50 protein-coding genes and 4 pseudogenes are annotated in these 54,332 nt (G+C 39.4%); 30 read left to right on the top strand and 24 right to left on the bottom strand.

Annotated features, from left to right (window positions below; genetic code table 11):
• Window positions 1-157 precede the first annotated feature (157 nt).
• Window positions 158-1,660 carry a sodium/proline symporter PutP gene (gene putP, locus FTT98_RS10640; protein ID WP_180177365.1) on the bottom strand — a complete coding sequence of 501 codons (1,503 nt, stop codon included), beginning with the start codon at window positions 1,658-1,660 and terminating at the stop codon, window positions 158-160.
• A 423-nt stretch (window positions 1,661-2,083) separates the two neighbouring features.
• On the opposite strand from putP, the gene aspA reads away from it, so the two are divergent.
• The 5 genes from aspA to FTT98_RS10615 all read left to right on the top strand — a co-directional run bounded on the left by aspA (window position 2,084) and on the right by FTT98_RS10615 (window position 10,056).
• A complete protein-coding gene (gene aspA / locus FTT98_RS10635) occupies window positions 2,084-3,532 on the top strand; it encodes an aspartate ammonia-lyase (protein WP_180177364.1) in 1,449 nt (482 codons plus the stop codon).
• A gap of 334 nt (window positions 3,533-3,866) precedes the next feature.
• The gene (locus FTT98_RS10630) at window positions 3,867-4,223 is read left to right on the top strand and encodes a hypothetical protein (RefSeq protein ID WP_180007827.1); all 357 of its coding nucleotides are present in this window, start codon (window positions 3,867-3,869) and stop codon (window positions 4,221-4,223) included.
• A 179-nt stretch (window positions 4,224-4,402) separates the two neighbouring features.
• Entirely contained in the window at window positions 4,403-7,870 is a 3,468-nt protein-coding gene (gene mfd / locus FTT98_RS10625) for a transcription-repair coupling factor (RefSeq protein WP_180177368.1), read from the top strand.
• A 223-nt stretch (window positions 7,871-8,093) separates the two neighbouring features.
• Window positions 8,094-8,528 carry an HIT domain-containing protein gene (locus FTT98_RS10620; protein WP_067762788.1) on the top strand — a complete coding sequence of 145 codons (435 nt, stop codon included), beginning with the start codon at window positions 8,094-8,096 and terminating at the stop codon, window positions 8,526-8,528.
• A 61-nt stretch (window positions 8,529-8,589) separates the two neighbouring features.
• Window positions 8,590-10,056 (top strand): adenylate/guanylate cyclase domain-containing protein, encoded by a 1,467-nt coding sequence (locus tag FTT98_RS10615; RefSeq protein WP_180042105.1) that lies wholly within the window; start codon window positions 8,590-8,592, stop codon window positions 10,054-10,056.
• Window positions 10,057-10,231: 175 nt separating this feature from the next.
• Here the strand turns inward: FTT98_RS10615 and fdx are convergent, their stop codons facing one another.
• The 8 genes from fdx to FTT98_RS10575 all read right to left on the bottom strand — a co-directional run bounded on the left by fdx (window position 10,232) and on the right by FTT98_RS10575 (window position 16,407).
• Window positions 10,232-10,570 carry an ISC system 2Fe-2S type ferredoxin gene (fdx, locus tag FTT98_RS10610; RefSeq protein ID WP_078188671.1) on the bottom strand — a complete coding sequence of 113 codons (339 nt, stop codon included), beginning with the start codon at window positions 10,568-10,570 and terminating at the stop codon, window positions 10,232-10,234.
• 16 nt (window positions 10,571-10,586) lie between these two features.
• Entirely contained in the window at window positions 10,587-12,446 is a 1,860-nt protein-coding gene (gene hscA, locus FTT98_RS10605; RefSeq protein WP_180042123.1) for a Fe-S protein assembly chaperone HscA, read from the bottom strand.
• A 39-nt stretch (window positions 12,447-12,485) separates the two neighbouring features.
• A complete protein-coding gene (gene hscB / locus FTT98_RS10600) occupies window positions 12,486-13,001 on the bottom strand; it encodes a Fe-S protein assembly co-chaperone HscB (protein ID WP_168378605.1) in 516 nt (171 codons plus the stop codon).
• Window positions 13,002-13,105: 104 nt separating this feature from the next.
• On the bottom strand, window positions 13,106-13,426 hold the full coding sequence (iscA, locus tag FTT98_RS10595) for an iron-sulfur cluster assembly protein IscA (RefSeq protein WP_078188668.1): 321 nt from the start codon (window positions 13,424-13,426) through the stop codon (window positions 13,106-13,108).
• 37 nt (window positions 13,427-13,463) lie between these two features.
• Window positions 13,464-13,850, bottom strand: coding sequence for a Fe-S cluster assembly scaffold IscU (gene iscU / locus FTT98_RS10590; protein ID WP_078188667.1), 387 nt, complete (start codon window positions 13,848-13,850; stop codon window positions 13,464-13,466).
• A 104-nt stretch (window positions 13,851-13,954) separates the two neighbouring features.
• Window positions 13,955-15,172, bottom strand: coding sequence for an IscS subfamily cysteine desulfurase (locus FTT98_RS10585; RefSeq protein WP_078188666.1), 1,218 nt, complete (start codon window positions 15,170-15,172; stop codon window positions 13,955-13,957).
• A 1-nt stretch (window position 15,173) separates the two neighbouring features.
• Window positions 15,174-15,647: an Rrf2 family transcriptional regulator gene (locus FTT98_RS10580; RefSeq protein ID WP_078188665.1), complete on the bottom strand. Its 474-nt coding sequence runs from the start codon at window positions 15,645-15,647 to the stop codon at window positions 15,174-15,176.
• Window positions 15,648-15,759: 112 nt separating this feature from the next.
• Complete coding sequence (locus tag FTT98_RS10575; RefSeq protein WP_078188664.1) at window positions 15,760-16,407, bottom strand: hypothetical protein; 648 nt, start codon at window positions 16,405-16,407, stop codon at window positions 15,760-15,762.
• 207 nt (window positions 16,408-16,614) lie between these two features.
• On the opposite strand from FTT98_RS10575, the gene FTT98_RS10570 reads away from it, so the two are divergent.
• The 5 genes and pseudogenes from FTT98_RS10570 to FTT98_RS10550 all read left to right on the top strand — a co-directional run bounded on the left by FTT98_RS10570 (window position 16,615) and on the right by FTT98_RS10550 (window position 22,225).
• Window positions 16,615-17,085, top strand: coding sequence for a phasin family protein (locus FTT98_RS10570; protein ID WP_180022145.1), 471 nt, complete (start codon window positions 16,615-16,617; stop codon window positions 17,083-17,085).
• Window positions 17,086-17,251: 166 nt separating this feature from the next.
• On the top strand, window positions 17,252-17,524 hold the full coding sequence (locus tag FTT98_RS10565; protein WP_078188662.1) for an HU family DNA-binding protein: 273 nt from the start codon (window positions 17,252-17,254) through the stop codon (window positions 17,522-17,524).
• A 132-nt stretch (window positions 17,525-17,656) separates the two neighbouring features.
• Window positions 17,657-19,522 carry a SurA N-terminal domain-containing protein gene (locus FTT98_RS10560; protein ID WP_180177363.1) on the top strand — a complete coding sequence of 622 codons (1,866 nt, stop codon included), beginning with the start codon at window positions 17,657-17,659 and terminating at the stop codon, window positions 19,520-19,522.
• 185 nt (window positions 19,523-19,707) lie between these two features.
• Window positions 19,708-21,057, top strand: a complete 1,350-nt coding sequence (locus FTT98_RS10555; protein WP_180007821.1) for an Ig-like domain-containing protein — start codon at window positions 19,708-19,710, stop codon at window positions 21,055-21,057.
• Window positions 21,058-21,307: 250 nt separating this feature from the next.
• Window positions 21,308-22,225, top strand: a pseudogene (locus FTT98_RS10550) (alpha/beta fold hydrolase).
• Between the two features lie 78 nt (window positions 22,226-22,303).
• Here the strand turns inward: FTT98_RS10550 and FTT98_RS10545 are convergent.
• Window positions 22,304-23,173, bottom strand: coding sequence for a DUF2797 domain-containing protein (locus FTT98_RS10545; RefSeq protein ID WP_078189198.1), 870 nt, complete (start codon window positions 23,171-23,173; stop codon window positions 22,304-22,306).
• Between the two features lie 34 nt (window positions 23,174-23,207).
• Here FTT98_RS10545 and FTT98_RS10540 point away from each other — a divergent pair, with 34 nt between their 5' ends.
• Window positions 23,208-23,678 (top strand): DUF6231 family protein, encoded by a 471-nt coding sequence (locus FTT98_RS10540; RefSeq protein ID WP_180007820.1) that lies wholly within the window; start codon window positions 23,208-23,210, stop codon window positions 23,676-23,678.
• A gap of 111 nt (window positions 23,679-23,789) precedes the next feature.
• Window positions 23,790-24,416: a YidB family protein gene (locus FTT98_RS10535; protein WP_180007819.1), complete on the top strand. Its 627-nt coding sequence runs from the start codon at window positions 23,790-23,792 to the stop codon at window positions 24,414-24,416.
• Window positions 24,417-24,514: 98 nt separating this feature from the next.
• Here FTT98_RS10535 and FTT98_RS10530 read toward each other — a convergent pair whose 3' ends face one another.
• From FTT98_RS10530 to FTT98_RS10520, 3 genes are read right to left on the bottom strand one after another with little or no spacing between them, the layout of a single operon-like run.
• Window positions 24,515-25,123: an OB-fold-containig protein gene (locus FTT98_RS10530; RefSeq protein ID WP_180041403.1), complete on the bottom strand. Its 609-nt coding sequence runs from the start codon at window positions 25,121-25,123 to the stop codon at window positions 24,515-24,517.
• 16 nt (window positions 25,124-25,139) lie between these two features.
• Window positions 25,140-25,466 (bottom strand): Rieske (2Fe-2S) protein, encoded by a 327-nt coding sequence (locus FTT98_RS10525; protein ID WP_180041404.1) that lies wholly within the window; start codon window positions 25,464-25,466, stop codon window positions 25,140-25,142.
• Window positions 25,466-26,470 (bottom strand): adenosine kinase, encoded by a 1,005-nt coding sequence (locus FTT98_RS10520; protein WP_078188655.1) that lies wholly within the window; start codon window positions 26,468-26,470, stop codon window positions 25,466-25,468. Before FTT98_RS10520 ends, FTT98_RS10525 begins: the two co-directional genes overlap by 1 nt.
• Window positions 26,471-26,747: 277 nt before the next feature.
• Here FTT98_RS10520 and FTT98_RS10515 point away from each other — a divergent pair, with 277 nt between their 5' ends.
• The 4 genes and pseudogenes from FTT98_RS10515 (at window position 26,748) to FTT98_RS10500 (ending at window position 32,390) form a co-directional block, all read left to right on the top strand.
• The gene (locus FTT98_RS10515) at window positions 26,748-27,197 is read left to right on the top strand and encodes a GNAT family N-acetyltransferase (protein ID WP_078188654.1); all 450 of its coding nucleotides are present in this window, start codon (window positions 26,748-26,750) and stop codon (window positions 27,195-27,197) included.
• Between the two features lie 163 nt (window positions 27,198-27,360).
• A pseudogene (locus FTT98_RS10510) lies at window positions 27,361-28,133 on the top strand (hypothetical protein).
• A 141-nt stretch (window positions 28,134-28,274) separates the two neighbouring features.
• Window positions 28,275-31,214 (top strand): insulinase family protein, encoded by a 2,940-nt coding sequence (locus FTT98_RS10505; RefSeq protein ID WP_180177362.1) that lies wholly within the window; start codon window positions 28,275-28,277, stop codon window positions 31,212-31,214.
• Between the two features lie 18 nt (window positions 31,215-31,232).
• Window positions 31,233-32,390 (top strand): phospholipase A, encoded by a 1,158-nt coding sequence (locus FTT98_RS10500; protein ID WP_180177361.1) that lies wholly within the window; start codon window positions 31,233-31,235, stop codon window positions 32,388-32,390.
• A 378-nt stretch (window positions 32,391-32,768) separates the two neighbouring features.
• Here the strand turns inward: FTT98_RS10500 and FTT98_RS10495 are convergent, their stop codons facing one another.
• The 4 genes from FTT98_RS10495 to ilvA form a co-directional block, all read right to left on the bottom strand.
• On the bottom strand, window positions 32,769-34,106 hold the full coding sequence (locus FTT98_RS10495; RefSeq protein WP_168378596.1) for a TrkH family potassium uptake protein: 1,338 nt from the start codon (window positions 34,104-34,106) through the stop codon (window positions 32,769-32,771).
• Window positions 34,107-34,157: 51 nt separating this feature from the next.
• Window positions 34,158-34,817, bottom strand: coding sequence for a TrkA family potassium uptake protein (locus FTT98_RS10490; RefSeq protein ID WP_180065508.1), 660 nt, complete (start codon window positions 34,815-34,817; stop codon window positions 34,158-34,160).
• Window positions 34,818-34,921: 104 nt separating this feature from the next.
• Window positions 34,922-35,302, bottom strand: a complete 381-nt coding sequence (locus FTT98_RS10485) for a hypothetical protein (protein WP_180177360.1) — start codon at window positions 35,300-35,302, stop codon at window positions 34,922-34,924.
• A 280-nt stretch (window positions 35,303-35,582) separates the two neighbouring features.
• Window positions 35,583-37,121, bottom strand: coding sequence for a threonine ammonia-lyase, biosynthetic (gene ilvA, locus FTT98_RS10480; RefSeq protein ID WP_180177359.1), 1,539 nt, complete (start codon window positions 37,119-37,121; stop codon window positions 35,583-35,585).
• 107 nt (window positions 37,122-37,228) lie between these two features.
• Between ilvA and rpiA the strand changes: the two genes are divergently transcribed.
• The 7 genes from rpiA to FTT98_RS10445 all read left to right on the top strand — a co-directional run bounded on the left by rpiA (window position 37,229) and on the right by FTT98_RS10445 (window position 44,451).
• Window positions 37,229-37,900, top strand: coding sequence for a ribose-5-phosphate isomerase RpiA (gene rpiA, locus FTT98_RS10475; RefSeq protein WP_180090187.1), 672 nt, complete (start codon window positions 37,229-37,231; stop codon window positions 37,898-37,900).
• A 217-nt stretch (window positions 37,901-38,117) separates the two neighbouring features.
• Complete coding sequence (locus FTT98_RS10470; RefSeq protein WP_180177358.1) at window positions 38,118-38,795, top strand: SprT family zinc-dependent metalloprotease; 678 nt, start codon at window positions 38,118-38,120, stop codon at window positions 38,793-38,795.
• Window positions 38,796-39,418: 623 nt separating this feature from the next.
• Entirely contained in the window at window positions 39,419-40,471 is a 1,053-nt protein-coding gene (argC, locus tag FTT98_RS10465; RefSeq protein ID WP_180177357.1) for an N-acetyl-gamma-glutamyl-phosphate reductase, read from the top strand.
• A gap of 79 nt (window positions 40,472-40,550) precedes the next feature.
• Window positions 40,551-41,300 carry a hypothetical protein gene (locus tag FTT98_RS10460; RefSeq protein ID WP_180023759.1) on the top strand — a complete coding sequence of 250 codons (750 nt, stop codon included), beginning with the start codon at window positions 40,551-40,553 and terminating at the stop codon, window positions 41,298-41,300.
• Window positions 41,301-41,318: 18 nt separating this feature from the next.
• The gene (gene clpS, locus FTT98_RS10455; RefSeq protein ID WP_180051274.1) at window positions 41,319-41,732 is read left to right on the top strand and encodes an ATP-dependent Clp protease adapter ClpS; all 414 of its coding nucleotides are present in this window, start codon (window positions 41,319-41,321) and stop codon (window positions 41,730-41,732) included.
• A gap of 12 nt (window positions 41,733-41,744) precedes the next feature.
• Window positions 41,745-44,021 carry an ATP-dependent Clp protease ATP-binding subunit ClpA gene (gene clpA, locus FTT98_RS10450; protein ID WP_180177356.1) on the top strand — a complete coding sequence of 759 codons (2,277 nt, stop codon included), beginning with the start codon at window positions 41,745-41,747 and terminating at the stop codon, window positions 44,019-44,021.
• A 76-nt stretch (window positions 44,022-44,097) separates the two neighbouring features.
• Window positions 44,098-44,451: a YnfA family protein gene (locus FTT98_RS10445; protein WP_180177366.1), complete on the top strand. Its 354-nt coding sequence runs from the start codon at window positions 44,098-44,100 to the stop codon at window positions 44,449-44,451.
• A 47-nt stretch (window positions 44,452-44,498) separates the two neighbouring features.
• Here FTT98_RS10445 and FTT98_RS10440 read toward each other — a convergent pair whose 3' ends face one another.
• The 3 genes from FTT98_RS10440 to FTT98_RS10430 all read right to left on the bottom strand — a co-directional run bounded on the left by FTT98_RS10440 (window position 44,499) and on the right by FTT98_RS10430 (window position 46,751).
• Complete coding sequence (locus FTT98_RS10440) at window positions 44,499-44,975, bottom strand: hypothetical protein (RefSeq protein WP_180163452.1); 477 nt, start codon at window positions 44,973-44,975, stop codon at window positions 44,499-44,501.
• Between the two features lie 89 nt (window positions 44,976-45,064).
• A complete protein-coding gene (argF, locus tag FTT98_RS10435) occupies window positions 45,065-45,985 on the bottom strand; it encodes an ornithine carbamoyltransferase (protein ID WP_078193464.1) in 921 nt (306 codons plus the stop codon).
• A gap of 112 nt (window positions 45,986-46,097) precedes the next feature.
• Window positions 46,098-46,751, bottom strand: coding sequence for a TetR/AcrR family transcriptional regulator (locus tag FTT98_RS10430; RefSeq protein ID WP_180007806.1), 654 nt, complete (start codon window positions 46,749-46,751; stop codon window positions 46,098-46,100).
• 239 nt (window positions 46,752-46,990) lie between these two features.
• On the opposite strand from FTT98_RS10430, the gene prpB reads away from it, so the two are divergent.
• Entirely contained in the window at window positions 46,991-47,875 is an 885-nt protein-coding gene (gene prpB / locus FTT98_RS10425; protein ID WP_180177355.1) for a methylisocitrate lyase, read from the top strand.
• Window positions 47,876-47,877: 2 nt separating this feature from the next.
• A complete protein-coding gene (prpC, locus tag FTT98_RS10420; protein WP_180005560.1) occupies window positions 47,878-49,014 on the top strand; it encodes a 2-methylcitrate synthase in 1,137 nt (378 codons plus the stop codon).
• Window positions 49,015-49,079: 65 nt separating this feature from the next.
• Here the strand turns inward: prpC and FTT98_RS10415 are convergent, their stop codons facing one another.
• Together FTT98_RS10415 and FTT98_RS10410 are read right to left on the bottom strand one after the other, a co-directional pair.
• Entirely contained in the window at window positions 49,080-49,697 is a 618-nt protein-coding gene (locus tag FTT98_RS10415; RefSeq protein ID WP_180005559.1) for an aminotransferase, read from the bottom strand.
• A 78-nt stretch (window positions 49,698-49,775) separates the two neighbouring features.
• Entirely contained in the window at window positions 49,776-50,252 is a 477-nt protein-coding gene (locus FTT98_RS10410) for a CinA family protein (protein WP_180005558.1), read from the bottom strand.
• A 234-nt stretch (window positions 50,253-50,486) separates the two neighbouring features.
• Here FTT98_RS10410 and FTT98_RS10405 point away from each other — a divergent pair, with 234 nt between their 5' ends.
• Window positions 50,487-50,717 (top strand): hypothetical protein, encoded by a 231-nt coding sequence (locus FTT98_RS10405; RefSeq protein WP_078190858.1) that lies wholly within the window; start codon window positions 50,487-50,489, stop codon window positions 50,715-50,717.
• A 159-nt stretch (window positions 50,718-50,876) separates the two neighbouring features.
• Here FTT98_RS10405 and FTT98_RS10400 read toward each other — a convergent pair.
• A pseudogene (locus FTT98_RS10400) lies at window positions 50,877-52,099 on the bottom strand (IS256 family transposase).
• A 232-nt stretch (window positions 52,100-52,331) separates the two neighbouring features.
• On the opposite strand from FTT98_RS10400, the pseudogene FTT98_RS10395 reads away from it, so the two are divergent.
• The 4 genes and pseudogenes from FTT98_RS10395 to FTT98_RS10380 all read left to right on the top strand — a co-directional run.
• Window positions 52,332-52,574, top strand: a pseudogene (locus FTT98_RS10395) (IS982 family transposase); the annotation flags it as partial.
• A 503-nt stretch (window positions 52,575-53,077) separates the two neighbouring features.
• Entirely contained in the window at window positions 53,078-53,299 is a 222-nt protein-coding gene (locus FTT98_RS10390) for a transposase (RefSeq protein ID WP_067766975.1), read from the top strand.
• Window positions 53,300-53,424: 125 nt separating this feature from the next.
• Entirely contained in the window at window positions 53,425-53,640 is a 216-nt protein-coding gene (locus FTT98_RS10385) for a cold-shock protein (protein ID WP_067766972.1), read from the top strand.
• Between the two features lie 3 nt (window positions 53,641-53,643).
• Window positions 53,644-53,856: a hypothetical protein gene (locus tag FTT98_RS10380; protein ID WP_078193454.1), complete on the top strand. Its 213-nt coding sequence runs from the start codon at window positions 53,644-53,646 to the stop codon at window positions 53,854-53,856.
• Between the two features lie 204 nt (window positions 53,857-54,060).
• Here the strand turns inward: FTT98_RS10380 and FTT98_RS10375 are convergent.
• On the bottom strand, window positions 54,061-54,332 hold a 272-nt coding region (locus tag FTT98_RS10375), incomplete at its 5' end, for an integrase core domain-containing protein (protein ID WP_151830707.1).

Below are 54,332 nucleotides of genomic sequence, written 5' to 3'. Positions count from 1 at the left end.
AATAATTCAAGTGAATTTGTTTGAAAGAAGAACTTTAAAAGCTTTATTTTCACCCGATAAAATACCCATAAAACAAGAGGAAGCTCAAATGAGCTTCCTCTTGTGAAAAATTGTGGGACAGCAGTGGGCATTTAGCCCCTTTTTAGTGTCAAAAATTTTAGATTTCAGACATTTCTTTTTGATATTGCGCTTCGGCCTTTTCAAAGCGTTCAACCACATCCGCCTCTGGTGCTTTGCCCAATAAGCTCACCACAACGATACTGATCGCAGAGAAAATAAAGCCTGGAATGATTTCGTATAAACCAAGGTGGCCTAAGTAGTTTTTCCACACGATGACAGTCACAGCACCCACGATCATGCCAATGATTGCTCCGTTAAGCGTCATACGTTTCCACAGCAATGAAAGAATAATCAGTGGGCCAAATGCAGCACCGAAACCTGCCCATGCATAAGCCACTAAGCCTAAAACTTTACTTGCAGGGTTCATTGCAAAGGTGATTGCAAATACGGCAATTGCCAAAACCATCGCACGTCCAATCCAAACCAATTCTTTTTGCGATGCGTTTTTACGAATAAATCCTTTGTACAAATCTTCCGTCAAGGTTGTTGAACACACCAATAACTGACAGCTAAGTGTGCTCATCACCGCAGCTAAAATTGCGGCTAAAATAATCCCTGCAATCCACGGATTGAATAGAATTTTAGTCAATTCCATAAATACCGTTTCAGGGTTAGCATTAACGACGCTTGCTAGTTCTGGGTGGACTTGGAAGTAAGCAATACCGATATAACCCGCCGCTACAGCACCACCTAGACATAGGATCATCCATGTCATACCAATGCGACGTGCATTCGGAATGGATTTAACAGAGTCGGCTGCCATAAAGCGAACCAAAATATGCGGCTGACCAAAATAGCCTAAGCCCCACGCCATGCGGGATAAAATCGCAACTGTACTTAAGCCTTCAAATAAATTGGAAGCTTGCGGGCGAGCTGTTTCCAAAATAGCAGCAAGATTTTGACTGTTATCACCTAAAGCAAGGTAAGCGATGATCGGTGTGATCAGCAGTGCAAAGATCATCAGACCCGCTTGGAAAGTATCGGTCCAACTGATCGCTAAGAATCCACCAATACAGACATAGCTGATGGTTGCAATTGCACCAATCCACAGTGCTGTTGTGTAGTTCCAACCGAATAAACTTTCGAAAAGTCGTGCGCCAGCCACCATGCCAGAAGCACAGTAAATCGCAAAGAACACTAAAATCACTACAGCTGAAATGATACGTAAAATCTTTTTACGGTCTGCAAAACGGCTCGTGAAATAATCGGGCAGGGTCAGCGCATTATTTTGATATTCGGTATGAACACGCAAGCGACCTGCAACGATCAGCCAGTTCAACCAAGCACCGATAATTAAGCCGATTGCAATCCAAGCTTCGGAAAGACCAGATAGATAAATTGCACCAGGGAGACCCATGAGTAGCCAACCACTCATGTCGGATGCACCTGCTGAAAGTGCAGTCACAACACTTCCTAAACTTCGTCCACCTAAAATGTATTCGTCAAAGTTATGCGTAGCTTTGTAGGCATACAAACCAATGGCAAGCATTGCAAGAATATAAAAAATAAAGGTGACTAATGTCGGGTTTAAATGGCTCATAGACGGTTCATCCTTAATGAAAGCAAATCATCTCTGTCCTAGATGAAAATTTGTACTTCTGTCGTAAGTCGCAGATTCAAGCATGATTTAAAAATTACACTCTGTAACCTTTAAGCATATTTTATGTATGTTTTGCGTAAATGATATTTTTTCTTATTACAAATCGAATTTTTTATTGTGCTGCTGAAATGTTGTCCAGAAGGGAATTTAAATTTTGAAATGTAAATCTACTTAAGACTTTTCATCACAAAAAGAGAACTAATGAAATTAGGTAAAAATTACACAATGTTACATGGTGAACAAGAAATGTGCATTTGAAATATTTGGTTGCAAATGTGCATCACATCATCTGTAGTGAGATGATTTGAACAGGTCGAATATGAGGTATGCACAGTCTTGGTGCGTAATTAGAGGGAATGCGCAGTGACAACGGTTCAAATGGAAAAAACGAGAATAGAGCATGATTTATTGGGGGATAAAGCAGTCCCGCAGTCATGTTATTACGGTATACATACATTGCGTGCCATCGAAAACTTTCAAATATCAAAGCAGCATGTCGGACAAAATTTAAACTTTGTACGCGCTATTGCTCAGGTAAAAAAAGCGTCAGCAGAAACCAATTATCAATTTAACTTAATACAAGATGATATTCGCCAAGCGATTCAGCAGGCGTGTGATGCATTGATTGATCATCCAGAACAATGGTCGGATTCATTTCCAATTGATATTTATCAAGGTGGAGCAGGCACTTCTATTAACATGAATGCCAATGAAGTCATTGCCAATATTGCCCTTGAGTCGCTCGGAGATGCTAAAGGCAGTTATCAACGGATTCATCCAAACGATCATGTTAATAAGTCACAATCCACCAATGATGTCTATCCAACAGCGCTGCGTCTAGCAACATTTAGCGCTTTTGATGCTTTATTTGTGGTTTTAAATCAGCTAATTGGAAGCTTACATGTTAAAGCCGATGAGTTTAAACATGTCATCAAAATGGGGCGTACACAGTTACAAGATGCTGTTCCGATGACTTTGGGGCAAGAATTCCGTGCATTTGCAACATTATTAAAAGAAGATTTGAAGTTGATTGAGCAAAATCGACAGCTTCTATTGGAAATTAATTTAGGTGCGACGGCAATTGGCACTGGCGTGAATTCTCCTGCGGGTTATGCAGCGAAGGCCGTTGAAAATCTAGCTCATTTGACCGGTCTAAAATTGCAAGGTGCAGAAGACTATGTCGAAGCAACCAGCGATTGTGGCGTATTTATTTTATTATCAAGTTGCTTAAAACGTTTAGCTGTCAAACTTTCTAAAATCTGTAATGACTTACGTCTTTTAAGTTCGGGGCCACGAACAGGTTTAGCGGAAATTCGTTTACCTGAGTTACAAGCAGGTTCGTCGATCATGCCTGCAAAGGTCAATCCCGTGATCCCAGAAGTGGTCAACCAAATTGCATTTCGAGTGATGGGTAATGATTTAACCATTACTTTGGCTGCAGAAGCAGGGCAATTACAATTAAATGTCATGGAGCCTGTGATTGCATTGTCCATGAATGAATCGATTGAGCTTTTGGTGAATGCAGTAAAAACATTAGACAGCAAATGTATTCAAGGGATTCAGGCAAATGAGCAAGCATGTTTTGATGCAGTGATGCGTAGTGTAGGAATCGTGACCTTACTTGATCCATATTTAGGTCATGCAAAATGTGATGAAATCGGTAAGCAATGTATTGCTGAAAATAAAACCATTCGCCAAGTGGTATTAGAGCAAGAGCTGTTAACTGAAAGTCAATTGGATGAAATTTTCTCGATTGAAAATTTAGTTTCTGAAGTGACACCATTTAGTATGCCACTCGCTCAAGTGAGTTAAATGCTTATTTAAGACTTTTAAATAGTAAATGATGAGTAAATGACGAAGGTTAATCCTTCGTTTTTTATTTGAAGAAATTAGTGGTAAATATAGAGAACTAAACTAATGACAGTCATGTATTAAGTATCCATTAGAAACCTAATTTCTAAAAGAAAGTATTAGGTTGAGAATAAAACGCTATATTTGCTTAGGATTGTAATTATTGTTCTATATATAGTCATGAAGGTTTGGATGAAAAATTTAGTGCATAGATAAAGTCAGAAAAGCTTTAACTTGCCCAAAAAAGGACGTAATCGAAGTACAATAGGTTTTTTATCATGTTGTAGATAGTCAGATGTTTAATAAGTTAGTCGATTTATTCAAAGGCGCTAAAGAGTCGCCTGAGCAACTTTACTTAGAACAACACCACATTCAATATGATGAAACTCAGGGCTATATCATTGAAGGCGTAGTTTTAAATACTTTGTCTGAACGTATGGAATATTTGTCGAATAGAAAAATGACAAATTTCGATGATTTAAAACAGCTCTATGCGACTGCAATGATTATCAATGAAAAAATAGACTTGGAAATTGCAAATCAACGCTTTGTTGCACGATTAGGCAATACTGAAGAAAATCTGTTGCAATTTAAACATTATGTCAAACTATTGAATGATTATTATCGTCAATTCATCCGTGATCGTAAGTAAGTGAATGGACTGCAGTGTTTGAGTTTGATGGGTGCGTTAAGGGTACTCATCAATAGAAAATACAATCACAAATCCACATTGGTTAAAACACTGTATATAGTTGCTTAAATCTCGGAATGTAAAAAGCATCGTGTTAATATGATCACTAAGTGATTAAAACATTAAAAGCTATTTACATCATGTTCCAGCAAGAAATTTCACAACTCAATCTTAAACAGCTTAAAGCTGGCGAAAAGCGGTGGGTCGGAAACTTACAAGGCTCATCTGCTGCATTATTATTTAAAGAAATTAGCAAACAATCGAAACAGTTGTTTGTGATTGTAGCACGTAATAATCAGCATCTCGGGCAGTTAGAAAGTGAGCTGGAATTTTACGGAATTAAGCCGACTATTTTCCCTGATTGGGAAATTTTACCTTATGACCGCCTATCGCCACATCAAGACATCGTTTCTGAGCGCTTGGCGATTTTGTCCAATATGCCACAGCAAGGTGTGTTGTTGGTTTCAGCAACAACTTTAGCGCAGCGAGTTGCGCCTGCATCTTGGGTATTAGGTGAACACTTTGATATTAAAGTAGGTCAAAAATTTGATATCGAACAACAAAAATTAAGATTAGTACAAGCGGACTATCACTTGGTGGATACCGTTTATGATCATGGTGAATTTGCAGTACGCGGCAGCATCATGGATATTTACGCTTCGGGGCAAAGTTCACCGATTCGTATTGACTTATTTGATGATGAAATCGATACCCTCAAATTCTTTGATCCTGAAACTCAGCGAACCACCCAAAACTTAGATTATTTTACGGTTTTACCTGCAAAAGAATTTCCATTAAAAGAAGCACGTTCACTGTTTCGTGATCGATATGCGGAAAATTTTCCGACAGCAAATCCAAAGAAAAACCCAATTTATCAAGATGTACAAGATGGTATAGCTTCACCGGGTATTGAGTTTTATTTTCCGTTGTTCTTCTCTGAACAAGCCATGAGAGAGCAAAGTACCCTGTTTTCGTACTTACCTGAGAATGGCATTGTCATTACAGACAGAGCCATAGATGACACATTGATTCAGTTTTGGTCAGACATTGTGCGTCGTTATGAAGACCGTCGTCATAATGTCGACCAACCGATTTTGCCGCCAGAGCAGATTTTCCTACAACCAAATCAGGTTTTAGAACAATTAAATCTCTGCCGTCGTATTGTGGCTTCACCTGAGGCTTTTGATGAACGCAATGGCGTGATCAATCTTGCAGCTGAGATTCCACCCCGATTACCTGTCGATCCAAAACGTGAAAAACCATTTTCTGCGGTTAAGCAGTATATCGATGCGGCAAATTATCCGGTACTTTTAGTGGCTGAAAGCGCTGGTCGACGTGAAACTTTAAAAGATGCATTGCGTCCAAGTTTGGGTGATATCCCGACGGTCGAAAGTTTTAATGATTTTATGCATTCTATGCATGCGATTGCGATCACCAATGCGCCCTTAGATCGTGGTTTATTGTTAACTGACAAGCTCAGTGTAATTTCTGAAAATCAGCTTTATGAACACCGTGTGGTTCAACGTCGTCGTAAACGCCAAGAGGAAGTATCAGAAGAGTTCCTAGTTCGTAGTTTAACCGAGCTAAGTATTGGCGCACCAGTGGTTCATATTGATTATGGTGTGGGGCGATATGCAGGTTTAATTACCTTGAGTATCGATGAGCAAGACCATGAATTTTTGCAGTTAGACTATGCCGATGCAGCCAAAGTGTATGTCCCTGTGACAAACCTGCATTTAATTAGCCGATATAGCGGTGGTGACCCAGATCTAGCACCATTACATAAATTGGGCACAGATGCATGGTCTAAAGCCAAACGCAAAGCTTTAGAGCAAATCCATGATGTGGCGGCCGAACTTTTACATATTCAAGCCCGTCGTCACTCGAAGCCGGGTTATGGATTTGAACTGGATCAAAGTCTCTATATGCAGTTTGCCAGTGGCTTCGCCTATGAAGAAACTTTAGATCAAGCCAATGCTATTGAAGCAACACTCTATGACATGCAACAAACGAAGCCGATGGATCGCTTGGTTTGTGGTGATGTCGGTTTTGGTAAAACAGAAGTGGCCATGCGTGCTGCATTTGTGGCAGTACAAAATAACAAACAAGTGGCTGTACTTGTTCCAACCACGTTGTTGGCGCAGCAGCACTACGAGTCTTTCAAAGACCGTTTTGCGGATTGGCCTGTACGTATCGAAGTCCTTTCACGCTTTGGTTCATCAAAATCACATACCAAAACCATTGAAGACCTCGCAGAAGGCAAAGTGGATATTGTGATTGGCACACATAAAATCTTGCAGGAAAGTGTGCAATTTAAAAATCTCGGCCTCATGATCGTGGATGAAGAGCACCGTTTTGGTGTACGTGATAAAGAGAGAATTAAAGCCTTACGTGCCGATGTTGATATGCTAACGCTAACTGCAACGCCTATTCCACGTACGCTGAATATGGCTTTTAGTGGTATGCGTGATCTATCTATTATTGCAACGCCACCTGCCCGTCGTCTTGCTGTGAAAACCTTTGTGCAAGAGCATACTGGAGATTCGATCAAAGAAGCTATCTTGCGTGAACTGCTACGTGGCGGGCAAGTGTATTTCTTACACAATGAAGTCGAGACCATTGAACGTACGGCAGAAACTCTACGTGAATTGGTTCCTGAAGCCCGAGTTGCGGTAGCACATGGTCAAATGCGTGAGCGTGAGCTAGAGCAAATCATGCAGCAGTTCTATCACAAAGAATATAACGTGCTGGTGTGTTCAACCATTATTGAAACTGGGATTGACGTGCCAAACGCCAATACCATTTTGATTGAGCGTGCAGATAAACTGGGACTTGCGCAGTTGCACCAATTACGTGGTCGTGTCGGTCGATCGCACCATCAAGCCTATGCATATTTACTTGTGCCTTCGCTTAAAGGTTTAAAAGGTGATGCTGAAAAACGCCTAGATGCCATTTCTCGTGCATCGACTTTGGGTGCGGGCTTCATGTTGGCTACAGAAGACTTAGAAATTCGTGGCGCAGGTGAGTTGCTGGGTGAACAGCAAAGTGGCTCAATGCAAACCATCGGTTATAGCCTGTATATGGAAATGCTTGAAAAAGCCACCAAAGCCATTCAAAAAGGTAAAACGCCTAACTTTGACTCTCCATTGTCATTAACGGCTGAAATTAGCATGCACATGCCAGCCTTAATTCCAGATGATTATTTAGGTGATGTACATCAACGGTTATTGTTCTATAAACGCATTAGTAATACGGATACTCAAGAGAAACTCGATAACATTCGTATGGAGTTAATTGATCGTTTCGGCTTGCCGCCGCAAGCAGTCAAGCAATTATTCTCTGTCCATCAGTTGCGTTTAAAAGCGGAACAATTGGGTATTACTAAAATTGATATCAGCTCACATGGCGGCAGTATTGAGTTCTCGCCAGATACACCAGTTCAAGCCATATCCATCATCCAAATGATGCAAAAGCATCCGACTTTCTTCCGAATGGAAGGTGGACAGCGTCTAAAAGTGATGGTCATGCTCGAAGAATATGACAAACGCATTCAATTTATAAATGACTTATTAGACAGTTTACTGAAGGAATTAGCGCCAAATCACTAGATTTGGCGTATAAATTGCTTGTTTAGAATGAGTAGATTTTTATGCGTGTTTTTTATATAGAAGAAACGCTTGATTTTTTTGAAAAATTTATTAGAGTCATAAGCAAGCAACGTTTTATTCAAATGCGGTTTATTTGTAATGAAACGTTCTGTACAGAATATTCACACCCATAAGGATGTGATAGTATTAGCCATCATTCTAATTTTGCATCATTTATAAAGATATGTTTAGTTTACATCCACAACTTGCTCAAGATACGTTTTATGTAGGCGACTTTCCTCTGTCAACATGTCGTTTGATGAATGATATGCAATTCCCGTGGCTTATTTTGATTCCACGTGTTCCGGGAATTACAGAGCTTTATGAATTAAGTCAGGCAGACCAAGAGCAGTTTTTACGTGAATCAAGCTGGTTATCAAGCCAATTGTCACGTGTATTCCGTGCAGACAAAATGAATGTAGCTGCATTGGGTAATATGGTTCCACAATTACATTTTCATCATGTTGTTCGTTATCAAAATGATGTAGCTTGGCCGAAACCAGTTTGGGGTACGCCAGCAGTTCCTTATAACAATGATGTCTTGGCACACATGCGCCAAACACTAATGCTTGCACTACGTGGTCAAGGTGATATGCCTTTTGATTGGCGTATGGACTAATCCCGATTTACGGACAATATCAGGATAGTAGAAGAATGAGTGTCCGTATGGGGGCGATCGAGTGCCGTTAGACAATTTAATCAGCAAAGAGCCTAAACAGTTTGAATATTTTCATCGTTTGATGGGATATATCATGCTGTCTTTGGTGATTGTTGTCTATCATTACACTCAGCCAGATACGCAATATCAAATCTATATTCCTGTATTTTTATTTTTTCTGATTTTAGTCGTTCCTAAGTTTTCTCATTGGTTAATTTATCGATATAGCAATCAAGTTAAGCGCAATGTGCTTTTTCTGATCGATATCATAGTAATTGCTGTACTAATGTCTGCAGTACATTTAAGCCTCGTTTTAACCTTTCTTGCGGTCTTTGCGCTGCTATATACAACCATTTATAACAAAATTAATTTCTTAATGATGTCCTTAGCTGGGATTGTTGGTGTCACTGTATTTTATTTGTGTAATATTTATATCTTTGGTTTTCAAGAATATTTTGAGTCAACCAGCAGTGAGTTAACCGTTCTAGGTTTTTTGTGTCTTATTACATATTTCAGTGTGGGGACATTTTATCAACACACCCAAGTTCAGTCTTTGAGCAATAAAAAGAACCACTATTATGATCAGATGAATCGTTATATGGAATTCGCTAATCAATTGAGTCGTTATGCGCCAATGCAACTTTGGCAATCGATTATGAAAGGTGAGTCTGAAGCTAAAATCGAATATAAACGTAAAAAACTCACGATTTTCTTTTCAGATATCCAAGGATTTACCGAGCTTTCTGAAACATTAATCCCAGACGATTTAGCATTTCTACTCAATGACTATTTGAGTCATATGACTGAAATTGCCAAGCAGTATGAAGCGACTGTCGATAAATTTATGGGGGATGCAATTCTAATCTTCTTTGGTGATCCACATAGCCAAGGCGTAGAGCAAGATGCAAAAACCTGTTTAGAGATGGCAATGGTCATGCGTCAGCAAATGAAGTTACTGCGTGAACGCTGGATTAAAATGGGTTATCCGCCGCTACACATTCGTATGGGTATTTCTACAGGGTATTGCCACGTTGGGAACTATGGTGCAGCTCACCGTATGGCATATACCATCGTGGGTCGTGATGCGAACTTGGCTGCACGATTGCAAAGTGCGGCCGAAGTCGATGAAATTTTGATTTCAGACGATACGCATCATTTAGTGAAAAATGACTATTTATGTGCACCTAAAGCACCGATCTTCTTAAAAGGCATCAAAGGCCCAGTACGTACTTGGCAAGTGATGGAAAAATACACCTCACAGAAAACAGATTATCAACGTTGGTTCGATTACGAATATAAAGGCTTTAATCTATTGTTGAACTTAGATGAAGTACAAAACTTTGAATATCCTGAACTAATACATGTTTTAGAACGTATGATTAAACGCTTACAAACTCAGCAAAAAATGACCAACTCTGCTGGTATTGTTAAACTGAATTTAGAAGACGAAGTGATCGAAGAAGTCAAAAAAACTGAATCTCACTCTTAATTTCACATATACATTATAAAAATTAGATCTAATCGTATTGCCTTAAATTGTAAAAATAACTCAATTCATTCTTTTATCAAAACGTCTTCTTTTTTTTTGAATTGTTGAATAGTTTTATGCATAAAAAGCCAGTTACGATGAACTGGCTTTTTGATTATAGAAAATTATCTATAAATTAATGATTTTCTGAAGCATGGTTGATGGTGTATTTGGGAATTTCAATTTCTAAATCTTCATCTTCAATTTTTACTTGGCATGACAGACGAGAGTCTGGTTCTAACCCCCAAGCACGATCGAGAAGATCTGCTTCGACATCATCCATTTCATCTAGACCATCAAAACCTTTACGTACAACCACATGGCAAGTGGTACATGCTTTAGACATATCACATGCATGTTCAATTTTGATGCCGTTTTTTAACATGCTTTCGCAAAGGTTAGCATTTGCTTCGACTTCAAACTCAGCGCCGTTTGGGCAGATTGTTGCGTGAGGCAGTACTTTAATACGTGGCATAATCTTGACCTATAAATTAATTTGAGTTTGACCAATCATCGAGTTTTGTGCCTTTCAATGCGGCATCAATGTGCTGATTCATACGAGCTGCAGCAAATGCATCGCTATGTATTTTAAGCTGTTCTACAGCATGTTCAATAGCTTTGATATCTGTCGTTTCAAGTGCAGCATCTAAAACTGTGCGTGCAGCAGTGAGGGAACTATGTTGCTCTTGGCTGAGAAGTTGAGCATCTACTTTAAGTGCTTGATCAAGTGCTTCAAGTTCACGTTTTGCTTCCACTTTGGTTTCTTGAAGATGGCGTAAGTTTTTGTCTTCTTCAGCAAACTTATAACCATCAATCAGTAAGCGTTCAGTGTCGGCATCAGATAAACCATAAGAAGGTTTGATGTCAATTTGAGCATGCACACCAGAAGTGGTTTCTTTGGCTGACACCGTCAATAAACCATCTGCGTCAACTTGGAAAGTCACTTCAATACGCGCTTGACCGGCAGTCATCGGTGGAATACCACGAAGCACGAAACGTCCTAGACTACGGCAATGTTCAACCAAATCACGCTCACCTTGTACAACATGAATCAACATTGCTGTTTGACCATCTTGATAGGTTGTGAATTCTTGGCGACGCGCCACAGGAATGGCTGTGTTACGCGAAATAAGGCGCTCAACCAAACCGCCCATGGTTTCTAAACCTAAAGAAAGCGGCGTGACGTCTAAAAGCAGTGAACCATCTTTAGAGTTACCAATAAGTTGGTTCGCTGTAATCGACGCGCCAATGGCCACAACTTCATCAGGGTTAATAGTACAGAGCGGTTCTTGATTGAAGACATCTTGAACAGCTTTTTGTACAGCATACGAGCGGGTAGAACCACCGACCAATACCACATTTTGAATATCGCTGAGCTCAAGCTTGGCATCACGCATGACACGTTTACAAACGCTGATGGTTTTATCCAAAGCAACTTTGATGATGGATTCAAAAGTAGGGCGGTCTAAAGTCAATGATTGATCAAGAACTTTAAGCTCTACAGATTCAGCCTCAGTTAATGCTTCTTTTGCTTTACGAGCAGAAACTATGAAATGGGCATATTCAGCATCATCTAAAGTTTCAATATTCAGTTGTTTTTTTGCCCATTTTACAATCAGACGGTCTAAGTCATCACCACCAAGCGCCGTGTGGCCACCCGTTGCTAGAACTTCAAAAACACCTTGAGAGAAACGTAAAATTGAAACGTCAAAAGTACCACCACCCAAATCGTAGATCACATAGTTTTGATCATGTGCAAGATTGGTGTCTTGGTCTAAGCCATAAGCCACTGCCGCAGCAGTCGGTTCATTTAAAAGACGGAGTACATTTAAGCCTGCAAGCTGTGCTGCATCACGCGTTGCTTGACGCTGTGCTTCATCAAAATAGGCAGGCACAGTAATGACAGCACCATTTACTGGATTGTTTAAGCTGCTTTCTGCACGGTCTTTAAGTTGTTTTAAAATTTCAGCAGAAATTTCAACTGGTGTTTTGCGACCTTGTGCAGTTTCAAAAGCAGGCATTTCATTCGCTTCACCGACTAAGTTGTACGGGTGTTGGAATTTAATATCTGTCTTAGAGCGACCCATAAAGCGTTTTACAGAAACGATGGTGTTTTTAGGATCAGTCGTTAAGAATGCCTTTGCGTCGTCACCATATTGCGTAGTGGATTCGCCATAGTGTGCAATAGAAGGGAGTAACACACGACCATGTTCATCGTTAAGCACTTTCGCTTTACCAGAAAGTACCGTGGCTACTAAAGAGTGTGTAGTCCCAAGATCGATACCAATTGCGATGCGGTGTTCATGCGGCGCACTTGATTGACCAGGTTCTGCAATTTGCAAGAGAGCCATGTGTGTTACATCCTTTGAACGTCAAATATAAAAAATAAATTAAAAATCATCGTCTAAATCAAAGCTATCGTCGTCTAAGAAGCGATCTTCAGCTTTATCGATGTCAGCCATAACTTTTTGGAAGAAGCGTAATTTACGTACGGTATCACGTGCTTCTGCCCAGTCTTCGTCGTCATAATCAATCTTAAATTCACGAACCAAACCGTCTATCCATTGCTGAACTTCAGTTTTAAGTGAAGTGAGGTCATCAGCAGAGCATGCCTCATCTAACTGTTCACGAATTTCTAAGGCATCTTGTAGGAACTCAAAATCACTAATCGATTGATCAAGGTGATAATCTTGTTTTTTGAGACTTAAGAGATATGCAGCGCGGCTATCAACATTGGATAAAGCTTTAAATGCTTGATTAATCTCACTGGATTTAATCAGGGCTAGATCTTTGTCTTCGGCTTTATCTGGATGATATTGTTGCTGCAACTTTAAAAATTCAGATTTTAAAACTGCTAAATCAATATCGAGTGCTACAGGTAAGTTAAACAACTCAAAATGATTCATGGGAGATGGTGTCCGCAATAGAGGTGCAAAAAGTGTTGCTTTAAATGCAATTAAAACAGTGAATTTTACACTGTTTTAATGCGAAAAAGGAGCGTGGAAAAGGCTTAAACCGTAAACGATTCGCCGCAGCCACATTCACCTTTTTTATTTGGGTTATTAAATTCGAAACCTTCGTTTAAACCATTTTTCACATAGTCCATCTCCATACCTTCAAGATAAACTAGGCTTTTTGGGTCAACAAATACTTTTACGCCAAACTGATCGAATACTTGGTCATGCGTGTCAATATCATCGACAAACTCAAGTACATAAGCTAGACCAGAACAGCCAGAAGTTTTCACGCCAACGCGAATGCCTTCACCCTTACCGCGATTCTTGATGTAATTGCTGATATGAGTTGCAGCATTTTCAGTTAAATGAATCATGAAAACTCCGTTAATCTTTTTTAAAACACGTAAACAATTAAGCTTTTACTTTCTTGCTACGGTAGTCTTCTACAGCAGCTTTGATTGCATCTTCAGCAAGTACAGAGCAGTGTACTTTTACTGGTGGAAGTGCAAGTTCAGTTGCAATATCAATGTTCTTAATTGCTTGAGCTTCATCAAGAGTTTTGCCTTTTAGCCACTCTGTTACTAATGAGCTAGATGCAATTGCTGAACCACAACCGTAAGTTTTGAAGCGAGCTTCTTCAATTACGCCATTGTCATCAACTTGAATCTGTAGACGCATAACATCGCCACAAGCTGGTGCACCGACCATACCTGTACCAACGTTTTCTGCATTTTTGTCTAAAACACCAACATTACGAGGGTTTTCGTAATGATCAATTACTTTTTCGCTATAAGCCATGACGCTTCTCCAAACCTCGGGGTCAGCCTTAAGATTAATATGGGGGTGAAATTACGTTAATCAATGAGATAGCCTTAAAATAAAAGCTATCTCACCGGGATGAATTAGTGTTCAGCCCATTCTACAGAATTAAGGTCGATACCTTCTTTGTACATGTCCCAAAGCGGTGAAAGATCACGTAGTTTTTCAACTGCTGCTTTAGTAATTTCAAGTACATGGTCAATATCGGCTTCAGTGGTGTATTTACCAAAGCTGAAACGAATCGAGCTGTGAGCCAATTCGTCTGAAAGACCCAATGCACGAAGTACATAAGATGGTTCTAAAGTTGCTGATGTACATGCAGAACCAGAAGATACTGCGCAATCTTTAAGTGCCATCATTAACGATTCACCTTCAACAAAGTTAAAGCTGACGTTTAGATAGTTTGCAACGTTGTATTCTGGGTGACCGTTCAGGAAGACTTGTTCAAGACCTTGTAAGCCATTCCAAAGTTTGTCACGAAGTACACGAATACGAGTTTGTTCGGCATGTAGGTTTTTGCCTGCAAGTTCGAACGCTTCGCCCATACCCACGATTTGGTGAGTCGCTAGCGTACCTGAACGCATACCACGTTCATGACCGCCACCGTGCATTTGCGCTTTAATACGTACACGTGGTTGACGACGTACATAAAGAGCACCAATGCCTTTAGGGCCATAGATTTTGTGGCCAGAGAAACTCATCAAATCAACTTTCATTGTTGAAAGATCAATTTCTACTTTACCAGCAGCTTGCGCAGCATCTACATGGAAATAAGTTTTGTTTGCACGAGTCAATTCACCGATTGCAGCTACATCTGTAGTTGTACCGATTTCATTGTTCACCATCATCAAAGATACAAGAATTGTATCTGGACGAAGGGCTGCTTGAACCATTTCAGGTGTGATTAAACCTGTTTTTGCTTCTGGCTCAAGATAAGTAATTTCGAAGCCTTCTTCTTCAAGCTCGCGGCAAGTATCAAGAATTGCTTTATGTTCAATTTTACTTGTAATAATGTGCTTGCCTTTAGATGCATAGAACTGAGCAATACCTTTAAGCGCAAGGTTGTCAGATTCAGTTGCACCAGAAGTCCAAACGATTTCGCGTGGATCAGCTTTTACTAGATTAGCAACTTGTTCACGTGCATATTCTACTTTTTCTTCTGCCTGCCAGCCGTAAGCATGAGAACGAGAAGCTGCATTACCAAAAGTACCGTCAAACGTTAGACATTCCATCATACGTTCTGCGACTTGAGGGTCTACAGGTGTAGTTGCTGCATAGTCAAGATAAATAGGACGCTTCATGTCAAATACCTGTAACCGATAAAAGGGCTGAATCAAAGTTTGCTGAATTTTGACGAATAGATACGGTTTGAACGTTATCGCGTGCTACAAGGTCAGCAAGGGTGATTTTTGCAAGATAATCGGCAATGTGGTGGGAGAGTTCCTGCCATAAATCGTGAGTCAAGCACATTGCACCATTTTGGCAGTTGCCTTTGTGGTCACAACGGGTTGCATCAACTGTTTCATTTACAGCTTCAATAATTTCCAAAACAGTGATGTCTTCAGCACTACGAGCAAGGTGATAACCACCGTTTGCTCCACGGATGCTGGAAACTAAGCCGTGACGCTTTAATTTTGCAAATAACTGCTCAAGATAGGCCACTGAAATGGTTTGACGAGCTGCAATTTCTGCAAGAGTGATCGTTTGTTCAGTTGGCTGCAAAGCTAGATCAAGTAGAGCAGTCACTGCGTAGCGACCGCGAGTTGTTAAGCGCATGATTCGATACACATGTTAAGTCTAGATGTGCAGATTTTATGAATCCTGACTAAAATAGTCAAGTTTTTTTGAGATTGTTTATTTGTTTTATTTTGTCTGAAAAATTATATATTTATTTGAACCACACATTATACACTAATAACGTTATTAAAAGAACAGATATTAGACTAAAAGCGATATTAATCCGTTTTTGACGACGTTCGATACGCTTAATACGGTTTTTGTATTGTTTAACTTCAACTTGCAGCGTGTTGATTTTTGAGCGTTGCTGTTCGATTTTTTCTAAAAGTGGGGCAATACGTTTTTTAGACGCAACGATATCGTTTTCTTCGACAGGTTCAGACAGCCAGTGTTTCCAGTCAGATAAAATTTTCGGCACACTAAATAATGAAACCAGATCACGAAATTCATCTTTTAGAACTACATCACCATCGATACGCATGGTTTTGATGCTTTTACGATTACCAAAGACAAAGATTTTCACCAAATCCATTAGTGTCGTACGGACATCAAGGTCGATCGCTTTATCTGGGGATTTTGTGTCGAAAAGAATACCGTGTTCAGTAAACTGAACATAAAAATCAAAATAAGGGATATAGCTATTTATCTTAAGTGCGACTTTTTGATCAACAAATTTTTTAGCTTGTAATGCTACAACGCGGTCATGTTTTAAAATGAAAGTAAAAATCGTTTCTAAAACAATCAGGGTCATAGTAAGCAACAAATGTGGTTGAGCTTGTGTTTGTTGCGTATCACTCATAAAAAAAATGTCCTTGTTAAAATCTGAAAGCACTGGAAACTGAGCATCCTGCTCTAGAGGAACTTAGAATATACCAAAAAGTTGGTAATTCACCAGCTTTGTAGAACAGTTTAATCAATCTATCAAGTCATATGTTTGCTATTATGTTGTTAAAATGAAGAATCACATGTTGCTGTGCACATAAAATAATCAGGAGAAGTGCGGATTATGGAAAATACAGAAAGCATAATTGATGATGCACAAGAAAAAGCAGAAAAGCCGGCTAAAACTCGCGTACGTAGTCATTCTGACCGTCGCTCTAAAATGGATTTTCGCAAATATACCAAACAGATTTGGTTGGCTGGATTAGGTGCTTTTTCACGTGCTGAGGGTGAAGGAAATAAGCTTTTTGACTCTTTAGTCAAAGTTGGAGAGGAGCTTGAGTCCAAAACGATTGATATTGCAGATCAAACTGTCGAAAAAGTTTCAGAAAAAGCCAAAGAATCTGTAACTGATACGAAAGATAAAGTAGAAAAAATTTTAGATAATGGTGTTAATCATTCCTTAAACCGTTTAGGATTGGTGACTGTAAAGGATTTACAGCACGTAGAAAGGCTTATACTTCAATTACATACTAAAGTTGACCTATTGGCCGAAGAAAATGCCCAACTGAGGGCCGAAATACTAAAAAAACACTAACTTTTTTACTATTATCGAATTTTCAAGGTTTTTTTCGTCAAAAAATTCTATAAAAAGAGGTTGAGGAGTATTGCGTTTAACCCTAAAGCATTGCTATAAAGGCGTTATGGCGTTTTATACAAATTCTTGAACCTTAAATAAACGATATTAAGAGGACGTAATTTTCATGAATAAATCAGAATTAATTGATGCAATTGCCGAAAATGGGGGATTATCTAAGGCCGATGCCGGTAAAGCTTTAGATGCTACAATTGCTGCAGTTACCAATGCTTTAAAAGCTGGTGATACAGTTACTTTAGTTGGTTTCGGTACTTTCAGCGTTAAAGAGCGCGCTGCACGTACTGGTCGTAACCCACAAACTGGTGCGACTTTAGAAATCAAAGCAAGCAAAGTTCCTAGCTTCAAAGCTGGTAAAGGCTTGAAAGATTCTGTAGCTTAATCTTATTAAGCACATGAGACGCGCCATTATTTGGCGCGTTTTTTATTGGTAAATGTGATTAATTGATATATCGCATTCATTCATCTCGGGTTTTCGGTTAAAATTCACCGCAAATAAAATATTGGAATACTTATGGAATCGTTTCGTAAAGTCATTAAGGGTTGGCTGGGCAAGGTCTTGCTCGTTTTGTTTTTGACCCCTTTAGCACTTGTAGGTATTGAAGGATATTTTAGTGGTGGATCTAAAGATGCAGCAAAGACTGTAAACGGTACTGAAATTTCTCAAAAAGAACTCGAAGCACTGACGAACTCATTAAAAGAACAATATCTGGCATATGCTCAGGGTGATGAAACATTATTGAATCAAAATTTCATTAGCAATAAAGCGATGGATACTTTGGTTTCACGCCAATTGTTATTGCAACAAGCTGATAAATTAGGCATTAGCTTGAGTGATGCACAAATTGTGCAAATGATTCATCAGCAGCCAAGCTTCCAAGTCAATGGTCAATTTTCTGATGAAGCGTTTGGGAGATACCTCGAATCGATTGGTATGACGAACCGCACATTCATTGATAACTTACGTAAAGACCATGCTTTAAAAATGTTGTCTACAACATTTATGGAATATGCATTAGTGAGTAAGCTTGATATCTTGCAAATTGCGAACTTACAAACGGAACAACGTAGTATTCAGTTGGCCAGCATTAATCTTGAAAATTACAAGAAAAATGTAAAAGTATCTGATGCTGAAATTGCCGCTTATTATGAGCAGCATAAAAACAAATTTAAGCAAGCAACCAGTGTTGATGCTGATTTTGTCGTATTAACACCTGCCAATATTACTGCACCAGTAGAAGCTGCAACTGATGCTGAATTGAAAGAAGCGTATAACAGCTTTGTTGAGAATGCACAGAAGTCAGTTAAACCACTCGTTAAGCACATCATGATCACTGCGGACAATCGTTCAGATGCCGAAGCTAAAAAACTGGCTGAAAGTGTTCAAGCTAAAATTAAAGCGGGTTTAAGCTTTGACCAAGCTGCAGCGCAATTCTCTGAAGATCCGGAATCTAAAGCAAAAGGTGGTGAACTGGTTGCTTATGAAAAAGGTGTATTTGGTGATGCATTTGATGCAGCAGTTGAAGGTGCTCAAGCTGGTCAAGTGACAGCTCCTGTGAAAACAGACAGTGGTTATCACTTGATCGAAAAAGTGGCGCCAGCTGTAAAAGTGGCTTCATTTGAACAAGAAAAAGCACGTCTGCAAGCAGAAGTCGCTGCTTCGAAAAAAGCCAATGTTTTTTCTGACACTGTAAACAGCCTCAATGACATGGTCGTGAGCAGTGATGCCCTTGATGTCGTGGGTCAAGAAGTGAAAGGCGTAAAAGTACAATCATTGAATGGCTTAACATTAGCATCGCAACATCCAGTTTTAAGTGATGCAAACGTCAAAGTTAAATTGTTTAACGATGATGTTAAAAATGGTGAACGTAATGTTTCATCGAGCATTCAGTTGAAAAACGGTGATGTGGTTTGGGTGAAAGTGCGTAACTATCATGCTGCGGGTGTTCAAACTTTAGCTGAAGCGAAAGCGCATGTGAAAACTCAGCTGATTGAAAAGAAAGCGTCTGATGCTGCAAAAGCCCAAATTCAAGCGACATTAAAAGAGTTTGCTGCAAAACCTGCTGCTTCAGTTGCGAAAGGCAGTTTAAACTTTGAAAATGCGGGTACATTCACTCGTGCGGATGGTTTGTTAAAACGCGAAATTCAACGTGCTGCATTTAGTGTAAAAGCGCCGAAAGCAGGTCATTGGTCTGTTACTACGACTAATCTACCAAATGAATTGGTTGTGGTTGCTGTGACTGCAGTGAACAAACAATCTGATGCGACATTAACGGGTGAGCAGTTAGATGAGTTAACAAAACTTTATCAACAGCTTCGTGGTCAACAAGAATTTGATGACTACACACGTTATCTAAAAGATCATGCCAAAATTAAATAATTTAGGCAGCTTTAAAAAAACCAGCTTTCGAGCTGGTTTTTTTATGTTTAAGTTTAATGCATCACACTTTAAGAAAAACTTTTAAAAACAAAGATTAAATAAAATTGACTATTTAAATAATTCTCTTAAATTGAGTTTGGGAAGGCAGTTTCCTAAAAAATATAATGATGTGATTTGAGGGTGCTATGCAAAAGATGAGAGATTTAAACAGTATTTTAAAAAATATTTTGGGACAAGTTGAAATAAAGCAGTTGTTGATTCAGGGGAAATCACAGCATCAGCATATTCCCTCAACACCAGAAGTGACAGGACTAAATGACCTTTTAACTGGCACGGCAGAGCCAAAAACATGGGTGATCATTTCGGTCGGTGAAACTTTTACACGGGTCAAAGTGGATAAACAAGGACATTGGCAGATTGAAAATCCACTTAAAGAGGGCGGAGTTGTCACAATTTATGCGGCAAATCATCATGGCTTACGCTCAGAGGCAATAATGATTGCTCCAATTGCAGAGCCAATTGTACTACCGAAGATGCCAGAAATTCTTGAAAAAGGTGAATACTTGATAGGTAAAGCTGAAGCAGGAAATACGGTAGTTGTGACCTATGGTGAGCAAGAGTTTATAACAGTTGCTGATGAAAATGGCGATTGGTCGATGCTCAATCCTTTAACGACCACAGGTGCAATAAGTGTTGTGGCAATTGATCAGGACGGTAATCGTTCTGAGGCGTTGCATACAGCGCAAATCATTTTACCGCAAGCTGTTACGATTTTAGAGTCTGGCGCGGTGATATCAGGTACTGCCGCACCAAATACGACAGTTGTGATTGAGTCGGATCAAGCGGTCTATCGTATTCAGGTCGATGAAAATGGTGATTGGTCAATAGAAAATCCAGTGGCAAATGGTGGCACGTTGATGATTGTTGTGGAAGATCAATTTGGTCAGCAATCTCCTGCGATTGGCTTGGCATTTCCATTTATTCAGACCCCGCCTGAAAATCCAAGCTATGTACTGCCAGCGCCAGAAGTGACGCTAAATAGTGAAAAACTCGAAGGTAATGTATTTCAACAGGCTAAAATCATTGTGACAGCCAATGGTCAAGAGTACGTGACGTATGCCAATGAAAGTGGTTTCTGGTCGATGGATAACCCGATTCAAAATGGCGGTTTTGCAACAATCGTGGCGGAAGACAGTCGTGGTGTTCAATCGCCTGAAATCTCAATAGCTAAACTGATACTTGCACAACCTGAATCATCAGCTGAACTTACAGAGATTTTACTGGTAAGTGATGAACTGAGTGATGAACAAACTGAAAACCAAAATGACAGTCAAATTGAGCCGATTCAATCTGTGATCAATCTAGATACGCTTTTACAGGATGCGAATGAAGTCCCAATTGTATTGCACACCGATGAACAGGATTTGATCGCATTGGGCAGCGATGTTTCAAATCCGCCCGCTATACTTCCTGCGCTTGAATATCCAAGCTTACTCATTGAAGCTCCACTGACACCGTCTGATTGGCTTGCTTAGAAATATGAACCAGCTTCCGAGCTGGTTTTTTTTGGTTTAAATTGACAGATATAATTTTTATTTAAAAGATTTGGCATATGAAATATTGACTCTAGCATCGTAGATTGGTGTTCTCAAAAAATAATATGAAAAAAATAACTCATCACAACAAAGGATTAAGCGGATGATATCTCTGTATATGCCTCAATGTAAACGTTTAAAGAACCCGTTATTGCGATGGATGGATCATTATTTTAAACACATGATACAGATGCTACTAACGATTTGCGTTGCCAGTAGTATTCAAGCTGCAGAACTAAACTTTCAAAAAGTTTTAGAGCAGGAAAGAGCTTGGGCGGGCTTGAGTAGTAAAAAAGTCAAAAATAATGAAATCGAGTGGACATATAGTGAAGGAGGAGATCCACGAAAACCGACGCTGTTATTGCTACATGGTTTGTCAGGCACGCGTGATAATTGGAACCGCGTTGCCCGTTATTTAACGCCCAATTATCATGTCATTATTCAAGATCTGCCAGCACATGGAGCACTATTGTCACAGATCAATTTGATCTATCAATTCCAAATTTAACTGAAAAATTACGACGATTTATTGATGCTGCAAAGTTAGATCCAAATTTACATATCGCAGGGCATTCGATGGGTGGTGCAATTGCCATGCTCTATAGCGCTCAGTATCCCTTAGAAGTGAAATCTTTATTGTTGGTGGATTCGGCTGGTGTCTTTAAGTCGAGCAATACAGTATATTTAAAAGATACGGCAAAGCTTGCAGAGCTAGTGGTCAGAAAAACCGGTGATTTTGATCGCGTGATGAAGATCGTGATGCAATCTCCGCCTTTTATTCCACAAGAATTAAAAATTGGGCAAGAAAAGTTGATGATAGTTCAGTCTAAACATACCAATAAAATGGTGGAACAACTGCAAAAAATGGCGACCTTGTATACGCCAGAGTCCTTTGCTTTGGCTGCACGAGGCATTGATGCACCTGTGTTTATTATCTGGGGGGAAGCAAGATCAGATTATCAATGTTGAAGTGGCAGAAGAACTGAGAAGCTTATTTAAAAAAGCCGAAAAGCCTCTGATTTTAGACCATATTGGTCATATGCCTATCTTAGAAGCGGAGCAGTTAATGGCGTTGCCATATTTAAAGTTTCTTTCAACTGTTCAATGAATCAAATCGGTAAAGTGGGTGAAAAAAAAGCGAGAAATATCTCGCTTTTTTAAACTTAATTAGATACTTTGAGTCGATTTAAGTACGTACTTTAATTTCATAGCCAGTGTATTTTCGAATATTAATCACACCGGTATCCAAAATCAGATACTGACCTTTAATCCCTTGTAATTTTCCTCGAATAATCGGTGTTTTGTCCAAATTATGCGATTTGATTTTTTCAGGATATTCATCTACCGGGTAGATAAATTGGCGTGGCAACTCATCTTCTAGCAGTTCAACGGTTTCATTAAACTCTAAATTTTGGCTAAATTCTTCACGAATGGTCTGAATTTTTGGTGCGAATTCTTCCACTAATTGGTCGCGAATTTCGATCAGGTTGATCGGTTCTGCTTCACCTTTGAGCAATTTACGCCAATCGGTTTTATCGGCCACTTGCGTACCAAACATGACTTCAAGCTGACCAGATAAACGACGTGAACCAACTTTCATAATAGGCAAAGCTTGCGTCGCACCTTGGTCTAGCCAACGTGTAGGCATTTGACCCAATCGGGTAATCCCGACTTTTAAGGCACTTGAATTGGCTAAATAGACAATATGCGGTTGAAAGCAAACTTCATGGGCAAAATCATCTTCACGGCAAGTCCCGAGATGATAATGACAGGTTTCAGGCTTCATGATGCACATATCACAAGAAGCCTTAGTCTTCATGCATTTGAAGCAATGACCTTGTGAATACGATTTAGGTGTTTTTGCGCCGCAAGAAATGCAGTAGATATTTCCAGTGGCTTCGATTTCAATTTCTTGACCAAGGCTAAACGGTAGATCAACTTCTGAGCGATCTAGAATAAATTTATACTCAACATTTGCCTTGTGTGTATGTTGATCAGTTACACTAAGGTCTTTAAGACCTGCATGCATTTTATGGCAAATGCCTTGTAGTTCCATACGAATACTCACTTCATTATTAAGGATGCGGTCAATGGCTGAACAAAATGTCATCACTTCTATGCTAGACGATTTGTCAAAAGAGCAGTCCATTTCAACCGCAATCTGTATTGGTCAGGATCTTGAACAATACAATCAATTTCATCCAATTCAATGGCAACATTTTAACGTAACTGAGTTTTTAAATCTGCCTTTTACCCAGCGTTTTGACCTTGGATTTGTGATTCTTGATACTGAAACGATGTTGAGTTTGGATCAGCAGCAGAAAACGCAGATGTTGGTAAAATTACGTGACCTATTTGCCAAACGCATCGTGGTGGTGAGTAAATTACACGATGAACAATTATTACGTGCTTTAGGCTTTACTCAGCTCATTGATAAAACCACGCATGAAAGTGATTTTGCTTTATGGCAGTTTAATATTTTGACTTATAAACACATTCCAGATTGGTTTAACTCTAAATTTTGGGCAAATCCTGAAAACTGGGATAAATTCCGTTGGTAACAAATACTTAGCCTGCGAGAAATTGCAAAAATTAACAAACATTTATGATAAAACTGTGTTTTCCCACGTATGCTGTAATTAAGTTTACTAGGTTTCACTGGGAAAAATAAAATGACAAATTTAAATAATATTGTTGAGATCTTAGCAAAGCAGGCTCTTGGTGATGCAAACAATCAAAATCAACAAGGTGGCTTGGGCGGTATTTTAGGTTCGGTGTTGGGTCAATTGGGCGCAAATGCAGGCACTCAAAATACCCAAAACAATGCTCAAAACCAAGCGGGTGGTTTGGGTGGAATTCTTGGCTCTGTGTTGGGCCAACTGGGGGGTGCAGCGCAACAGCAGCAACGTAGTAGTGGTGGTAATGCTTCAACAATTTTAGTTGCAGTGTTACCTCTGGTGCTGGCTTGGATTCAAAAACAAGGGGGCCTACAAGGTGCTTTGGATAAATTACGTGGACAAGGGTTGAGCAGTCAGGTTGATGATTGGGTATCTACAGGTCCAGGCGATAATGCTGCTGTGAATAATCAACAAGTACAAAATTTATTTGATGATGCCGAAGTGGAACAAGTTGCACAAGAAACTCAAACTCAGAAACAAGATGTGTATAGTGCGATTTCAACGGTATTGCCGCAAATTATTGACTCATTGACGCCACAAGCTGGACAAACCAATCAGCAAGAAGCGAATGCTGATATTCAACAAGTGATGAATTTGGTCTCAGGTTTCCTGAAGCGTTAATCAAAATATCGATTTAGGTATTTGATTGAATACAAGCCAGTGAACACTGGCTTTTTTATGATTTGAAAAATGATAACAATGTGACGCTTAGATTGTCACTAGGATGGATTAAATAAACGGTTCGACATACTGATTTTTTTGCCAATATAGTGTGATTTTTTTTGACGAATCAAAATGATTTTCGACTGAAACTCTAACTCACCAAATTCTGGCTCAACTTGCACATAATGTAGTTGACCAAACTCATCACGCACCCGCGCTTGAGCTGAAAAGCCGGGACGGGCATTTCCACTTGAAATGGTGGCTAGACGACCGAGTAAATTAACCGTTTGTTTTTTATATTTGGGCGGGATAACCTGATCCAAACAATGAATCATAAATACCGTAAAGAATATGGCAATAATCAACGCAGGTAAAATTAAATAATAAGCGGGAACGAATTGACCTTCTTTGGCATGGATGCAAAACTGAAGTACATAGCCTGCAAAGCTAAAATTCATCAGTAAAAAGAACAAAATCAGAGACTTGGAAAATTTGACATTCAATAATGCCAACTCTTGTATGCGCTGAGGGGCAATTCTTTTTAAAACTTGGCTAGGACTAATATTGATATAGTAGCCAATGGTTTCAACCATGCCCAATAACAGTACGGCCAATAAACTTAAATGAAAGGGTATTAAGTTATAGTCTGTTAAAAATGCGGACATGGTTGTATTCCAGTGTTTATTCTTCTGTGAGGTAGATTCCACCATCAGAATGCACGTTAATGTTCACTTTTTCAAGGGCTTGACCTTGGCATGGACCAGAAATACATTCCCCAGATTCGACCATAAACAGGGCGCCATGTGTTGAGCACTCAATAAATTCTTGGTCACGATCTAGAAACTGATTTTCTAGAAACTCAAGTTCTACGTGCAAGTGTGGGCAGTTATTTTGATAAGCGTAAAACATGCCGTCGCGTTGGGTGATAAAAATCGTTTCGCCATCAGGCGTTTCGAATGATCGTGCTTCACGTTCAGGTACATCATCAGTCATGCAAATTTTAAACATTAAGCACATTCCTTTTGAAATGATTGTAAAAGCTGAGCATAGTCTTCAACTGCTAGGCGTGGACCAAACTGAGCCACAACTTCACTTGAAATCAAGATGGCAAGTTCAGCAGCCGTTTGATAGTCATGACCTGCATTGAGTGCATACAGGAAAGCACCAGCAAATGCATCACCAGCACCATTGGTATCTACTGCGGTAACTTTACGACCTGGCACGGTAAATGTTGCTGCTTCATTATGGATTAAGGCGCCTTTGGCACTTAATGTAATTACAATGTGTTTGCTTAGTGATTGCAATTTAGCAAGCGCAGCATCTAAATGATCTGTTTCTGTGTACATCAGCGCTTCTTGTTCATTACAGAACAATAAGTCCACGCCATCATCGAGTAGCTCATCTAGACCTTGACGTGCATATTGCACCATTGCTGGATCAGATAAGGTCAATGCAATTTGTACACCATTGGCTTTGGCGATTTGACGTGCTTGTTTTACCGCAAGACGTGCGCTGTCTGATGTTGAAAGATAACCTTCGATATATAACCATTTCGCAGTATTTAAGCTGCCAAAATCAATTTGGCTATCAGTCAATTCCGCAGTAATACCGAGGTAAGTATGCATCGTACGTTCAGAATCAGGGCTGACCAATACCATACATGTGCCAGTTACACCTTCACTGATTGATTGAGTTGCAGTTTGGATGCCAGCGTCGTTTAAACCATTTAGGTAAATTTGACCTAAGTCATCATTGCCGACACGACAACCATAAAATGCAGTTCCGCCTAAAGCACTAAAAGCAACCGTTGTATTTGCTGCAGAACCACCAGAAGCTTGACCTTTATATTCTTGAGTGGCTTTTAGATTGTTATAAAGGGCTGCTTGAGTATCGCCATCTGTCAGTTGCATCGTACCTTTTTGCAGATTGTGTTGAATTAGGAATTCGTCAGAGACTTTAAATTCTTGGTCAATAAGTGCATTACCAATTGCAAAAAGGTCAACAGTTGCCATGTTGTATGTTCACATCAAAAAAATGAAAGTGCTAAGTTTACACGAATGCTCAGGATTGCTGTAGTTTGTTGAAGAAAATTCAATTAAAGGACAAGTGTGTATAAAAATCGGGCAAATCCATTATATTTTTACATTTTTTTTGAATTAGTTGCCGTTTTAATCAGCTTTGCTATTGTGCAAATCGAAAAATTTTACTTTTATAGAGCTATAGGGTGTTCAGACTGAATCAAGATGATTTGGTCATCATAAATAGATAACAGATTAAAAGTGTGAATATATGGAAATTACGATTCGTCCAGCAGAGCAACTTCCTGCTCAAATCGAAAATATTGCTGCTTTGGCGCAGCATGAAGGCTATACATTTATACACCGTTTAATTGAAGAATATCAAAGTGGTAAAAATCGTTTTGACCAAACGGGTGAGCAATTATTGCTTGCTTATGATGGCGATAAATTAATTGCTTGTGGCGGTTTAAATCAGCAATGGGGTGATACTGGTGTAGAAGAACGGATTGGACGAGTTCGCCGTTTCTATGTGCATCCGCAGTACCGTCAGCATGGCGTGGGTAAGCAGCTATTGGTGGAATTGGAAAAGGGTGCAAAAAAACACTTTTCTGCACTGTGCTTAAATACTGAGCTTAAAAATGCTGCAAAATTCTATCAAAAACAGAATTATGTCTATGTCGAAAGTCATCCAAATTATAATTATTTTAAATATCTAGTTTAGTTTTAAATCCACAAATAGACAGTAAATACTGTAAATGAAGCATCCGATATCGGGTGCTTTTTTTCTTGTGACAATTCTAAAAAAAGAGTGCCTTATTTTAAGCAAAAATTCATTTCAGTTATCGAAGATATAAGCATCAAAATAACTGCATTGAGTGATGCATATGCATATGCAAGTGCATGAACTACAAGACTACGTTAAAAAAGTCCCCCAGATTACCGCGCTGTTTTGGTTGACAAAATTTTTGCGACCACCTTTGTTGAAACCAGTGGTGATGCACTGTCCATGTCCTTAAATTTGGGCTATTTACTCAGTACCTTTATTTTCGCAGGCATATTTATCAGTCTGCTGTATTTTCAAATACAGTCCAAAGCCTATAAACCTTATTTATATTGGGCCACGATTATTGCCAGTACTACGGTCGGTACGACTTTAGCGGATTTTGTAGATCGTTCTTTAGGGATTGGCTACTTGGGTGGTAGTTTTCTGTTACTCAGTTTGGTGCTCATATCGCTTTTTAGTTGGTATCGAGTCGAAGGGTCAATCAATCCAAGTGTAGTGAATTTGCCGCGCATACAGATCTTTTATTGGTTGACGATTACATTTTCTCAAACATTAGGTACGGCTTTGGGGGACTGGACTTCCGATAGTGCAGGATTAGGCTATAGCGGTGGCATTTGGCTATTTGGTGGTTTAACTCTATTGATGGCGTTGTTGTACTTTTTTAGTCGGGTCTCAAAGACGATTTTATTTTGGGCTACTTTTGTTTTGACACGTCCATTGGGCGCAGTTGTCGGCGATTTTTTAGATAAGCCCATCAGTTCAGGTGGATTGGATTTAAGTCGCTTTATGGCTTCTTTTGTATTGTTATTGGCGATTGTGATTTGCGTCTATTGGTCAACACGAAATGATAGGCAATCCATAAAATCTGTCTAAATGTTTTAGTGCGAAAACAAGTGATTTTTAAAATTAAAGTTCAAGTTGATTAAAACAGTTGGAAATGTTGTTTCGGTGAATCTAGTTGTGATTTTTTAAGGTATACTTTGCCTAATTTAAATGAATAGATTAGGAGCACACATGACTGTAGATGTCACTGAAACCATTTCTCAAACTGTACATCCTGCGTTTCAGTTGATTCGTCAACATCATGTTGAAGCTTTAGACATTTTAGTGTCTGAATATAAACACAAAGTGACTGGCGCGGTGCATTATCACTTAGCCACAAACCATGACGAAAACGTATTTTTAGTTGCCTTCCGTACACAGCCGATGGATTCAAAAGGTGAGGCGCATATTCTTGAGCATACAGCACTGTGTGGCTCAGAAAAGTTCCCTGTACGTGACCCATTCTTTTTAATGATTCGTCGTTCACTCAATACGTTTATGAATGCGTTTACCGCAGCGGATTGGACGGCATATCCATTTGCAACGCAAAACAAAAAAGATTTCCAAAACTTGTTAGAAGTTTATATGGATGCTGCTTTTGCTGCGAATTTGAACCCGCTTGATTTTGCGCAAGAAGGGATTCGTATTGAGCTAGAAAATGGAGAAGCTGTATATAAAGGCGTGGTATTTAATGAAATGAAAGGTGCCATGAGTTCACCTTCAGATCAGTTGTATCACCAACTTGCCCATCATTTATTCCCAGAAACGACATATCATTACAACTCAGGCGGTGATCCGAAAGACATTCCTGACTTAAGTTATGAAGAGCTAGTAAGTTTCTACAAATCACATTATCACCCAAGTAATGCGGTGTTCATGACCTTTGGTAATGAGCCTGCTTATAACTTACAAGAACAGTTTGAAACGCTTGCTTTGTCAAAATTTGAAAAAGGTCAAACGCTGTATTCAAAACCTGAGCGCCGCTTAACTGCGCCTGTAACGGTAACTGAAACGTATGCAGTTGATGCTGAAGACCTCAAAGACAAAACCTATCATGTGCTTTCTTGGTTATTGCCAGAAGCAAGTAATATCAAATTACGTTTAGGTATGCGTTTGGTTGAAGGTGTATTGCTTGAAGATTCTGCTTCACCATTACGTCATTATTTAGAAACCTGTGGTTATGCGCAGTCTACTGGTCCATTTATGGGCGTAGATGACTCAAACTATGAAATGACGTTCTACTGTGCAATTCAAGGTTCCAACCCTGAGCATGCAGAACAATTTAAAAATGGCGTGTTTAAAGTATTAGAAGACGTTGCGGCTAAGCCTGTTGATTCGGCTTTAGTTGAAGCGATTTTGCATCAGATTGAATTGCATCAGCGTGAAATTAATGGTGATGGTACACCATATGGCCTAAGCTTAATTCTGAATGGTTTAAGCAGTGCGATTCACCATTCAGACCCTGTGGATGTCTGGGATGTGGATACGGCCATTGAACAAGTGAAGGAAGAGTTGAAAGACCCAATGTGGTTATCCAACTTAATCAAAACTTACTTGCTTGATAATCAACATCGTGTGCAATTAACTTTGGTTCCAGATGCTGAAAAAAATGCGTTGGAAGCGGCAGCAGAAAAAGCACGTTTAAAAGAAATTGTTGCGAACTTAACTGAAGCGCAAAAAGCAGAGATTATTGCGCAGACTGAAGCACTGAACATTCGTCAAGATACCCCAGATGATTTGAACCTATTGCCTAAAGTAGGTTTAGAAGACGTTCCTGCACAATTACAGATTGTACAAGGTCAATTACGCGAAATTATCAGTAATGGATTAGATACACCGTTAAATCTTTACCACGCAGGCACCAATGGTCTTTATTACCAACAAGTTTTAATTCAGATTCCTGATGAAGTGGTGCAATCGCCGTATTTCAATCTCTTATCGATTTTGATGGGTGAAGTTGGTGCAGGTGAATACGATTACTTAGAGCTACAACAGTTGCAAACAGCTGTGAGTGGCGGTTTAGGTATGGGGGCATCGCTGCGTTCAAAAGTGGATGATAAAGGTCAAATTAGTGCTTGGCTAACGTTGACCACTAAATCATTGGTGAATAATCTTGAAGCCATTCGCTTATTGAAATTGGCTTTTGAACAGCTACGTTTTGATGAAAAAAATCGTATCGTAGAGTTATTGCAACAACGTAAAGCACGTTGGCAGTCACGTGTATCTGGTTCTGGTCATAGTTATGCAATGCAAATTGCAGGTCGTCAACATAGTGCATTGGCGCTACGTGATTATCATAATACAGGCCTAGGCGCGCTGAACTGGCTGTCAGAACTTGTCAGCAAAATTGAGCAAGACGACACGGCTTATAATGCCTTGATTGATGAGCTTAAGTTAATTCATAACCGTTTGCTTAAAGCACCAAAACAATTCTTGGTGGTGTGTGAAGAACATCATTCAGACCGATTGGTTGAGGAAGTTCAAACCATTTGGGATAAAGTGGCGATTGATGATAACCCACATGCTTTAACTCAAGTGAATTTTGCAGATAGCAACAATGACGAAGCTTGGCTCATTCAAGCCAATGTTCAGTTCTGCGCTTCAGCATATCCTGCGGTGGAAGTGTCGCATCCTGATGCAGCACCTTTAATGATTTTGGCGGCTTATTTGCGTAATGGCTTCTTGCATAGCGCGATTCGTGAAAAAGGTGGTGCTTATGGTGGTGGTGCAAGCTATGACGGTAATGCATGTTCATTCCGTTTCTATAGCTACCGAGACCCACGTTTAGCTGAAACGTTTAAAGATTTTGACGCAAGTGTGCAGTGGCTACTGAATGCTGAACAACAACCGCATCAGCTAGAAGAAGCGATTTTGGGTCTAATTGCTAGCATGGATAAACCGGGATCACCAGCGGGTGAAGCTATTACAGCTTGCTACGCTTTATTGCATAAACGCACGCCAGCTTTCCGTCAAATGTTACGTGAACGTTTGTTGAATGTGACTTTGGAAGATCTAAAACGTGTTGCTGTAGCGTACTTGGTTGAACAACAACCGACAAAAGCTGTGGTTGCACCGGTGGCTAAGCGAGATGCTTTGGTTGAGCTTGGTTTCGAAATAAAACAAGTGAATTAAAACAAAAAAGGGGTTTTTATGGCGTTCAAATCTCTTGAGCGTACGACATTGCAACTGAGCCTCATTGCGCTCAGTTCAATGTATGTCAATACTGTAAATGCACAAAATGCGGAAGTGGCTGTTAAACCAGCTACCGCTGAAGCATGTGTGGCACTTGAGTCAAATGCAGAGCGATTATCGTGTTATGACGCTTTGTTTAAAGTGCAACCTGCTGAAAAAGAAATGTTGGTTTCTGAGCGCCAAGCCGCCCAAGAAATTAAACCTGAGCCGACAGAGAAACTAACTTTCAAAGAAAAAGTCAGTCATGCGTTTACGGACCGTTTATTTGCTGTAGAAGCACCGAACCTCAATCCAAATCTTTCACTATTGGATAGTCGTTGGGAGCTTTCTCCAGAAAGTAAATTGGGGACGTGGAATATTCGTGGCTATCAACCTGTGTATTTAATGCCGGGATATTGGACTTCGGATAAAAATGAACGTCCATCAAGCCCGAATCAAAACAACACGGTACAAGCCGATCAGGAACAAAACCTGAAATCGATGGAAGCCAAATTCCAATTGTCATTAAAAACCAAAGCTGTTGAAAACTTATTTGGTGATAATGGTGATATCTGGTTGGGCTATACCCAGTCATCTCGTTGGCAAGTCTACAACGAAGACGAATCACGACCATTCCGTGAAACCAACTATGAGCCTGAAGCCAGTCTGGTTTTCCGTACCAATTATGAACTCTTGGGTTTGAACTGGCGTATGCTGGGTCTAACCTTTAACCATCAGTCTAATGGGCGTTCTGATCCTTTATCGCGGAGTTGGAATCGTGTCATGTTAAATCTTGGATTTGAACGTGACAATTTTGCACTGATGTTACGTCCTTGGTATCGTTTCGAAGAAGATACCAAAGATGATAACAACCCTGACATTACCGATTATGTGGGACGTGGGGATTTAACAGCGTTTTATCGTCATAAAGATCATGACTTTAGTTTGATGTTACGTCATTCATTGAAAGGTGGTGATGACTCACATGGTGCTGTGCAGTTTGATTGGACTTTCCCAATCAATGGTAAATTGCGCGGCACAGTTCAATTGTTTGATGGCTATGGTGAAAGCCTGATTGACTATAACCATCGGGCAACCTACGTCGGTGTTGGTGTGTCATTAATGAATTGGTTTTAATGATTGCTCAATAATTAATTTACGGACGTAAAAGTAATTTCGCATTTTTAAGATGCTTTTAAGTCTAATCGACGGAGTCTTATATCTAGGGATTGAATAAAGGGATTAGCCTTCGGCTGGAGGTACTTTTGTTTCGGCAAAAGTACCCAAAACCATTGTCATCCGCAAAACTCGCTCTCTAGCGTCTATTTACTTAAAGTATCGCAAAAACATTTTTGATTAGAAGTCATCCTGTCTCAAACACTTGCGGATGACCTTACCACGTATCGTTCTTTCATTTGAATCAAATTACGCTACTGATGTTACTATGTAACATCAGTAAATAAAAAAACCATGCTATGGCGTGGTTTTTTTTATGGCGGAGAGAAAATGTACAAATCAACCGATTTGGATCTCAGAAGGTGGGTGTTTTAACCGACTCTTCTTCGGTGTAGCAATCAGATAAGCCAGTGTTAAGGGGCCAAGACGGCCTGCGAACATTAATAACATCAGGGCGACTAAACTGGCGGGTTGTAAGTCACTGGTAATGCCACGAGATAGACCAACGGTGCAGGCAGCGGATACTGCTTCAAAGAGTAAGTCTAAAAAGCGTTTGTCAGGCTCTAGTAATAATAGACTGAAAAAACCAATGAAAATCAACGTAACAGTAATGAAAATTACCGCTAATGCTTTGAAGGTGGTTTTTTCAGAAACAGAATGGTTAAACACACGCAGTTCGTCTTCACGTCTTAAAAAACTGACCACACTGAGTACAACAATAATAAACGTCCCGACTTTGATGCCACCGGCTGTACTGAGAGAACCACCACCAATAAACATCAGTAACATCGTGACGAGTGATGATGCATCGCTCATACTTTCCATGGGCAAGCTGTTAAAACCCGAAGAACGCGGAACTGTTGCATGGAACCAAGCATTGAGGGCTTGGTCACCAAGTGACATCGTGGCTAAGGTAGCCGCATTATTGGCTTCTAATAACCAAATGGTGATGAAGGCAAAGACATTTAAACCTGCAATAGTCGATAAAATCAGCTTGCTATTGGTGCTGAGTTTTTTCCAACTTTTATTGCGCTTAATGTCCATCAGTACCAAAAAGCCGATACCACCAATGATGTAAAGCATACTGATGGTAAATGTAATGAAATAACGGTCAGCAAAGCTCATTAAACTATTGGGAAATAATGAAAATCCACCATTATTAAATGCTGAAACACTATAAAAGGCAGCATAAAACAGGGCCTGGTTAAAATTGTATTCTTGCATCCAAGCGATGGTCAAAATAACCGTTCCCACCATTTCAAAAAATAGCGAATACAGCAGTACGCCTTTAATAGTCATGGTCACTTTGGCAAGACTGGTTTGTCCAATGGTTTCTTGAGCCATAATCTGTTGTTTTAGCCCAATTTTAGGGGACAAACTCATAGCGGCCAATATCGCAAAGGTCATAAAACCGAGACCACCGCATTGTAGTAAACCCATAATCACGACTTTACCAAACACCGTATAGGCTTCGCCGACATTTACAACTGAAAGTCCTGTAATGGTTACGGCAGAGGTCGCTGTAAAGAGGGCATTGATCCAACTTAAATCGCCATGATGTGAATATGGGAGCTTTAACAGCAAGGTGCCAATGATAATTAGCCCAAGAAAACCCAATGCCAAAATACTGGGTGGGCTAAGATTAATGGTATTACGCTGTTTATTGTGCAGTTTCATGTTTTTCTACTGTCATCTTGCGCGATTGTGTGCAAATAGACACGACGCTGATTACAAAGTTGCTTTAAAGTGTTTAGCCAGTCGACGTAAATGTTCGAGTAAACCTTCAACCACTAAAATATCGCCTGTTTGTAAAATCAGGTTCGGATCTAAACTATATTGAAGCTGGGTGCCACGTTTATGCAAAATCGCCTTCACTTCAGGGACATGACCCATTATTTGATTTAGACGCGTGCCTTGTTGTGATTCTTTAATTTCAACTTTCACCAAATAATGATCATCTTCGAGCACCATGTAGCGACTCACCATCGGATAACTCAGTGACTGGGCAACACGGACGCCCATATCTTCTTCAGGATGGATGATTTTGCTGATGCCTAAATGGGTTAAAATCATGTGATGCGCTTTGGACTTGGCTTTGGCCCAAATTTTGTTGATCCCCATGTTTTTAAGATGGAGCACACATAAGATGCTGGCTTCAATATCTTCACCAATTGCGACTACGACTGCTTCACAATTTTGAATATTGAGTTCTTGTAAAACGTGTTCATCTGTTGCATCAGCAATCACTGCATGGGTTAGTTGGTCCGAAATACTTTCAACAAACTTTTTGTTGCTATCGATTCCAATGACATCGTGTTTTAAACCCATGAGTTCAGTGGCTACAGTTGCGCCAAAACTTCCTAAGCCAATCACAGCGAATTGTGCCATGCCGTATTCCTAAATTATTCTAAAGTTATTGAATATGTTGATGTTAGCTTGTTCAGCCTAGAGCGGCTATGAAAATTTACATAATCCATCTAAACCGAAAAGCTCTAATTTTTAATTTCTTCAGTATTTTGATAGGCATAAAGTTCAGCAATATTGGGGCAATTATCCATAACTTGTTGGTATTTAAAAATTTCATAGCCTAGTTTATTTTTTAGAATATATTGAAATTGATGTTGATCTTCTTTAATGACATTAAGAGTGGCTTTACGAACAAGCTCGGAATTGTTCTTTAAACGGTTTAAGCCATCGCATGAAAATTCACGGATAATGGTTTGAACAGATTCGGGAGCGGTTTGATCACTTAGCTCATCAAAGCGAATATATACAATGTAATTTGGATATTGATTCAACATTTCAGCCTGCGCGGTATAGCCGTAAATATTTTCTAGATTTTGCGTACGTGACTGATTTGGAATTTGTTTCATACTTTGACGAATCTTATCTTCCTCTTGCTTAAGTTGATAAGCCGGATATACATAAAATATCCACCTAAACCCACAATAGCGATCATAAATAAGGCATAAAAATTCAATTTTAAATATCCATTTTGTTTTATTTTCAATGGATTATAGGGTATGGTTAAATTAACAACAATGACAGCGTTGATGAATTAAATTGATGAATTTATTTATTTTGATTCAGGAAATAGTTGATGCAAATAAAAAAGCTGGAACCTAGATCCCAGCTTTCATATAGACGTTTTATTTATTTCAAGAAACGTTGATAACCGAGGTTATTGGTAATCTCAACATATGGATAGGTAATATTTTCCAATGTTTCAATCAAGCCATCTGGGTTTTGTTTCGCATCCGTTGCTTCCATACCCACCAATACACGACCTTCAGCAGCACCGTGGTTACGGTAGTGGAATAGGGTGATGTTATGCGTTGGGCCTAGACGTTCTAAGAAAGTCAGTAATGCGCCCGGACGTTCGGGGAATTCCACGCGGAATAGGCGTTCATTTTCGATATCGGCATGACCGCCAATCAAATAACGGATATGCAGTTTAGCCACTTCATCATCGGAAAGATCGTCTACATCGTATTGGAATTTTAAGGTTTCAAAAATTTCCTGACGTTCTTTCTCACCATTTTTGAGACTAATACCCACAAAGACTTGAGCGGCACTTGAGTTGCTTGCACGGTAGTTAAATTCAGTGATATTACGGCCTTGTAGTGCACGGCAGAATTTAAGGAATGAACCTTTTTCTTCTGGAATGGTTACAGCAAAGATCGCTTCTTTACGTTCACCTAGTTCAGTACGTTCTGCAATGTAGCGCAGACGGTCAAAGTTCATATTGGCGCCGCATACAATCGACACCATATTTTTGCCTTCTAAACCATGCTCAGCTACATACTTCTTGATGCCTGCAAGCGCCATTGCACCTGAGGGTTCTACAATGCTACGGCATTCATCAAAAGTATCTTTAATCGCTGCACAGATTTCATCTGTATTCACCAAAATAACGTCACGCTCAACAATTGGGCCTGAGTTATCTGATTTTTGTAGCTGAATCACTTCAAATGGTTTATCACCAATCTGTGCAACCGCTGTACCATCGGCAAATAGACCGACAGATGGAAGAATGACACGTTCATTGGCTTCAAAGGCTGCTTTTAAACATGCAGATTCGTCATATTCAACTGGAATAACTTTAACATGCGGTGCTACATCACCTAAGTAAGCGGCTACACCGGCAATAAGACCACCACCGCCTACAGCAACGAATACATAGTCGACATCACGCCATTGACGCAAAATTTCATTGGCAATGGTGCCTTGACCGGCCATAACGAGTTCGTCGTCATAAGGTGGAATAAAGGTCATCCCTTCATCTTTTGCACATTGGATTGCATATTTATTGGCTACGTCAAAAGAATCGCCATGCAGAACCACTTCACCGCCTAAGCGTTTAACCGCTTGTACTTTAATGTCTGGTGTGGTTTTAGGCATAACAATAATGGCGCGAATACCTAACTTTTTACCAGATAACGCCACGCCTTGAGCATGGTTACCTGCAGAAGCAGTAATAACGCCACGTTCCAACTGAGATTTCGGTAATTGACTAATACGGTTGTAGGCACCGCGTAGTTTGAAAGAAAAGACAGGTTGTAAATCTTCGCGTTTAAAGCGAATGTTATTGTTTAGTTTTTCACTAATTCGTGGCGCTGCTTCGAGTGGGGTTTCGATTGCAACGTCATAGACCGTTGCCTGTAATATTTGTCGAACCAAACGAGACAGCATGTTAATTTTCCATCTAACAGTTTAAAATAGGCGTTCATTGTAACAAACACCCGTACATTTGGGCTGTAAAATCAGCAACAAATGTCAAAAAATAGTTGAGCCAAGTTATGAGTCTGTATGCTACCCAAGATGAAAAGAAACAAGCTGCCGCAAAAGCTGCGTTAAAGCATTTGCCAAAGGGCGGTATTTTGGGTGTTGGTACAGGAAGTACTGTGAACTTCCTCATCGAATTATTGCCAGAGCTTCAACTTGAAGCTGCTGTTGCAAGTTCTGAAGCAACTGCACAACGTTTGAAAAAATTAGGCATTGAAGTGGTTGATATGAACCACGTTGGCGGTTTAGATGCCTATGTGGATGGCGCGGATGAAATCAACCGTCATATGCACATGATTAAAGGTGGCGGCGCTGCGTTGACTCGTGAAAAAATCGTGGCGTCTATTGCGAAAAAATTCGTTTGTATCGTAGATGATTCTAAATGGGTTGATCAGTTGGCACGTGAATTTCCGCTTCCTGTAGAAGTGATTCCAATGGCACGTTCTGCTGTTGCGCGTAAAATTGTCTCTTTAGGCGGCGACCCTGTGTACCGTGAAGGCGTAGTAACAGATAACGGTAATGTAATTTTAGACGTACACAACTTAAATATCCTAAATGCATTGGAACTTGAAAAGACTTTGAATGACATTCCAGGTGTAGTGTGTAACGGTATCTTTGCATTAAACAAAGCGGATATTGCTGTTGTTGCAACTGATAACGGTATTGAAGAGCGTACTGCGGTTTAATCTATAGAAAATTTAAATGTAAATAGAGTTTCGATTTATATTTAAATTTCTAATGGAAGTTCCCTCTCCTTTGAGGAGAGGGTTAGGGAGAGGTCAATTTAAATGTCCCCCTCATCCTAACCTTCTCCCAGAGGGAGAAGGAACCCCCAATATACTTTTTGAAAACTGCTTAAAATTCAATTTATGCATTGTTTAAAAGCTTTTAATAAAAAAATAAATGACACTAAACCTTCCTGAAATTCAAATCACTCGGAAATTACGTGCCACACGCCTAAGACTCCGTGTAGAACCAACTCAAATCAAATTAACGGTTCCGCAGTTTTGTACTCAGCGCCAAGTTCAAGATTTTTTGAAACAATCAGAACAATGGATGATTGAGACATGGCAGAAGCAGCAGGAAAAAGCAGGGCTGCAGGATCGAAGTCTGCCAATAAAATTAAAGTTATTTAATTTAGAACAACCGTTAATGGTTGTTTATCAAACGCAAAAACATTCATTTATCTTGGATGACGAAAGCCATCAACTATTCATCAGTGATCGACAGCCTGAGCAATATTTAAAAAGTTTTGTGATTGCTTATGCCAAAGAGTATTTACCAATTTATTTAAAGCAAGTGAGCAGTGAAACAGGCTTGAAATATGGTGATTGCTCAATTCGTCAGCCCAAAACGCGCTGGGGAAGCTGTTCAGCGCGCCATGATATTATGCTGAATAGCGCATTGGTGCTGTTTCCAGAGCAAGTTGTACGATATGTGGCTGTACATGAGTTAGCGCATACCAAGCACTTTGACCATAGCCCAAACTTTTGGGCTGAAGTGCAAAAGCATGATATAAATTTTCAGCAGCATCGAAAAATACTAAAAATGACGGCAATGCCTTGGTGGTGGGTGCTCTGAATTAAAGGCACTAAGTTGTAAACACTAAAGCATTTCTTAATATATTATTTCAATTAAATCAAATCCTTCTTGGTATGTAGGCGGTTCTAATGCGTAATAAACATTGGTTAATGCCATCAGATCGACTATTTCATCTGAAGGGCGTTGAGCGTTTCTTTTTATGCATACTTCGAGCGGGATTTGAAACCATACAGCAACGCATTTTTTACCCAATTATTTAGCTTGCTCAATTATCGGTAGACGTTCAGATTGCTTTACTAAAATAGCATCAAAAATAATATTTTCAGGTTCGCGGGATATTTGGTTTTTGGCCCAAGTTGATTTCCCAGCCCCTTGGCATCCGATCAATATATAAATGATTTTAACCTTTGGGTTAGTTTTTAATTCATGCTTAAAAGCGTCAAAACAGCATTGTCATGCTGGAATATTTCTTTCTTTAGTGAAGACACGACCTTGAGCTGTGGATAGGTAATGATCAGGATTTATATGCATGATCTGACTTAATAGGATTCAGAAGATAAGCTAACATTATAAAGTGAAGCTTTATATGTCAAAACAGTTCAGAAAACCGTAACTTCCTGTCATACTACGCAGTCATCAAATGGATACTTTGAATAGAGGTAATGAGCGTGATTTCAGTAGGTATTGTCGGCGGTACAGGTTACACAGGTGTTGAATTACTGCGTATTTTACTGCGACACCCAAATGCGGAAGTGAAAGTTTTAACTTCGCGTACTGAAAATGGCCGCCGTGTGGATGATATGTTCCCAAGTTTGCGTGGACATACAGACCTTTGCTATTCAGATCTAAATATTGAAGAACTAAAACACTGTGACGTTGTATTCTTTGCGACGCCGCACGGTGTTGCAATGAAACACGCAGAAGAGTTAGTTGCTGCAAATACTAAAGTGATTGACCTTGCTGCTGATTTCCGTTTGCAAGACTTAGCTCAATTTGAAAAATGGTATGGCCTAGACCATGCATGTCCAGAGCTATTAAAAGATTCAGTTTATGGTTTGTCTGAATTAAACCGTGAAAAAATTCAAAAGGCTTCAGTGGTTGGTAACCCAGGTTGTTACCCAACAACTGTTCAGCTCGGTTTAGCGCCAGTATTAAAAGCTGAAGGATTAGTGAAACCTGAAAGCATTATTATTGATGCAAAATCAGGTGTGTCTGGTGCAGGTCGTAAAGCCAGCCTAGGTATGATCTATTCTGAAAATGCAGATAACTTTAAAGCTTATGGTGTAGCGGGTCACCGTCATCATCCTGAAATTGTAGAAGCCTTAGAAAATATTTCAGGTCAAAAAGGTGTGTTTAACGAAATTTTATTCATACCGCATTTAGTACCGATGATTCGTGGCATGCTCAGCACAATCTACATTGATTTGACTGACGCAGGTGCTTCTGCGGATTTACAAAGCATATATGAACAGTTCTATGCCAATGAGCAGTTTGTAGATGTGATGCCTGCAGGTAGCTCACCTGAAACACGTACTGTGCGTGGTGCGAACCAATTACGTATTGCGATTTGCAAACCTCAACCGAAAAAATTAGTGATTTTGGTGGCTCAAGACAACTTGGTGAAAGGTGCTGCAGGTCAAGCCGTACAAAATATGAACTTGATGTTTAGTTTTGCTGAAAATGCAGGACTTCAAGGCATTGGTTTATTACCATAAGAAACGATTTAAAACTTCACACACATTTAAAACTGGATTTAAATGTGTGCCTTGAGTGAACTAAAAATAAGAGATGACGATGTCGAATACAGAATCTAATTTCAAGTCAGAACCTGAAAACAGTGAAAAAACGCCTTTTATGAAGACGAATATGCCACTGGCGATTGGTGCAGTTGTACTTGCATTGAGCAGCGGTTTGCTCGGATATAGTATCGGTCATCGTCAGGGCTTAACTGTGGTCGGTTATGATGCAGATGCAGAGCAACTTGTTGATGTGGTGCAAAAGCAAAAAACTGAATTAGCAGGCCTGAATAAAAGTTTAAATGCGGCAATTCAAGAGCGTGATGTCGCTGTAAGTAATTCAAATGATTTATATTTGGCTGTTAAAAAAGCACGTGATGATCAAGAATTAACCGGTAATTTGGGTGTTTTGTATCGTGAAGTATTGCGCCAACGTGGTGGTATGCCGCTTGCAGTACAACATTTAGCGATTAAACCGTTACCTGAAAATGCGTATGAATACCAACTTGATCTCGTTCAAGTAAGTCCGTCAAAAAGTAATGTGTCTGGAAGTGTTGAGCTGCGTTTAATTAAGGGTACAGAAGTACTTGTAGTGCCTTTAGAAGACAAAAACTTTAACTTTAGCGAAAGTGAGCGACTCACTGGACGTTGGACCATGCCAAAAGGCTTTAGTCCAGACTTTATTGAAGTGCGTTTAAGCGGTTCTAAACCCGTTATTCGCCGTTTTAGCTGGTCGAAAGGTCAGCCTGTTGAAAATCAATCTGCCTTCCTTTCAGAAATTCCTCAAACTGAAGCAAGTGCAAACTAAGTGTGAAACCTAAATCCTATGCGAACCAATAAGCGTCAAACGTGTTTATCTGACATTAAAAATTCATTTTACCAATCTGGTTTAGTGGACTGGCATCTAAACCCGACTCTCAGCCAAGGTATGCAGGATGATGGTGATTCAGACATTCAAGTATTGACTGCGCCACCTGAGTTAAAGCGTCCTCCTATGTATGCTGTCGTTTTAATGAACGATGATTACACTCCAATGGACTTTGTAATTGAAATTTTACAACAATACTTTGCTTTGAATCTTGACCAAGCCACTCAAGTAATGCTAACTGTACATTATGAAGGAAAGGGTGTTGCAGGGGTTTATCCGCGAGACATCGCAGAGACTAAAGCAAATCAGGTCAATAATTACGCTCGGTCGCAAAGTCATCCATTACTTTGTCAGATTGAGCCAAAAGATTAATAAGGGGATTACATGCTCAGTCGTCAATTAGAAGTATCACTACGTTTGGCTGTCAGCATGGCTCGTCAAAAGAGACATGAATTTTTGACGGTAGAACATTTATTATTGGCTTTACTGGATAATGATTCCGCTGTTAATGCATTGAAAGCATGTGGCGCAGACATTATTGTGCTTCGCAAAGAACTTGAAGAATACGTAGAACAACATACCCCTAAGCTTGGCGAAAACAGCGATCAAGCACCACATCCTACAGAAAGTTTTGATCGCATTTTACAACGTGCAATTTTCCATGTGCAATCGAGTGGTAATGACCGCACTGTAGAAGGTGCAGACATTTTAGTTGCGATGTATTCAGAGCGTGATTCATTTGCGGTGTATTTACTTAAACGCCATCAAATCAACCGTTTGACATTAACGCAGTATTTGTCTCATGGCACACGTAAAGACGAAGTCCAAGCCGAAGAAGAAATCGAAGAGCTCGATGGTGAAAACACCACGTCTTCAAATTCTGGCCCATTAGAGCTATATACGACCAATCTGAATGTTGAAGCTCAAAAAGGCAAAACAGATCCACTGATTGGTCGTGAAAAAGAGATTGAACGTACAGCTCAAATTCTATGCCGTCGCCGTAAAAATAACCCACTTTTGGTGGGTGATCCGGGTGTAGGTAAAACTTCGATTGCTGAAGGTTTGGCTTGGCTCATTGTAAATGGCAAAGCTCCTAAACCGCTTGAAAATGCAGAAGTATTTAGTTTAGACATTGGTGCTTTAGTTGCAGGAACTAAATACCGTGGTGATTTTGAAAAGCGTTTAAAACAACTGCTAAATGCATTGAAGAAAAAGCCCGAAGCTATTTTATTTATTGATGAAATTCATATGATCATCGGTGCAGGCTCAAGTATGGGCAGCACGATGGATGCATCGAACCTCATCAAACCAGCTTTGGCGAATGGTACTTTACGTTGTATCGGTTCAACGACTTTCCAAGAATATCGTCAAGTTTTTGAAAAAGATCATGCATTATCTCGTCGTTTCCAAAAAATTGATGTCAATGAACCATCTATTTCAGAAACGATTGATATTCTGCGTGGCTTAAAAGGCAAATTTGAAGAATTCCATCATGTGAAATACGAAGATCAAGCGTTGGTTTCTGCGGTAGAACTATCTGCGAAATTTATCAATGATCGTTTCTTGCCTGATAAAGCCATTGATGTGATTGATGAGGCGGGTGCACAGCGTCGTTTAAAAGCTGAGCAAGATGATACAGTCATTTCAGTTGAAAACATTGAAGATATCGTTTCGAAAATTGCGCGTATTCCACCGAAAACTGTCTCTACAGATGACAAGAGCGTTCTTGAAAATCTAGAGCGTGATCTGAAACGTGTGGTGTTTGGTCAAGATGAAGCGATTGAAGCGCTTGCATCTGCGATTAAATTATCTCGTGCAGGTCTAAAAGCGCCAGATAAGCCAGTGGGTAATTTTGTATTTGCTGGTCCTACAGGCGTGGGTAAAACTGAAGTCACTAAGCAATTGGCAAAATTGTTAGGCGTTGAACTTGTGCGTTTCGATATGTCTGAATACATGGAACGTCATGCCGTATCTCGTTTAATTGGTGCGCCTCCGGGTTATGTAGGTTTTGATCAAGGAGGTTTGTTGACCGACGCGATTCATAAAAATCCGCATTGCGTACTTTTACTAGACGAAATTGAGAAAGCGCATCCAGATGTCTTTAATTTGTTACTTCAAATTATGGATCATGGTTCATTAACGGACAACAATGGTCGTAAATCTGACTTTCGTAACGTCGTGTTAGTACTGACTACGAATATTGGTGCAGAATCAATTTCACGAGTGAGCATTGGTTTCATGGACCAAGACAACAGTAATGACAACCAAGACGCGATGAAAAAAGCCTTCTCTCCAGAGTTCCGTAACCGTTTAGATGGTGTAATTCAATTTAAAGCATTGCCAACAACGGTCATTGAAAGTGTGGTTGATAAGTTCTTAACAGAGCTTCAGGCACAGTTAGATGACAAGAAAGTGGTTCTTGAAGTCGATCAAGATGCACGCGAATGGATGGCCGAGCAAGGATACGATCGCTTGATGGGCGCTCGTCCAATGCAGCGTTTAATCCAAGAGCATTTGAAAAAACCGCTTGCTGAAATGATTTTGTTTGGTGAGCTTGCGGAACATGGCGGCAATGTTGCTGTTTCAGTGAAGAAAGAAAATGGCAAAGCAGTGGGCTTAAAACTCGAAGTGTTTGAAGACCAAACCGCTGAACCTGCTTAATCAATTTAATTAACAAAAACCCGTGCTTGCACGGGTTTTTTATATTTATTCAACGCTAGATTTGGATTTCTCAATGATGGACGTATCATTAACAAAAGTGCTGACCACTTTCGGTTTATTTGCACTAACAGCATTGATGGAAATTTTAGGCTGTTACTTCCCATATTTGATTTTAAATCAGCAAAAATCGCAGTGGTTATGGATTCCAACAGCCCTTGCATTGGCTGCATTTGTTTGGTTATTGACTTTGCATCCAGCAGCTTCGGGTCGCATTTATGCAGCCTATGGCGGAATCTACATTTTCTCTGCATTACTGTGGTTGCGTTTTGTCGATCACGTAACTCTAACACGTTGGGATATGCTAGGTGGTGTCATTGTATTGGTAGGTGCAGCTGTGATTGCATTACAGCCTCAAGGTTTAATTCGTTAAGTTTAATATTGCAGAAGTTAAACCAGGAGCTGTAAGAAATCAGATTTTTATTTAAATTTACATTCAGCGTTGTGGATTTTTATTTCGTATTTCTGTTGAGGTGAAGATAAATCCATTTCCAATACATATGGATTTACACGTTGAAATTGATGCTCAAATAGCAATTCACAATTTTGTAGAGAATTCTTTTTGATCAGTTGTTTGACTTGCTGTTGACCCACTGATTCTGCAAATTGTGTAAAGTCAGGTGTGGTGATAATTCCTTCGATTTCTATTTTATCTGCTGAAACTTCCATTTTTTCCATCAACACATTTTGGTCAACTTGATAAGGAAGAGTACGAGAGTCCTCGTCACTAATGGCAGCCAGTATTTCGTTTAAAGCTGTTTTATTTTTAATTTTAAAATTGCTATCTAAAATCTGATTTTTCACCAAGTATTGATCTAATTCACTTGGTTCACCAGCAAAGCTAAAAGTAGATAAGCTCAATCCAAGAGCCAATAAGCAAATATTTTTTAAACGCATAATCTTAATCACTTATAAAAGTTATGGTTTATTAAAGCATGCAAAAACAAAAAAAGCACCCGAAGGTGCTTTTTTATCTAAGTAAAACCTTAGTCTTTTTTAAGATTTTCGTTAATTAAAAATTCAACAAGTGCTTTTTGTGCATGTAAGCGATTTTCAGCTTCATCCCAAACCACTGCATTTTTGTGGTCAAGCATATTTTCAGAAATTTCTTCGCCACGATGCGCAGGCAAGCAGTGCATAAATAAGCAGTCAGCGTGAGCAAGATCCATCAGGCGTTCATTCACTTGATAATCTGCAAACGCTTTTTCACGAATTTTTTGTTCTTCTTCTTGGCCCATACTTGCCCAAACATCTGTCACGATTAAATCTGCATTAACTGCAGCATCTTCTGCAGAATCAACAAGTTCAACACAGTGTGCAAATTCAGATAAAAATTCTGCTTTAGGTTCATAGCCCTTAGGTGCAGCGATTTTTAATTTAAAGCCCCACATATGAGCCGCTTCAATATATGAGTTACACATATTGTTGCCATCACCAATCCAAGCAACAGTTTTACCTTCAATAGAACCACGGTGTTCAACGAATGTTTGAACATCGGCAAGTAATTGGCAAGGGTGGTGATCATCTGTTAATGCATTGATGACAGGAACTTTTGAATAAGAAGCAAAACGTTCAACAATGTCATGACCAAAAGTACGAATCATCACAATATCAAGCATGCTTGAAATCACGCGTGCAGAATCTTCTACTGGCTCGCCACGACCTAATTGAGAGTCGCGAGATGAAAGGAAAATTGCACTACCACCAAATTGGCTCATTCCTGCTTCAAACGATACACGTGTACGGGTGCTCGATTTCTCAAAAATCATGCCCATGACTTTACCAACGAAAGGTTGGAAAACTTCATTGTTATGCTGTTTGCGCTTGAGTTCGATACCGCGCTGTACAATTTGGTTAAGTTCTAAAGTCGATAAATCGCGTAAAGTTAGAAAGTGACGTAGAGCCATTGTTACTCCACAATAATTGCTGAATCAAAGAACAAAACAACAATTAGTTGTTGGTTGGTTAGAGAAAAAGGAATCGATTAATATACTATAAGAGAGGTAAATTGCAAAAAATCTAGCGCTTTTGGTGACCGTCTAGGAAACGATCGACGCAATAACTGATGTAATTGATGGTTTCTTGATCATTTTCATCAATGCTGATGCCCATGAGAACGCGCCATTCTAAATTACGCAAAATTCCAAAATAAAACTGAGCCGAAAACAACGGGTTTTCACAATACAGCAAACCGTGTTGATGCGCTTGATTTAAAATTTCTGCAACGGTGTTCTGAATTTGTTTTGGGCCTTGCTCATGAATATAACGTGCTATTTCAGGATTACGTCCTGTTTGTTCTAAGACTAACCGCATAAATGCCGCATTTTCAGGCATCACGATATGCTGATGAAAGTCACTTAAAGTATTGATGAGATAAGCACGAATATCGGTGTCAGGGCTCACCGTAAATGGTAGGCAAATATCTTTGAAAAATAAGCAGCGACGATAGTCACAAATGGCCTTAAATAATCCGTCTTTATTACCAAAATATTTATAGATTGACGCTTTTGAACCACCTGCATGATTCACGATGTCATCTAATGAAACTGCATCAAAACCACGTTTTAAAAAAAGCTCCGTAGCACTTTCTAAAAGCGCAACACATCGTTCATGTCCGCGCCGCGTTTGTGGCTGGTCATGCGTTAGAGGTTCAATGTGTATTAAATCTTGCATAAAGTGATAATTTTTAACAAAAAAAGAGCTGATTTGACGATAATTATAGCAAAAAAATTAGTACTTTTCTGCTTTGCTTATAAATTAGAGATCTTTGACTAAAGAATAACAACAGATAGGTGATAAGTGAAATATTTGACTAAAGTTTTAGAGTTAATATTCTACAAAGCCATAGAGTTGGAAAAAAATATGGATATACTCAAACTTCGAAAATTAAAGTAAATGCCGTGGAAAGGAATATGACACAACAAACGTCTGCAGGCTTAAGATTTAGACAAGCATTGGAAATCGAAAAACCATTACAAATCATTGGCACAGTAAATGCCTATGCAGCAATGATGGCAAAAGAAGTTGGCTATAAAGCCATATATTTATCTGGTGCAGGTGTTGCGAACTATTCATATGGTTTACCTGACTTAGGCATGACCAGTTTAGACAATGTTTTGGAAGATGTTCGTCGTATTACTGAACGTGTAGATACGCCATTACTCGTCGATATCGATACAGGTTGGGGCGGTGCATTTAATATTGCCCGTACTGTGAAACAAATGATTGCTGCGGGTGCAGCAGCAGTTCACATCGAAGACCAAGTGGCACAAAAACGCTGCGGACACCGTCCGAACAAAGAAATCGTGTCACAACAAGAAATGGTTGACCGTATTAAAGCGGCAGTCGATGCAAAAACCGATTCAAACTTTGTGGTGATGGCACGTACAGATGCATTACAAAAAGAAGGTTTGCAAGCAGTGATCGACCGTGCATGTGCCTGTGTAGAAGCGGGTGCAGATGCGATCTTTGCTGAAGCGATGACTGACATCACCATGTACAAAACAGTCTGCGACGCTGTTGGTGTACCTGTACTGGCAAACATTACAGAGTTTGGTGATACCCCTTACTACACCAAAGAAGAACTAGGCGAGCAAGGCATTTCAATGGTGCTTTATCCATTGTCTCCGACACGTGCAATGCAAAAAGCGGCACTCGAAGTGATGCATGCAATCCGCAATGACGGTACACAAGTCAATGTACTGGATAAAATGCAACAACGAAAAGAACTTTATGAGTTCCTTGACTATCACACATTTGAAAATACATTAGATAAATTATTCACCGAAGGAAAATAAAAATGGCTGAAGGAAAAGTACTCACGGGCGCAGGACTGCGCGGACAAGTAGCGGGTAAAACTGCACTTTCAACTGTAGGCAAAAGTGGTGCGGGCTTAACCTATCGTGGTTATGACGTTCAAGACTTGGCAGAAAACTGTCAGTTTGAAGAAGTCGCGTACCTGATTTTCTTTGGTGAATTGCCAACAACAGAACAACTAGCAGCATACAAAGCCAAACTCAAATCATTGCGTCAATTGCCGCAAGCATTGAAAGAAGTATTAGAACGTATTCCTGCTGACTCACACCCAATGGACGTGATGCGTACAGGCGTTTCAATGTTAGGTAACCTTGAAACTGAAAAATCATTCGATGAACAACAAGATGTTGCAGATCGTATTTTGGCAACGCTTCCTGCGATCATTTGCTACTGGTACCGTTTCAGCCATGACGGCGTACGTGTAGAAGAAAATACCGATGATGATTCAATTGGCGCTCAATTCTTGCATTTACTTCGTGGTGAAAAACCAAATGAATTGCATGAGCAAGTGATGAACGTATCACTGATTTTGTATGCAGAGCATGAGTTTAACGCATCTACATTCACAGCGCGTGTATGTGCATCAACATTGTCAGATATGCATTCATGCATCACAGGTGCAATTGGTTCACTACGTGGCCCATTACATGGCGGTGCGAACGAAGCTGCGATGGAAATGATTGAAAACTGGACGTCTCCAGAAGAAGCTGAACGTGAAATGCTCGGCAAACTTGAGCGTAAAGAAAAGATCATGGGCTTTGGTCATGCGATCTATAAAGACAATGATCCACGTAATGGCATCATCAAAATTTGGTCTGAACGCCTAGCGAAAGACGTTGGCGATACGGTACTTTATCCAGTATCAGTACGCTGTGAAGAAGTGATGTGGCGTGAGAAGAAACTGTTCTGTAATGCAGATTTCTTCCATGCATCTGCTTATCACTTCATGGATATTGCAACGAAATTGTTTACGCCAATTTTTGTAATGTCACGTGTAACAGGCTGGGCTGCACATGTAATGGAGCAGCGTGCGGACAATCGTATTATTCGCCCAAGTGCGGACTATACAGGCCCTGAACTGCGTAAAGTGGTGCCGATTGCAGAGCGTTCTGCGGCATAATTTTAAAGTGAAATAAAAAAGCCTCAAAAGAGGCTTTTTTATTATTTGTTAATTGAGTTAACAATCTATTTGGTTAATAAAACAGGATCTTCGACGCTATATCCCGTTTCAAATGGAATCCCTAGATATTTAACAGTCACTAAATAAAAAGGCTTTTGCACTACACGATAAGTTTTAGAGATTTTTAAACCTTCTTTATACGTCTCAGCCTTTTGTATGGCGCTTTTATACTGCGAATTTTTAATACGATATTGATAGGTCCATTTATCAATGGTTTCATTCGGGTCATACCAAGATTTTGCAGTGCCATTCATGGTCGTTAATAACTGTATTCGGGCATTATTGTTATTTACTGGTGTTAGTTTGGCTAAACGCTTTTTAATTTTCGCGATTTCTTTATCAAACTGGGCACTGTCTTGGTCGTAATCAATCCGTTTTGTCTTAGGATTAATATATAAAGACTTCACTGTAATTAATTGCGTCGGTTTTTGGCTATTTAATTGATAATAATATAATTGTGGTAAACGACCACGACCATCTTCAAAATGACGCATTAAATAGATTTTTTGGTCTTTTTTATCAAAACCTAAAACCTCAATGGTTTGAGGGCCGCCTACCGTCGCGAAAGCAGAGCAGGACAGTAGGGTGCTAATTGCGAATGCATTGAAATGACGTAGCTGCATTTTCTTGTCCTGATAAGTAAATTCCTCAATACAGTATGCGATGCAAAATGATATTTAAATATGAAGATTATGTATGTTTTATTCTGCATTTAAGATGTCTAATACACTGTGAGCAACATTTTCAGTTAACTGATCTAGGCGTTCTAAAGCCGTACCTAAAATAAAATAATGATAATTATAGATACGACGGTCATGTAAGATTGAAATATAAAATGTACCTTCGGGTTTTTCTACGGTTGCACTGCCACCAGGTTTGAGTAATCCAGTGCAGGCCACCACAAAGTCTGCATGTAAAAATAGTTGTTGTCCTTGCTCAGCCATCGCTTGAGTCACTTCTGCGGATTCGGCCGTAAATTTTTCTATTAGTAGAGGATCTACTTTTAAAATTTCACGCTTGATTGATGGATCATAGCTCACTAGTCCACCTAATAAGATATCTGCACCACTATTCTTATAAATTGAAAATTGACTACATAAATAACCAGAGCTTGCACTCTCGATAAACGCGATAGTCATGGATTTTTGTTCTAAAGCATCGCAACACTGTTTAAGCATGTGCTTACCCCAAAGTAGAATGGTGAATGATCATTAGTATTCTTAAAATTTTAGCATTGATTTCGCTCGCCTGTAATTTCACTAAAAGTCTAAGTTGGTACTGTGTGTTGTGGAATTCACGAAAATAGCGTGATTGTTTAGAAGCTGTACGAAAATATGAAATAAAGGTTTCTTCGGAAGGAAAACGATGTTAAAACTTAAAATAAAGAGCGTAACAAAAGTAGGTTTATTTCAATGAAAACGACTGTTAAATATGTAGTATTAAAAAGCCTAGACTATCAATTGGGCACGCCACTTTTTCAAGAAGAATTAGACGCAGATAGCCTGTATTTTGATCAAATTCCGGCTGTAATTCAGTATCAAAATCATCAATTCAAAGTGAAAAGCAAAGAGTTAAAGCGTGTTTATTTGGCGGAAGAAAATGAAGACATGCAAACCATTATTGTGAAAGTACTTGCCGTTTAATTTCGATCAATTTGTAGTATTAATAATACAGTTCTCATTGAGTTGGGAACTGTATTTTTGTATTTGCCTGATTCAAACTTTAGATAAGTCTAGATTTAAAGGAGATATGTATTTTTAATGGAGCATGTAAATAATTTTGTGTAATTGCTTTTCATCAATTTAAAGGTGATTGCTTAAGCGGTCACCGAATTCAATAATAAAGCGGCTCATGGCTAAACGCCAGTCGCGAATCGGCATATTCCACTTTTTAGATGCTGCATCAATGGCCAGGTAAATCACTTTACGTACAGAATCATCCGTTGGAAAGACTTTACGTTTTTTGATCGCTTGGCGTATTACGCTGTTTAATGACTCGATTGCGTTGGTAGTGTAGATGGCTTTGCGTATCTCGGCTGGATAAGCAAAGAAGGTATTCAGATTCTCCCAATGCGTACGCCAGCTTTTGCTGATCTGTGGGTACTTGTCATCCCATGTTTGGGCAAATTGATCTAGGGCCATCAAGGCTGCCTCTTCAGTGGGTGATTGATAAACGGCTTTTAAATCCTGAGTGACCACCTTGTAATCTTTCCATGACACGTATTTCAAGCTGTTGCGTAGCATGTGGATAATGCACAGCTGGATGTGGGTTTGCGGGTATACGCTGTTAATGGCATCAGGAAAGCCTTTTAGTCCTGAGAAGCGCTGCTTCGCAAGGCAGGCGATCAGAATATCCTGCAACCCTCGGTTTTTCAGCTCAGTCAGAACATTTAGTCAGAACTTGGCAACTTCATTCTCAGCCATCCACATGCTGAGCAGTTCTTTGTGTCCATCAAGATTAATGCCTAAGGCAAGGAATACAGCCTTGTTGATGACACTGCCATTATGACGGACTTTAACTACAATACAGTCCATATAAACGATGGGGTAGATTGCATCCAGCGGACGGTTTTGCCATTCAGCAACCTGCTCATTGACGGCATCAGTCACCTTGGAAATGAGCGTTGGAGATACATCGGCATCGTACATTTCCTTGAAGGTAGCAACGATTTCACGGGTGGTCATACCTTTGGCATAAAGGGATAGAATCTGGTTATCCATTTGCGTGATACGGGTCTGATTTTCTTAATCAACTGAGGTTCGAAAGTACCATAACGATCACCTGGTGTGGTGATCTCAATCTCCCCATCATCGCTAAGTACAGTCTTACTAGAATAACCATTGCGTGAATTTGAGCCAGATTTACGGGCATTTTTTTCATGTCCGAGATGTTCGGTAAGTCCGGCATTGAGAGCCGTTTCAACAGTGAGTTTAGTCAACAATCGGGTGAATTGGTTTAGATCGTCTTCTGTTTTGATTCCTTTAGCAAATTCTGCTGCAAGGTCTTTTAGTTTTTGTTCGTTCATCATATTGCCTGACTCCGTTGTGAATATGAAGGTAGCAAATTCAGGCAATTACACAATTTAAATTACAGTCTCTTTTAGACCACTTGATCGTGTCGTCTTCGCTATTCGACTAACAGCTATTTAATCCCCCAGATATTATTTAACCCGAATCGCGGATAAGAAATAAACTTGACAATAAGAAGACTAGAGCCATCAGTTGAGTTACCACACAAAACTCACAACTCTAGTCCTAATGTTCAATAGTACCGAATTATTCTGCGTAATTGATGATTTCTTTCTTAAATTTGAAGCAACTTATTGGAACTTTCTCAAACAAAATAGCCATTCTTTAAGAATCAGACGTGCTCATCTGACGATCTCAGAAATCTGCTTTATTGCCATTTGGTATAAATGTTCTTATTTCAGCAATTTCAAAGCCTTTTTCACATGGTTAAAAGAAGATAAAAGACATTTGTTTAAAAGCTTACCATGTTACCATATGACAGACAAAGCACAGGCGAAACTAGACTTAGAAATTAGTATGAAGTGTTGTAATCCTAATGCCCCGAATATGCCTAGCTAACAAAAAAGTTAATTTATAAGTTATGAAATATAAATAAAATTGAGATAACATTAGGTATATATTAAAATATTTGATATAGTGTGTTTGATCGAATCCGTAAGCGGAACGGTAGTGTTTGAGTTGTTAACGGAATTGCGTATTCCCTCCATTCTGATGTTCAAGCATCAAATTCAAACAGTTAACGCATAGCATGAATTCGCATCATGCCGATCAAGGGAAGCCTGCAGCTATCCGTGGGTTTTCCTTAAATTCTATTTTTAAGATATTAATTTAATTTTTTTTATCTTTCTTAAATTTCATAGCTACTGTAAATATCATAAGTTTAAATTTTTCTTAAGTGAACAATCTCCAAAATTAAAGTTGGTTTTATTTTTAATACTATTCTGTTTACAAAAGCTCATTATATGAGTCAATAAATGAACATATCTAACGGCTGGACTACTGCTTCAGCAACTAACGGCGATGAAATTCGTGTGAATATTATTCCGTTAAAAAAAATTCAAAGCAATTTGAATGGTAAAACTTTAGTTGAAGTTGCTAAACAAGTTGTCCTAGAGTCAGGACAAAAGCTAACTTTAAATATTGATGGTAAATCTTTTTATACTGAACTAAATAAACTATATAAATTGTATTTTTAAACTCTCACTCTTAAACCTGAACAACTTAGAGCTAAAATTTTTTAATTAAATTATTTATAAATTAATTATTTATTTTCTTAATTTTTTCAAGAACTCTATATTAAATATTATTAAAGGAAATTATTATGTCAAATTTAACTACAGGCACTGTTAAGTGGTTTAACGATACTAAAGGCTTCGGTTTCATCGCGGCTGATAACGGCGAAGAAGTTTTTGCTCATTTTTCTCAAATCATTTCAGGTGGTTTCAAATCACTTGCTGAAGGTCAGCGTGTACAATTTAGCGTATCAAAAGGTCAACGTGGTTTCCAAGCGAGTGAAATCGTTGGGATTGATGGCTAATACATGGAAACTTTATTAAACAAAGTAATGTTAGATGTGGTTGATCAACATGGCGCTGTCTATACACTAGAAGCTATGTGCGAAAAGTCATCTGATGAGCCAAATAGTTTTGGGGATTGCGTCCGTTATCTAAATATAGATGATGAAATAATTAAGCCTAGCTTTGATATGCATTTCTACAGTGATAAAACTGGAAAAATATTTAAGTTATTTTAATTTTTACATGCATTTAAATTAACCTCCTCCGGGAGGTTTTTTATTGGGTGAAATATGGAGCCTGATGTATATAAAGCGCTAACCAAAAAGATACGTCCCAAAAAGAAACCACGCACCAGGCCTTTACCTAAAGCCAGTGAAAAAGAGGTGGTCCCACATGTTTGAACAACTAAAAGCTTATTTATAAGTGATACTCTGCTCTAGTTAAGCTACCTTATTTTGTTGTGGTAGCTGGTCATAGTAAAACTCATCTGGAGTCATTTTGTCCAGACTCGAATGAGGTCGTTTCAAATTATAAAATTCAAAATATGCGTTTAATTGCTTCTTCGCATCCAAAACATTGCTGTAGGCTTTGAGATACACCTCTTCATATTTAACGCTCCGCCATAATCGTTCAACCATCACATTATCAACCCATCGACCTTTACCATCCATACTGATTTGAATGCCATTTGATTTCAATACATCAATAAATG

The organism is Acinetobacter sp. YH12039, assembly GCF_013420015.1.
In the GTDB taxonomy this organism is placed as follows: domain Bacteria; phylum Pseudomonadota; class Gammaproteobacteria; order Pseudomonadales; family Moraxellaceae; genus Acinetobacter; species Acinetobacter amyesii.
Note: the sequence above shows the minus strand (reverse complement) of the source record. Positions and strands in the feature narration are given on the sequence as shown.

Excerpts from the sequence above, each read along its gene's own strand:
- fdx (WP_078188671.1), bottom strand. The coding sequence starts at position 10,570 with ATGCCACGTATTAAAGTACTGCCTCACGCAACAATCTGCCCAAACGGC.
- clpS (WP_180051274.1), top strand. The coding sequence starts at position 41,319 with ATGCGAACCAATAAGCGTCAAACGTGTTTATCTGACATTAAAAATTCA.
- FTT98_RS10445 (WP_180177366.1), top strand. The coding sequence starts at position 44,098 with ATGGACGTATCATTAACAAAAGTGCTGACCACTTTCGGTTTATTTGCA.
- FTT98_RS10410 (WP_180005558.1), bottom strand. The coding sequence starts at position 50,252 with ATGCTTAAACAGTGTTGCGATGCTTTAGAACAAAAATCCATGACTATC.
- FTT98_RS10440 (WP_180163452.1), bottom strand. The coding sequence starts at position 44,975 with ATGCGTTTAAAAAATATTTGCTTATTGGCTCTTGGATTGAGCTTATCT.
- FTT98_RS10505 (WP_180177362.1), top strand. The coding sequence starts at position 28,275 with ATGACTGTAGATGTCACTGAAACCATTTCTCAAACTGTACATCCTGCG.
- FTT98_RS10540 (WP_180007820.1), top strand. The coding sequence starts at position 23,208 with ATGGCTGAACAAAATGTCATCACTTCTATGCTAGACGATTTGTCAAAA.
- FTT98_RS10620 (WP_067762788.1), top strand. The coding sequence starts at position 8,094 with ATGTTTAGTTTACATCCACAACTTGCTCAAGATACGTTTTATGTAGGC.
- prpC (WP_180005560.1), top strand. The coding sequence starts at position 47,878 with ATGGCTGAAGGAAAAGTACTCACGGGCGCAGGACTGCGCGGACAAGTA.
- mfd (WP_180177368.1), top strand. The coding sequence starts at position 4,403 with ATGTTCCAGCAAGAAATTTCACAACTCAATCTTAAACAGCTTAAAGCT.
- FTT98_RS10630 (WP_180007827.1), top strand. The coding sequence starts at position 3,867 with ATGTTTAATAAGTTAGTCGATTTATTCAAAGGCGCTAAAGAGTCGCCT.
- FTT98_RS10515 (WP_078188654.1), top strand. The coding sequence starts at position 26,748 with ATGGAAATTACGATTCGTCCAGCAGAGCAACTTCCTGCTCAAATCGAA.
- prpB (WP_180177355.1), top strand. The coding sequence starts at position 46,991 with ATGACACAACAAACGTCTGCAGGCTTAAGATTTAGACAAGCATTGGAA.
- FTT98_RS10565 (WP_078188662.1), top strand. The coding sequence starts at position 17,252 with ATGAATAAATCAGAATTAATTGATGCAATTGCCGAAAATGGGGGATTA.
- FTT98_RS10570 (WP_180022145.1), top strand. The coding sequence starts at position 16,615 with ATGGAAAATACAGAAAGCATAATTGATGATGCACAAGAAAAAGCAGAA.
- iscA (WP_078188668.1), bottom strand. The coding sequence starts at position 13,426 with ATGATTCATTTAACTGAAAATGCTGCAACTCATATCAGCAATTACATC.
- FTT98_RS10530 (WP_180041403.1), bottom strand. The coding sequence starts at position 25,123 with ATGTCCGCATTTTTAACAGACTATAACTTAATACCCTTTCATTTAAGT.
- FTT98_RS10460 (WP_180023759.1), top strand. The coding sequence starts at position 40,551 with ATGTCGAATACAGAATCTAATTTCAAGTCAGAACCTGAAAACAGTGAA.
- FTT98_RS10580 (WP_078188665.1), bottom strand. The coding sequence starts at position 15,647 with ATGCGCTTAACAACTCGCGGTCGCTACGCAGTGACTGCTCTACTTGAT.
- FTT98_RS10385 (WP_067766972.1), top strand. The coding sequence starts at position 53,425 with ATGTCAAATTTAACTACAGGCACTGTTAAGTGGTTTAACGATACTAAA.
- clpA (WP_180177356.1), top strand. The coding sequence starts at position 41,745 with ATGCTCAGTCGTCAATTAGAAGTATCACTACGTTTGGCTGTCAGCATG.
- FTT98_RS10490 (WP_180065508.1), bottom strand. The coding sequence starts at position 34,817 with ATGGCACAATTCGCTGTGATTGGCTTAGGAAGTTTTGGCGCAACTGTA.
- FTT98_RS10560 (WP_180177363.1), top strand. The coding sequence starts at position 17,657 with ATGGAATCGTTTCGTAAAGTCATTAAGGGTTGGCTGGGCAAGGTCTTG.
- FTT98_RS10520 (WP_078188655.1), bottom strand. The coding sequence starts at position 26,470 with ATGGCAACTGTTGACCTTTTTGCAATTGGTAATGCACTTATTGACCAA.
- argC (WP_180177357.1), top strand. The coding sequence starts at position 39,419 with ATGAGCGTGATTTCAGTAGGTATTGTCGGCGGTACAGGTTACACAGGT.
- hscB (WP_168378605.1), bottom strand. The coding sequence starts at position 13,001 with ATGAATCATTTTGAGTTGTTTAACTTACCTGTAGCACTCGATATTGAT.
- iscU (WP_078188667.1), bottom strand. The coding sequence starts at position 13,850 with ATGGCTTATAGCGAAAAAGTAATTGATCATTACGAAAACCCTCGTAAT.
- FTT98_RS10380 (WP_078193454.1), top strand. The coding sequence starts at position 53,644 with ATGGAAACTTTATTAAACAAAGTAATGTTAGATGTGGTTGATCAACAT.
- FTT98_RS10405 (WP_078190858.1), top strand. The coding sequence starts at position 50,487 with ATGAAAACGACTGTTAAATATGTAGTATTAAAAAGCCTAGACTATCAA.
- FTT98_RS10555 (WP_180007821.1), top strand. The coding sequence starts at position 19,708 with ATGCAAAAGATGAGAGATTTAAACAGTATTTTAAAAAATATTTTGGGA.
- FTT98_RS10525 (WP_180041404.1), bottom strand. The coding sequence starts at position 25,466 with ATGTTTAAAATTTGCATGACTGATGATGTACCTGAACGTGAAGCACGA.
- FTT98_RS10470 (WP_180177358.1), top strand. The coding sequence starts at position 38,118 with ATGACACTAAACCTTCCTGAAATTCAAATCACTCGGAAATTACGTGCC.
- FTT98_RS10545 (WP_078189198.1), bottom strand. The coding sequence starts at position 23,173 with ATGGAACTACAAGGCATTTGCCATAAAATGCATGCAGGTCTTAAAGAC.
- FTT98_RS10390 (WP_067766975.1), top strand. The coding sequence starts at position 53,078 with ATGAACATATCTAACGGCTGGACTACTGCTTCAGCAACTAACGGCGAT.
- putP (WP_180177365.1), bottom strand. The coding sequence starts at position 1,660 with ATGAGCCATTTAAACCCGACATTAGTCACCTTTATTTTTTATATTCTT.
- ilvA (WP_180177359.1), bottom strand. The coding sequence starts at position 37,121 with ATGCTGTCTCGTTTGGTTCGACAAATATTACAGGCAACGGTCTATGAC.
- FTT98_RS10535 (WP_180007819.1), top strand. The coding sequence starts at position 23,790 with ATGACAAATTTAAATAATATTGTTGAGATCTTAGCAAAGCAGGCTCTT.
- FTT98_RS10585 (WP_078188666.1), bottom strand. The coding sequence starts at position 15,172 with ATGAAGCGTCCTATTTATCTTGACTATGCAGCAACTACACCTGTAGAC.
- FTT98_RS10495 (WP_168378596.1), bottom strand. The coding sequence starts at position 34,106 with ATGAAACTGCACAATAAACAGCGTAATACCATTAATCTTAGCCCACCC.
- FTT98_RS10415 (WP_180005559.1), bottom strand. The coding sequence starts at position 49,697 with ATGCAGCTACGTCATTTCAATGCATTCGCAATTAGCACCCTACTGTCC.
- rpiA (WP_180090187.1), top strand. The coding sequence starts at position 37,229 with ATGAGTCTGTATGCTACCCAAGATGAAAAGAAACAAGCTGCCGCAAAA.
- FTT98_RS10500 (WP_180177361.1), top strand. The coding sequence starts at position 31,233 with ATGGCGTTCAAATCTCTTGAGCGTACGACATTGCAACTGAGCCTCATT.
- argF (WP_078193464.1), bottom strand. The coding sequence starts at position 45,985 with ATGGCTCTACGTCACTTTCTAACTTTACGCGATTTATCGACTTTAGAA.
- FTT98_RS10575 (WP_078188664.1), bottom strand. The coding sequence starts at position 16,407 with ATGAGTGATACGCAACAAACACAAGCTCAACCACATTTGTTGCTTACT.
- hscA (WP_180042123.1), bottom strand. The coding sequence starts at position 12,446 with ATGGCTCTCTTGCAAATTGCAGAACCTGGTCAATCAAGTGCGCCGCAT.
- FTT98_RS10485 (WP_180177360.1), bottom strand. The coding sequence starts at position 35,302 with ATGAAACAAATTCCAAATCAGTCACGTACGCAAAATCTAGAAAATATT.
- FTT98_RS10430 (WP_180007806.1), bottom strand. The coding sequence starts at position 46,751 with ATGCAAGATTTAATACACATTGAACCTCTAACGCATGACCAGCCACAA.